This is a genomic window from Burkholderia sp. AU16741, assembly GCF_002223345.1.
GTDB lineage: Bacteria > Pseudomonadota > Gammaproteobacteria > Burkholderiales > Burkholderiaceae > Burkholderia > Burkholderia sola.
Genome location: NZ_NKEZ01000003.1, coordinates 850,765 through 908,435, shown reverse-complemented (window position 1 = coordinate 908,435; position 57,671 = coordinate 850,765). Strand labels below are relative to the sequence as shown.

The following is a 57,671-nucleotide window of genomic DNA, read 5'->3' as shown; positions in this document are numbered from 1 at the left end:
CGAGCCACTGCACGATCGCGACGAGCACGGCGGCCCGGCACAGCCCGACCGCGCCGCGCACGCGCGCGTCGAGCGTGCGTCCGGCCTTCGTCGCGTCGATCCAGCCCAGATCGACGAGCGCGCGGTCGAGCGCCGCCAGGCCGCCGTCGACCGCCCCGTCGCCGTCCATCGCCCGCGCCAGCGCGGCAAACAGCCGTCGATCGATCTCGATGCGCACCGCGTACCACAGCGCCGCGATCCCCGACCCCGTGCTGACGACGGCCAGCAGCACGCGGCCGAGCGTCGCCGGCGGCCAGCCCGCCGCGATCCATCCGCCCGCGCCGGCCGCGGCCAGCGCGGCCGCGATCGCCCACGCGCCCGCGTCGAGCGCACCACGCGCGGCGGCGATCCTGAACGGGCCGGACCGATCGCCCATCACACGCGCTCCGCGTCGCGACGGCGATCGATCCATTGCTGCAGCACGGCCACGCTTTCATCCGACCATACCGCGTGCGGCCGCACCGCGCGCACCGCGGCCAGCGCGTCGCGCGCATCGGTCAGCCCGCGCCGCGCGGCGAGCCACGCGGCCGCGCACAGCACGCTGCGCCCGTAGCCGAGCGCGCAGCAGACCAGCACGTCGCGCCCTTCGCCATGCAGGCGTTCGAGCGCCGCGACGGCCTGCGCAAGCCGCGCCGCCGTCGGCGCGACGAGATCGAGCTGCGGCACGCACGCATACGCGAGCAACGCATCGGCCGCCGCCCAGCGCGGCATCTCGGCGGTCAGGTCGACCAGCGCGGTGAAGCCGTGGCGCCGGATCTCGCGCGTGGTCGGCGTCCGGCCGATCGACACGCGTTCGTCGATCCGCATGGGTGCCGGCTGCCGGAACGTCCACAGCCGCGAATTGACGAACGCGCCGGCGACCGTCGGCGCGAGCAGCCAGCCGATGAAGACCGGAAACCGGCCCTCCGCATCCTTCTGGAACGCGCCCGGCGCGCCGCGCCGGTATGCCCATGCGACGCAGGCGAGCGCCAGCGCGGCCCACCCCGCCGCCAGCGCCCAGCCCGGCGCGCGCGGCACGCACGCCAGCGCCGCGAGCGCGACCAGAGCGGCACCGCACGCATAGCGGCGCGCGAGCGCGCGACCGGCCGCGGACGGCGACGCATCGGCGCACGGCAAACGGCCCGCGGCATCGCGCAGCGGAAACAGGAACAGCGCGAGACAGCCGACGGCCGCCCCGGTCGGCACGTCGATCGCATGATGCTGGTAAGTCGTCAGCACCGACACGCCGATCGCCGCGAACCACAGATGCAGCACGACACGCGCGAACGTACCGCGCAGGTGCTTCGCATAGACGGCCCACAGCACGACGAGCAACCCGATATGCAGCGACGGCGCCTGGTTGAACGGCTTGTCGAAGCCCATCAGCAGCGTGAACAGCGCGCCGGCCACGCCGCCCGAGTCGGGCCGCTCGAAGCCGAAACGCAGCGGCCACGCGATGAAGCACGCGACCGACACCAGTTGCACGGTCAGCAGCCGCTTCACGTGATCGAGCAGATCGTCGCGGCGCGTCCAGAAGAAGAACGACAGCGCATACAGCAGATCGATCGACCAGTACGGCACGATCGTCCACGGCACGAACGGGATCGCATGCTCCCAGCCGAACGCGAACGTCGGCACCGCGGCGCGGCGCGCGGCGAGCCAGTTCGCGAAGCCGTACGTCGAGAAGAACACGGCGCCCATCGCCGCGAGCCAGCACACGCGCAGCGCGAACGACGCGTCGCGCGCGCCGGCCGCCGGCTCGGCCAGCCCGCCGCTCGCATCCGCATCCACACCCGCGCCGCCGAGCGCGCTCATGACGCGTCGACCCGCTGCGCGAGGCTGACCGTGAAGATGCCCATCTCGTCGATCCGCTGGTCGAGCTTGCGGAAGCCCGCCCGCGCGACGAGCTCATCCATTTCGGCCTGCGAACGGCGACGCATCACCCAGGTCGATTCGCCGCGGTGATTATTCAGCGCACGCGCGATGAATTCGAGCTGCGGATGCCACGGCTGGCCCGTATAGACGAGATAGCCGCCCGGTGGCACGGCCTGCGCGAGCCCGCGCAGCGAGCGCTCGATCAGTGCGTTCTCGCCGAACAGCTCGTAGAGACCCGACACGATCGCCAGCGTCGGCCGCGGCTCGAGCGTCGCGAGGGACGCCTCGTCGAACGCATCGCCGCGCTCGAAGCGCGCGATCGGCTCGAGGCCGCGCTGCGCGATCAGCACGCGGCCGGCCTCGACGTTCGGCGGGCTGTAGTCGCGCAGCGTGATGTCGTCGGGCGCCGCGCCGTCGCGCTCGGCGGCCGTCGCGATCGCGTCGAGCACGTAGCGCCCGTGGCCGGCCGCGATGTCGACGATCCGCACCGGCGTGCCGTTCCCGCGCAGGCGGCCGATCGCCGTGCCGATCAGTTCCTGCAGATGCACCTTGCGCTGGCGGATGCCGACCCAGCCCGGCGAATCGAGATACGTGCGGTCGACCAGCGCGCCGATGCCGAATCGCCCCTGCGCGCGGTTGCGGTACACGTAGTCGAGCGTCGAGCCCGAATCGAAACCGAGCCGCAGCCCGAGCGCGATGCCGTCGGACAGCGCGCCGCCGGCTTTCAGGCCGGCGCGCGTGAGCGCCCAGTACGCCCGGGCGAACACGTTGGCCGGCGGCCGGCCGAGCGCCGCGTATTCGTCGTGGAACGCGCCGCGGCGGTCGGCATCGGCGAGCGACACGCGCGGGCTCGGTGCGTCGAACTCGCGCAGCACGAACGCACGCAGCGGCGCGAGCGCCTGCGCGCGGTCGCGCTCGCCGAGCGTGTCGTGGTAGAAGCCCGGCAGCACGATGCGCTCCTTGCGCGCCGAGCCGAGCCGCTCGAAGAAGCGGTCCTGCGGGCCGCGATGCACGACCCAGTCGGCGCCCGAGATCAGCAACTGCGTCGGCACGGTGATCGCGGCCGCGTCGGCAACGATGCGCTGCGCGGTATCGTGCAGGTCGAGCAGCATGTTGACCGCGATCGGCCGCGTGATCAGCGGATCGGACGCGTAGCTCGCGATGCGCTCGGGGTCATGCGTGAGGAATTTCGGCTTCACGTAGCTGTTCACGTAGAACAGCCCGCGCAGCCTGTGCATCAGCCGCAGCCCCGGCCGCGCGAACGGCACGTAGAGCTTGATGTGGAATGCCGGCGACGCGACGACGAGCGCACGGATCGGCGGCGCGTAATCGTGCGCCCAGGTCGCCGCGAGCACCGCGCCGACGCTCTGGCCGACGACGGCCATCTCCTCGATCGCGATGCCGTGCGTGTCGCGGATATGCTCGACGAAGGTCTGCAGATCGCGCACCGACGCGGCCGCGCTCGGGCTGTAGCCGCGCGCGCCCGGCGAGCGGCCGTGACCGCGTGCGTCCCACGCGAAAAACGCGAAATCCGGCAGGTCGAGCTCGTCGACGAGGTGCGCGACGCGCGCCGAATGTTCGTGGCCCCGATGCAGCAGCACGATCGCGCCGCGGCAGCGTGGGCCCGTCGCGGGCCAGTGACGATAGAACAGCGTTGCGCCGTCGTGCGTGATGAAGTCGGCCTCACGGGCCGTGCGTGCGTTCATGCGATCTCTCTCGTTTCGTTATTCGAATCATGTGGCGCCGCCCTCCCGCGCCCGGCTGTCAGCCGCCCGCTTCGGCGATCCCGGCCCGCACGCGCCGCACCGCCGTCACGATCGACAGCACGATCAGCAGCCGCCACAGCCACGCGGCGACGCCGCCGACCGGCAAGCCGAGGCCGATCCACAGCGCGAACGCGCCGAGGGCCAGCGCCCGGTCGCTCTTGCCGAACGGGCCGTCGTAGCGGCGCGTCGCGCCGACGAGCGGGCCGATCAGCCCCGCGCATTCGACGATCACCGCCGTCAGCGCGAACAGCCAGACGTCCGCCGGCGCGAACGCGGAAATGGCGAGGAACGGCAGCACGAGCGCGATGTCGGACACGATGTCGCCCAGCTCGTTCAGGTACGCGCCGAGCGTGCTCTTCTGCCCGTGCTCGCGCGCGAGCATCCCGTCGATCGCGTTGAGCGCCATGCGCGCGAACAGCCACAGCGGAATCAGCAGGAACAGCGGGCGGGCGAACACGCCGAGCCCGGCGAGCGCGCCGACGACGATCGATCCGCCGGCCGCGAACAGCGTGACCTGGTTGGCGGTGACACCCCGTTCGGCGAGCGAATTCGCGAACGGGCGCAGACGGTTCTGGAATTTGGGTTTGAGTGCGTAGAGGCTCATCGTTTCGTATTCGTATTATTCGCGCGGCACGGCCGGATACGTTTCCCGCCGCCATGCCCCGGGCGGCGAAACGGCCTTCGTCGGCCTGGATTGAACGGCCCTCATCGTCGCCGAGCGGCCTCGTTGCGTCAAGCCTGCGGGCCGGGCCGCCCGCGCGGCGCCAATCTGGCGTTTTTCGGCGAAACTCGCGATAATCCGCTGGCCCGATCGCCGCGAGCTTCATTCGAACGGCAGACGGGCACTCGTGCAACAGCCGATTATCACGCCGCCGACCGGCGCATTCGCCGCGACGCAACAGCGTGCGACGGCGAATCGTCCGATTATCGCGGACCTGCGACAGGCAGCCACGAACTTTGAAAAAATTTAAACAAGAGCCGTCCGGCGCGCATCCTGCCGCGCCGGCATTCGGGGGTTCCGTCCGCCGCGCGTGCGCGGCGGGCCGGGCATGCATGCAGGAGGCCGCGCGCCGATGAACATCCTCAACGTCTGGCAGCGCGACTTCCTGCTGTCCATCGTGCGGCTCGTCGCCGGCGCGTATCCGGTGTGGCATCAGGCACCGCCGTCCCCGACGCAAAAGATCTATTTTTCCAACCATACGAGCCACATCGACACGCTCGCGATCCTCGCCGCGCTGCCGCGCGACGTGCGCGCGGTCGTGCGGCCGGTCGCCGCGCGCGACTACTGGGACAGCAGCGACCTGAAACGCCACATCGCGCAGAAACTGCTGAACGTCGTGCTGATCGACCGTCACCGCGAATCCGGCGGCGATCCCCTCGACCCGGTGCGCGACGCGCTGCGGCAGGGCCACTCGATCATCATCTTCCCGGAAGGCACGCGCGGCGCCGACGTATTGCCGCAACCGTTCAAGAGCGGGCTGTTCCATCTCGCGACCGAGTTTCCGGACGTCGCGCTCGCGCCCGTCTACCTCGAGAACCTGCAGCGCATCATGCCGAAGGGCGCGATCTGGCCCGTGCCGCTGATCTGCAAGGTGCATTTCGGGGCGAACGAAGCGCTCGGCGCCGACGAAGACAAGCCGACCTTCCTCGCCCGCATGCGCGACGCGGTCATCGCGCTCGCGCCGCCGCAGCGGCCGGCCGGCTGAACGCGGCGCGCCCCCTTCTCCCTTTTCCGGATACCAACCATGCGAACCCTCTTCTGGGAACTGGTCGCGGGCGTCACGGGCGTGCTCGTCGTCGCGACCGTGATCGGCGCGATCCTCGGCGCGCGCAGCGGCGGCACCAGCGCGACCATCGTCAACCTGAACCAGCGCATCCGCGCGTGGTGGGCGATGATCGCGATCATGGCCGTCGCGATCGGCCTCGGCAACAACGTCACGTACCTGGTGTTCGCGCTGCTGTCGTATCTGACGCTGCGCGAATTCATCACGCTCACGCCGACCACCGCGAGCGACCATACGACGCTGTTCATCGCGTTCTTCATCGCGATCCCCGTGCAGTACCTGCTGCTCGGCATCAACTGGTACGGGATGTACTCGATCTTCGTGCCCGTGCACCTGTTCTTCGCGATGTCGCTCGTGTCGGCGCTCACGCAGGACACGCGCGACTTCCTGAGCCGCAACGCGAAGATCAACTGGGCGCTGATGGTGTGCGTGTACGGGCTGAGCCACGCGCCGGCCGTGCTGATCCTCGACATCCCGCGCTACGCCGGGCAGAACGCGCTGCTGCTGTTCTTCTTCCTGTTCGTCGTGCAGATCAGCGACGTGCTGCAGTACGTGGTCGGCAAACTGTTCGGACGCCGCAAGATCGCGCCGCAGCTGTCGCCGTCGAAGACGATCGAGGGTTTCATCGGCGGCGGCCTGCTGGCGACGCTGTGCGGCGCGTCGCTGTATCGCGTGACGCCGTTCAGCTTCGGCGCGGCATTCGGGATCTCGCTCGCGATCGTGATCGCGGGCTTCGTCGGCGGCCTCGTGCTGTCGGCCGTCAAGCGCTCGCTCGGCGCCAAGGACTGGGGCTCGATGATCGCCGGCCACGGCGGCATGCTCGATCGCGTCGATTCGATCTGCTTCGCCGCGCCGGTGTTCTTTCACCTCGTGCGCTATCTGTACGTGTGACGTGCGGGCGGTGCGAGGCCGCCCGGCGTACGTCACAACTTGTCGCGGATTCAGCGCTGTGTCGGTCGTCTAGCTGACGTGGCACTAGCAAGCGTGGCGTTCGAACATCGATAGCTGACCAGAAAAACGTCGGCTTCCGGTCCTCCTCGTCGGCATTATTGAATCCATGAAATGCCTGGCGGCTCGATCGCGTATTCATCAAAACTGGGCCGTTAGCTGAAAGTCGAGCGTGACACGGTTCGTCGGAAAGCCGGACGGCTTGTACACCGGTGTACCGGCGAACAGGTCGTAGCCGTATCCGCCGAAACGCGTCGCGACGCTCCCCTTCACGCCGATCACCGCGCCTGCCAGTTGCGTGCCGACCAGCGCGACCGGCTGCGGCCCCACACTCGACCGTAGTCGAGGCCCGCGTAGACCGCCATCCCCGTCTGCCCGATCGGTGCTTGAAGCTCGTTGCGCCAGTAGAAACCACGCGCAGCCGCGAGCATCGTTTCGCCGTCGAACCCACGCACGGTATAGCGGCTGCCGATCGTCAGATCGTCGATGTAGTACAACGTGTTGCCCGTGTACTGGCGTGGAATGTCGTGACGTAGCGGAACGGTTGCTGCGCGATTAAGAACGGTACCGACAGATTCGCGTCGAGCACGGCCATCTTGTAGCGATAGGTCGGGCCGCCGTCGGATGCCAGCATGTCGTCCTGCGCGCCGAATGCGCCGATGCCCTGGCGATACGCGAGCGTGCCGTCGATCTGCGCTTGGGTATATTTTCCTTTGCGTTATCTGCAAGCTGCTTCGCAAGCGTCTTTTCATCCGGATGAAACTGCCGATTGAACCGATCAACGTTATACCCAGAGAACGCCCCCGATTCACCGCCCACGACACCACCGGCCCCCGTCGCAAGCGCGTTGGCCACAATATTGCCCAGCGCCTGATTCATATTGGCGTTCCCGGTCGGATCGCTGCCTGCGATCGCGCTGCTGAGCTCGTTCGGCTTGCCGGAGGCGATCGACGCAATCGCCGCACCGGCTGCGCCACCCACCGCATTGCCGCCTGCCAGTCCAGTCACAACGCCGCACCTGCACCTTTCATCAGTGCGCACACCTTCGAATCGTCAAAGCGCTATAAGTCATATTGATCCCGTACACCGCCTTCCCTTCGCTATACTCGACACCTCTTCGCACTTCCGCACTAATACCTTGTTTGCAAAGAATAATTACACCATCCGAATCAACTTCCCTCCATCCGATACGCTTCAACCCTTGACTGTATTTATCCCCCAATTCTGGCACCCACGTTTTCGCGTCGATCCCCACATACAAATATGCAGACCCGTACTTATAATTATGCGATCTCATCGCCACAACACCACCATTCATCAAAATGACATCCATGTCGCGCCGCATAATTCCAAATTTTTCACCTCCATCAGTAGGATTGTTTCTCACCCCCAAAGTCATAAAAATAAATCCAACAACCGCAACAACAATCCAAATATTTTTATCCAATTTCATCTTTGTCATGCGGAGGATCATCTCCGCTTAGGTTGCATGCCAGGAATTGTAAAGACTGGGAAGGCAACACCAGTGGAACCACCTCCGCCGGGATTGGGCGCACGTGTAAGTCCACCAAAGCCTACACCAACCTCTACGGATGTATCTCCTCCGAAAGCATGATTACCACCCACACATCCGCCGTACGCACACAAAGTTGCCCCAAACGATGCACCTGCAAGAAAATTATCTGTTATATCCGCCTGAAGAGTGGGGACTTTATTAGCTCCAGCCGGAATGATGCCAACGGTGACAGACGCTCCCGGTATCACTGGAACAGCACCGCCGCCTCCCAAATAAACATTCCCGTTGTGCAGGTTAATAGAAATGCCCGCCGAACTACCAAAAGCAGAACCGCCAATAGTTACGTAATCAAGCGTCCCAGGGCGAGTGGCAAGTACATTCGAGACGAACGCGTTACTGTCAGCTCGCAAATCCTCAGCGTTGTACTGAAACAAACTACGCCCCGGCGTTTGCTTCACCATGCCACCGTAACCCGAAGCCGCGAAGTACGTCCCATTGTAATTCTTCAGTTGAGCCTGTTCGACCATATAACCGGCACCCTCTTGCTCCAGCGCCGAGTACTTTGCGTAGTCTGCCGTACCCGGCGCGTACTCCGCTGCACAGTGGACTAGTGCGCATCCCGCCGCTTCCAGTCGATGCTCCTTGTTAGTATCGCCGTTGGCCAAATCATGTATGACTTTCTTTTCTTCGGGGTGAAGTTGGCGATTGAATCGGTCAGCGTTATAACCAGAAAACGCCCCCGATTCACCGCCCACGACACCACCGGCCCCCGTCGCAAGCGCGTTGGCCACAATGTTGCCCAGCGCCTGATTCATATTGGCGTTCCCAGTCGGATCGCTGCCTGCGATCGCGCTGCTAAGCTCGTTCAGCTTGCCGGAGGCGATCGATGCAATCGCGGCACCGGCTGCGCCACCGACCGCATTGCCGCCTGCCAGTCCAGTCACCAACGCCGCACCTGCACCTTGCATCAGCGCGCGATTCGCTCCGCCTTCCTTCCAGGCATCGACACCTGCTTGGTCACCATTCTTCTCGGCTTGCCGTTTCATCTCGTCGGCGTAGTCACCGATCCGTCGCGACACCGCTTCGCCAGCCGCGGCGGCCGCAGCCATCATGTCCGACTGGTTGGCCAGCAGGTTCTGCATGTCCGGAAGTTTCGCGACCGTTCCGTTCGTGTTCGTCGTATCGCGATTCAAGCTGGCCACATCCTGCTTCTGGTTTGCCGAATCTGTGATCGTCACCGTCCCCGCGCTCACGCCGCTCTTCGTCGTCGCGCTATCACTGCCGCTGTCATTCTGGCCAAGCATGGGCGCAGCGCCCCCCGTATTCTTGCCCGACGTGCTGCCGTGCGTGCTGTAGTTCATTCCGCCGTCGCCGGTCGTCGCGCCTGCACTGAAGCCGCTCGAGCTCGCATCGTAATGCGACTGGTTCTGGACGTCCGAGAAGGACAGCGAACCTGTCGTCAGGGAATTCTTCGACGCATCCGCGTCGCTCGCGATCAGCCCACCCTTCAGATCGGTATTGCCGGTGACGTTGATATTGAAACCGCCATCGCCTGCGTGAATCCCTGCCTGTTCATTGACGCCCGCATAGCTGCCCGACGCGTTGCCCTTGCTTTGGCTGACGCTCCCGCTGGCGCCGCCCTGACTGACGCTGAAGCCACCGCCCGAACTCGACTGATGCGCCGCGCTCGACAACGTATCCTGCAAGCTGACGATGTTCAGATTCCCGCCCACATCGGCGTTGACCTGATTACCCTTCACGTTCGAGCCGATGATGTTCGTATCGCCGCCCGAGATGATCGTCACATTGTTTGCTGCGGTTACATGGCTATTGTTCTGCGTAGCCAGATTGCTGTTGCCGTCGCCGTTGGCCTTCGACATCGCCGCGGAAACACCGAACCCGCCCGTGCCGACCGACACACCCACGCTCGCACTCTTCGACTCGTTCGTGCTGCGCGTCGAGTCGGTGTCCGTCGTATTGACGATATTGACCTGATTCTTCGCAGCCAGAATCACATCGTTCGCGTTCACGTTTGAGCCGGCGATCGTCACATTGCCGCTACCCGGTTGCCCGTTCCCCGTTGCAGCAAACGCCACCGTTCCGCCCGCATTCACATTCGAGCCACGATTCGTCGCGCTGTCTTCGGAGAATGCGCTCTTTCTGTGACTGCTGCCGACGCTGACTTCGACCTTGAACTGAGGCGTTTCGCCCGCCCCCAGCGCCCGGACCACATCGCCCGCAGCCATGTTCGCATCCCATGCCGCGCTCGCCGCGGCCATCCCGTGCAGCGCCGCTGCCCGGCCATCCTGGCTATTGCCGGACGCACGCGATTGACCCACAGCGTTCGACACCGCGTCGATCACCGGCGCCCTCAGCGCCAGCGTCAGGCCGCTCTTCGACACTTCCTGTGTTTCGCCGCGATGATGCGTGTCCTGCGCCGCGTCAATCGTCACGTTCGCGCCTGTCCCGCTGAGATTCTTCGCTGCGATCAGGTCGCTGCCGATCACGTGCAGGTCGTTTCCAGCCGTGATGCTCAGGTTGCCCTTCAGCGAACCGATCGAACTGGCGTTGTTCGACACCTCGGTCGTCTGGCTGGTCGTCTTCAGCGAGCTGCTGCCGACTGATACCGACAGTCCGCCGCCCGACATCAGCCCGGATTCCTTCTTGTTGTAGTAGCTCGACGACTTCAAGGTGTCCTGCGACGTCGTCACCGTCACGTTGCGCGCTGCCGTGAGCGTCACGTCGTTCGTTCCGACGATGGTGCTGCCCTGAACATTGACGTCCTTTCCGCTGACAATGTTCACGCCGTCCGCTGATACCAGACTGCCGCGATTGAGCGTCATCGTCTGGTCGATCCCGCTCGCAACCTTCACGCCGCTTACGACATTGCTGTGGCTGTGCGTTTCGTGTGAGTTCAACTCGTGCGTCTCGGTTGCCGCGCCGACGTTCACGTCGCCGGCCGCCAGCAGGTTCGCGTTGCCCTTGTCGAGACTGATTGCGCTGCCGGAAAGCGTGATGTCCTTGCCCGACACGATATTCACCGTATCACCGCCCTTGAGCGTCGTCCCGGTCAGCGCCTGATCGGACGTATGCAGTGTCTCCGCGTAGCTGCCGTGACTGTCGCTGCCCGAACTGTTGCTGTTCACCGTCGATGTCGTACTCGCCGCGCCGAGCGTCACGTTGCCCTTGGCAGCAAGGGTCCCGCCCTGGGCGAGGTCGATCTGAGCGCCCTTGGCCGTCAGGTCTCCGCCGACGGCGATCAACGATTGCCCACCGACCGTCACCGAGCTGCCGGTGACCTTGTTGATGTCGGTGTTCGACACCCCGTTCGCCCGCTGCACGATCTTGTGCTCACCCGTCTGCACCGCACCGAGATCCCAGTTGCCGCCGACGGTCATGCCGAGATTTCCGCCGACCAATAGGTTCCCCGCGTTCTGCTGGAAGTTGCCGCCGGTGACGATCGACGCATCGCCCGCGACGTCCAGTTTGGCGGTTGGCCCGAGCGTCGTCACCACGCTCGTCGCGCCATCGCGGCTCACCCGTGTGTTCGTCTTCGTCGCCGTATCGAGAATCAGGTCCTTGCCGGCGTCCAGCTGCAGACTGCCGGCCTTGACGCTCGCCGACGTCAGGTCGATGTTGTTTTCGGTCTTCAGCGACATCAGCCTGCCGCTTTGCAGCGCACCGAACGCGTTGTCGATCTGCTTGCCCTGAATGGCCAGCGTGTTGTCCGCCTTGATCGTGCCGCTGTTCGTGAAGAACTGTGCGTTCTGGAAGTCGATGTTCGTCGCGCTGATCAGCGGGCCGTTGACATTCTGCTGGTTCGCCTGCGCGAGATACACGACCGGCACCAACACCGACTGACCGTCGACCACCCGCGTTTCCATCATGACCACGTTACCGGTCAGCTTCGACACCTGCTCGGCCGACAGGCTCGTGCCGATCGGTAGATCGAGTGACCTCGACAGATCCGCGCCGGCCGCCATCAACGATTGATACATGGTCTGCAGGTCTGCGTACGGCCCGAGCACGGCCTTGCCGGTCAGCGCCGTGACTTCGTTGCGCACGAGCTGCTGCTCGTAGAAGCCGTCACCAAGTCGCTTCGGGATGTGCGTGAGGTCTACGCCGAGCTGACCGAAGAAGTAGTCGCTCGAAATGAAGTTCTTCTGGTTCGTGAACGCCGGATTCGTCTCGATCACGTAGCTCGCATTCGGCGCAGTCGTCGGCTTGAACAAGCCGCCTTGCGGAATCGTGAGGTTGTTCAGCACGTTCAGCGCCGTCGCACTGGCGATGATCGGGTCGACCGGCGCCGACGGACCGCCGTGTACGGCCGACGCTCCCGATTTCGCGCCGCTCGCGTTCCCGCTCAAGTTGGTGGGCGTGAGGCCCGGCACCGACTGCCCCGGCAGCAAGCCGAGCGACGGAATCGATGCGTTGCCTGCCGTGTTGTTGACGCTGACGCCTGTGCCGGAAATCGTGCCGTTCGAACTTATCGTCGAGAAGTAGCCGGGCAGCGTGTAATCCTTGATCGACGCCGGTGCCGCCTGCGTGTAGCCGCCCGGACGGCTGCCGACGAACGGCGCATTGCCGAACGGCAATTGCCAGTCGTGTTCGGAATTGTCGTAGTTGTTGTAGTGATACTGCCCCGAGTAGGAAACCGTCACGCCCGGCAGTTTCTGGCCGGATGCCGACCAACCGTCAGCGTCGTAGTGACTCGGCATCTTGATGTCGCCGACCGCCGCGATGTTGCTCCAGTAGTTTTGCAGGGTACCGACCGACGACGCATCGATCTTGCCACCGGACACGATCTGCGCGGCCGGGCTGATGTCTGTCACGGTCGTCGCTGTCGCGCTGTCCGCGTAGTAGGTCGTGAACTGATATGTGCTGTTCCACTGACCGCCGTGAGGCGGCTCGGTGTAGACACCGCCGATGCTGTCCGGATCCTTGACGCCAACCTGGCCAGTGCGGCCGCTGATCGGAATGCCGAACTGCGCTAGCGACGCAGGATCGATCTGGTTGGTGGACGTCTTCATCACGCGACGCGTGCTCGTCACCTTGTCCGCATGCAGTTCCATGTCGCCTAGGGACTGGATCAGCGCGGACACGTTGTTGACCAGCGCGGCGTTCGTATAATTGCCGCTGGCATCCTTGCCGCCTGCCAGCACGACCTTGCCCATGCCGAAGATCGCCGTCGTCGCCATCGAATCGGTCGCAGTCGTGTCGTCGCGGTTTTCGATGTCGTGCGCGAGGATTTCCAGCGTACCGTTGCTGTCCGATGCACCGATCAACGCGGTCGGCCCGAGGTTCGAGATGGTATTCGTCGCGTTGAGCGAAGCGCTCGCGCCTACGAGCACGCCCGTATTCGTCAGGTTGGCCGATTGCGTATGCAGCAGGCCGCCGGCGGTCAGCGCCCCCACGTTGACGATGTTGCCCGCGTTGACGCTCAGGTTGTTGACCGATTGCAGGTTCGCGTTGTTCGTGAAGGTGTCGGGCAGCGTGAAGGCGAGATCGTGACCGACGTTGAACTGCGTATCGGATGCCGCCGTGTAATCGCCCTGCAGATTCACGTTCGCGTCGTGCGCCGCGCTGTATGTTCCGCCGCCCTGCAGCGTGGCCGCCGCGACCGTCAGGTCGTGTGTCGAGCTGATCTGGCCGTTCGTATTCGTGATCGCACCGGTTGTCGTGACGTCCACGTCGCCGTTCGAATTCGTGACGTTGCCAATGGTGCCGCCGCTGTTGTCCAACGCGTTGCCTCGAACATGCAATGACGCACCGCTGAGCTGACCGCCTAGCGTGTTGCTGATCGACGCGGCGCTGACCGTCACCTGGCCGTTGCCGGTAATCGCGCCCATGCCCGCTACGCCGCCGGCGTGGCTGTTGGCGATCTGGCTGCCGCCTTGCACCGTCATCTTGCCTGCACCGAGGTCGACAATGGCGCCGTCCGCGTTGTCGATCGAGGCCGATTGAATGGCGAGCGTGCTGGTGTCACCCGCAACCGATTGCCCGCCCTGGATGTGGCCGCCTCGGTTTGATAGAGCGCCACCATTCTTCAACGACAGCGACGCGTCCGATCGCAGGAGGCCCTGCGCATTGTTCACATCGCCCGCAATCGTGGCGTCGATGCCGCGCTGCGCGGCGAGGATACCGCTCGCGTTGTTCCAGGCGGCCGCGTTGACGATGGCTTGTCCCTTCGTCACGATGGTGCCCGACGCGTTGTTCAGCGCGCTGGCTCCCTTGCCCGGCGCGATCGTCAGCGTGCCGGTGCCGGCATGCGTAATGGTGCCGCCTGCGTTGTTCAGATCGGCCGGCGTGAGCGTCAGGTCTGTGCTGTTGGTCTGGATCACGCCGGCGGCCGAGTTGTCGAGTGTGCCGCTGACGTTCATCCCCATCGCTGACGATCCATACTGCGTGATCGTACCGCCATGGTTCACGAGGTTCGCGGCCGTCAGCGCAAGCTGATTGGCCTCGAGCTTGCCGCCGCTGTTGTCGAGCGTCGAATCGGCGGTGACCGACAGGTTCGGTGCAACGATCGAGCCGCCGTGATTCGTCATCGAGCCTGTGTGGATCGTCGCGTTCGTGCTGGCACCGATCTCGCCGCCGTCGTTCGCGAGCGTACCGCTGGTGACGCTCAGATCCGTGTTCGACAACAGCTTGCCGCTCGCATTGTTCAGCGAGCCGACGACGGTTGCCATCAGTCCGTTCTGCGCGTTGATCGAGCCCGCCGTGTTGTTCAGCGCGCCGGTTTGCGCGACGACGCGCCCGTTGCTCGCGATCGAACCGCCTACGTTCGACACCGACCCCGTACCTCCGCCGAGCGTCAGCGTGCCGTTGCCGGCATGCGTGATCGTGCCGCCGTCGTTGGCAAGCGCGGCAGAGGAAAGCGTCAGGTCGGTACTGTTGGTCTGAAGCGTGCCGCCGCTGGAATTGTCGAGCGTGCCCGACACGTTCACGCTCATCGCCCCGGCCCCGGTCTGCGTGATCGTGCCGCCGTGATTCACGAGATCCGTCGCACTCAACGACACCAGGCCCGCCTGCACGGTGCCGGCGCTGTTGTCGAGCGCCGTGGCGCTGACTGTGGCCGTCTGGCCGATGATTGAGCCGCCGTTGTTCGTCAGATGCGCGCCGGCGTCGACCGCGACGTTCTGCGCAGCCTCCAGGGTGCCGCTACCGTTGTCGACCGATTGGCCCGAAACGTGAAGATTCGTGTTGGATGTGATCGCGCCACGGTTGACAACGTTTGCGCCGCGAACCGAGACATCACCGTTGCCGCCGATCACACCGCCTTGCGCGCCGTTCGCAGTCGTCCCTGCGGCATTGGTCAACTGGCCGCTCGTTGTCACCGACAGGCCGTCGCCGTTGAGCGATGTGATCCGGCCCGCCGTGTTGTCCAGCGACGCACCGGCCACCGTCGTGCCGGCCGCGCTTTGAAGCGTGCCCTGATTGTTCGCGATGGCGCCGCCATGCACGTCTGCCGTGCTCTCGGAAATCAGTTCACCGGACTGGTTGGCGATCTGGCCGGCCACGTTGACCGACAGCGGCCCCTGCGATGAAACCTTGCCGCTCTGGTTCGACAGATTGCCGCCGGTCAGCGTCGTGCTGCCGCCGCTCGACAGACTGCCGTGATCGTTGATCACGGTGCCCGATGCGTTCGCCTGGATGGCGCCTTGCGCGCTTGTGGTCGCGTTCGACAGGTTCATGTCGCCGGCCGTCGCGTTCAGTGACAGATTGCCGTTTGCTGCGGTCTGGCTGCCGGCGAGATTCACGCTCGCACCGGTCAGTGACGCATTGCCGCCCGCTATGTTCTGCCCCGTTGCGCTCAACTGGCCCGAGGCTGCCAGGTTCAGAGCACCGCCCCGGCCTACCGACCCGTCGTTGTTCACGCCCGCGCCGAGCGTGCCGGTCGAATTGACGCTGTCCGCATTCACCGTCGCGCTCTGCTGCGCGGCGAGCGTCCCGGTGTTCGTGAGATCGGCGCTTGTACTGGCCGACAGCGATTGCTGCGCGTAAGTCGTGCCGCCGTTCTGGATGCCCCCGGCAGCCGACAGCGCGAGGTTGCCGCTCGCGGTCGTCTTGCCCGTCAGTACGAGCCGGCCGTTTGACTGCAGCGTCAGATCACCCGCCTGCGCCGCGATCGTACCGGCGTTGACGACCCCCACACCGTTCTCGTTCGATGCGAGGAAGATCCTGTTGGCATACATGCCGCCCAACTGACTCACGTCGATCGCCACCGACGGAGCCGGGCCGTCGCCGGCGATCGGTGTCGCTGCAAGCGTGTCGTGATTGACCCGGGCCGCGCCTGCGATCACGTTCAAGTTCTTCGCATAGATGGCGGAATTGGTCTGTACAGCGCGGGCGATAAGGTCCACCTGATCGGTACCGGTTACGTTCAAACCGGCGCCCGAGACGGTCACGAGCCCGCGGTTGACGTTGTATCCGGCAAGCGAACCATCGGTGCCGTAGAACGGCACACCGGTCGTCAAGGTCGCGCGACTGGTATTCAGGAAGCTTCCCCCGTCCACGAAAATCCCGGACGGATTAGCGATGACCATCTCCGCGCGAGCGCCTGCGATCTCCAGGGCGCCGCGAATTTGTGAGGGGTTCGGGCTGTTGACCTGGTTGACGATGATCCGCGCGGCCTGCCCGGCTCCGTAATTCGGGTTGCCGTTGATCCAGCCCGCCTGCTGCGTCTGAACCATCGTGGCCGAGTTGTTCAGGATCGCGCCAGCCTTTTGGACATCGAACTGATTGTAGGTGTTGACCGATACGCCGGCGCCTGAAGGCTTGGCCACGTTGACCTGGGGCAAGCCGTTCGGCGTCTGGATCACCCGCGTGCTGGTGCCGGGCGTCGGGATGATCTGTGCACCGGACAGGGTGGGCAGCATGCCGAGCGCGGCGATACCCGCTACAACAACGCAAGCGCCGGACGTCGACGATCGCGGCCGTGCACGTACTTCGCCCGTCGCCGATTTGCCCTCGGCGATCGCTGTCTCCGCGACGGCCACCACCATACCCCGAAGCCTGGAATACACCAGGCGGTGCGTATTTTTGTTCATTCTCGTCGACGCGGCCCGCGTCCATTCGTTTGCTTATTGGACGCGAGCTTACTGAAACATCGAAAAAGTGACTGTCAGTTATTGCCAAGCTGTTGAAGGAGAACCACAAATCCCGCATTTCGGACCTGTCTAATTGACGTGTACCGACGTACGACTTAGCAAACCGCGAATCGAACGAGAAGCCTCCGAGTACCCTGCGAATTGGCAGTTTTAATCTCGCTCGCGATCGTGATCGCGGGCTTCGTCGGCGGCCTCGTGCTGTCGGCCGTCAAGCGCTCGCTCGGCGCCAAGGACTGGGGCTCGATGATCGCCGGCCACGGCGGCATGCTCGATCGCGTCGACTCGATCTGCTTCGCCGCGCCGGTGTTCTTTCACCTCGTGCGCTATCTGTACGTGTGATGTGCGGGCGGTGCGATGCCGCCCGCTTCCGCGCGACGGATCAGTACCCGTCGCGCAGCGCCTTCGGCACGGTGTAGCGGCCGCGCGCGGCGTCGAACTTCACCGTGTAGCGCGCGTGGATGGCCTTGTCGCCGCGCGTGCCCGTTTCCGTGACCGTCAGCGGATAGACGTCGCCCGTGCCGGTCGTGTCCGGCGCGATCTCGAAGCGGCGCTCCTCGCAACGCGCGCGAGCATGCGCGCATTCCGTCGACTCGGCATTGTCGAGCGCCTCGTCGATACGCGCCGCCGCATGCACCAGCCCATTGCCGTAGGGCAGCCAGATCGAACGAAAGCTTTGCGTGTAGCCTTGCCGCGTGTCGCTTTCGCCGATCGCGAACCCGAACAGGTGGGGCCCGAGCCGCTCGATGCGCACCGTGCCCGGTTCGCCGCGCTGGCCCGATGCGATCTCCGTTTTCTTCGCGACCGGCTCGAGCGTCCTGCCGTCCGGCGAAGGCTTCAGCACGTACAGGTCGATCGCGCCCGGCGTCGCATCCGAATCCATGCCCGGCATCCCGTTCTGCACCGCCGCCTCGGTCTCGCCGCACATCGCGAGCAACGTGCGCGGGCCGTCCGCGGTCGCCACGCGCAGCACGCCGCACGGCGAATGGATGAAATCGCCCTCTTCCGCCTGCCAGCCCTTGCGGTCCGCACGCCAGTCGCCGTACGTGTCGTGGATGAAGGTTTTCAGTTGACGGTCGGGCTGGGCCGGCTCGGCGGCATGAACGAGCGACAGCGCGGCGAGCGCCGTGAATGCCGTGAACGCGCCGAGGGCGGCGCGCGAAGCCGCGAGCGGCTTGAGACGTCGATTCCGGTTCTGGATAGTCATGACGAGGTTCGGTCGGATGGATCGGTGGCGGATTGTTGCAGAAACGACGGATCAAGGTTGCCGCGGCGCGATGCCGGTGCCATCGGGCTTCAGCCGCGCGGTTCGCACCCATCCTTCGGCGATACCGCGCGTACGCGGATTCAGGTAGACGACCGACGTGAAGCGGCCGTACTCGGTCCGCGCGTCGACGTGGTCGTGCTCGACGATGAACAGCCCGTCGATCCTGCATGCGTCGTCCGGTGCGGAAAAAAACGGCAGCCGCCCGTTGCCGACGACGACGCGCCCGGCATCGCTGCCCATCACGTCATCGCCTTGCGCCTGCGCACGGCGGTTCAGCGCATCGCAATCGACGGCACTGTGCATCGGCGCGGCCGATACCGAACACGTCGACACGAAACGCGACAGCGCGCGCCGGTCGATCTTCAGCACGTCCGGCCGGTCGGGATCGCGTGTGACGTCGAGCGCCTGCATCGTCCGCGTATCGAGTGTCACCCACCCGACCGTCGCTTCGCGATTCGGCGTGCCGGGATGGTCGGGCGTCGAGAACAGGCGGATCCGATAGACGTCGCCGTTGCGCTCGTCCACGTCGGCATGGATGTCGTGCCGGGCAAACGCGGTCTGCCGCAGCGCAGGTACGATCAGTGCCGTCAGCCGTTCGTTGCACGACGCCGGCGCGGCGGCGGCGGCCTGCACGGCCAGCGCGCCGACGCACGCAAGCGCGACGCGCACGGCGATGGCCGCGCGCCGGCTTCGCCGACCGGCCTCGTCATTCGCGCCAGTCGGCGCTACGATCTCGTTCTTCACGCCTGGCTCCGTTCGGTACGCGCGGGCATCGACCCGCAAGGCCGTAGCGTACACGCACGCGCGCCGAACCACATCCACCGACACCGCCCATCAACCTGAAGCTCGACATCGCCCAGCGCGCCGGCCACGACGGCGACAAGCACGACAACCTGCCGCGCGCGATCGGCGACTATCGTCGGAATCGGCGTCTGCACGTCGCCGGCGAACGCCTCGCGCACGCGAACCGGCGTCGCGAACTGCTGACCCCGTGAGTCCGAATGTGAGCGTGAACGCGCGTGCGGCTGGCCGCGCACACGGTCACGCGTCACGCCGGGTCCGGCACCTCGATGGCCAGCAGCGCCGAACTGACCGACTTGCCATGCGCATCGAGCGCGAGCGAGCGCGTGACCCCGCCGCCGAGCGCATCGCGCATCACGAAGTTGAACGCGCCGAGCGCCGGCAACTCGTAGCGCACGACGTCGCCGTGCACGATGCCCGCGAGCCATGCCTTCACTGCTTGCGCATCCAGATGCGTGCACAGATGGTCGTAATGACGCGGATCGCGGCAGATGACCGACACGTTCAGCGTATTGCCCTTGTCGCCGGTGCGCGCATGCGCGAGTTCACGCAGTTGCATCAGGCCTCCACGAATGAAAACGACGGCGTCACGGCCGCGCGCGGCAGCAGCACCGACTGCACGGCGATCACCTCGCGCGTCGATTTGAACGCGCCGCCGCCGCCGGCCGGCCCGTTCGTATAGAGCGTCTCGACTTCGTTGCCGATCCGCGCGGCTTCGGCGGCGTTCGCCGCGCGGCCGGCCACCCGCACGCGCACCTCGGCCGGCTCGCCGCGCACGGCCGGCGTCGCGTCGCCATACAGCGCATCGACGCCGATCAGGTCGAAGCGCAGCTCGCTCGCCGCGACGCCGGTCAGCGCGAGCCGCTCGCGAACGATGTCGAGCGCCAGACGCGCACGCGCGAGCGCGCCGGGGCCGCCGTACGAGATCTGGCCTTCGCCGATCCAGCCGTCGACGTAAGCGACCGACACCTTCAGCGTATCGGGCCGCGCGGCGCCGCGGCCGCCCGTCACGCGCACGCGATCGGCCGCCTCCTCGGCGACCGCCACGCGCGTGAAATCGGCCACGACGTCGGGCTGCAGATACCGCGCCGGGTCGTGAATCTCGTAGAGCAGCTGTTCCTTGCAGGTCGCCGCGCTCACGCGGCCGCCCGCGTGCGGCACCTTCGTGATCACGACCGATCCGTCGGCCGCGACCTCGCCGATCGGAAACCCGAGCCGCGCGAGATTCGGCACGTCCTTGTAGCCGGGATCGGCAAAATAGCCGCCCGTCACCTGCCCCGCGCATTCGAGCAGATGGCCGACGACGGTCGCGGCCCCAAGCGCGTCCCAGTCGTCCATCCGCCAGCCGAACGCGTGGATCAGCGGCGCGGCGAACAGCGATGGGTCGGCGACGCGCCCGGTCAGCACGACGTCCGCGCCAGCGGTGAGCGCGTCGACGATCGGCGCGGCGCCGAGATACGCGTTCGCGGACACGATGCGGTCGCGATACGCGGCGACGTCGTCGCCCGATTCCTCGAAGCGGAACGCGCCGCGCAGCACGACGTCGAGCACGTCGTCGCCTTCGACCGCCGCGACCTTCAACCCGGCGATGCCGAGCGACTGCGCGATCTGCGCGGTACGTCGGGCGGCCGCGCGCGGGTTCGCCGCGCCCATGTTCGACACGATGCGCACGCGCTTGGCCGCCGCGACCGGCAGCACCGCGTGCATCCGCGCGTCGAGCAGCGGATCGTAGCCGAGCGCCGGATCCTTGCGGCGCGCCTGCTGCGCGATCGCGATCGTGCGCTCGGCCAGGCATTCGAAGACCAGATAATCGAGCTGCCCGTGTTCGGCCAGTTCGACCGCGGGCTCGATCCGGTCGCCGGAGTAGCCGGCGCCCGCGCCGATGCGCACGCGTCGTTCAGGTTGCTTTACTGTCATGTCCGTACCGTCGTCCGGCGGCGTGCGCCGCCGCGAAGAATCAAAAGATGCCGAGCACGACGCACGCGATCGTCATCACGATCGACGCGCCGAACAGCAGCGGAAACGTGAATTTCTGATGCTCGGCCAGCTCGATCCCGCACAAGCCGACGACGAGGAACGTCGCCGGGGTGAGCGGACTGACCGGAAAGCCCGTCGTCATCTGGCCGAGCAGCGCCGCCTGTCCGACCTGCACGGCCGGCACGCCGAGCTGGCCGGCCACTTCCGCGATCACGGGCAGCACGCCGAAGTAGAACGAATCGGGATCGAACAGCATGCTGAGCGGCATCGACGCGAGACCGAGCGCGACCGGGATGTGGCCGGCCATCGACGGCGGCACGAAGCCGACCGCCGCCTGCGCCATCGCCTTCAGCATCCCGCTGCCCTGCATGATCCCGGTGAACACGCCGGCCGCGAGCAGGATGCCGGCCATCATCAGCGCGGCACGCGCATGCGCGTCGATGCGCTTGCGCTGCATGTCGACGTCGGGGTAATTCACCATCAGCGCGATGCACAGCCCGACCATGAACATGATCGCCGGCGGAATCTTCTCGCCCATCACGACCATCGTGCCGAGCACGACGAGCGTCAGCACGAGGTTGAACCAGAACAGGTGGGGCCGGCGCAGCGCCTGCTCGTCCGGCGTCAGCTCGCGCCTGGGCAGCGGGATCGACGCATCGTCGCGCGACAGGCCAAGCCGCTTCTCCTCGCGCCGGCCGAGCCAGTACGCGACGCCGAACACGAACACGAGCCCGATCGCCTGCACCGGAATCAGCGGATTGAACAGCGCCGACACCGGCAGGTGCAGCGACGCGGACGCGCGGATCATCGGCCCCGTCCACGGCAGGAAGTTGATGCCCGCGGCCATCGATACGGCGGCGGCCAGCACGCGCCGGTCCATCTTCAGCCGGTCGTACAGGGGCAGCACCGCGGGAATCGTCACGAGAAAGCAGACGGCGCCCGAGCCGTCGAGGTGAATGAGCAGCGCGAGCAGCGTGGTGCCCATCACGATGCGCGTGGGCCGCGTGCCGACCGCGCGCAGGATCCGGTCGATGATCGGATCGAGCGTGCCGGCGTCGGTGATCGTCCCGAAGTACAGGATCGCGAACACGAACATCCCGACGACGGGCGCAAGCCCCTTCAGCCCGTCGATGACGAATTTGCTGGTGTGCAACCCGAAGCCGCCGAGCAGCGACGCGGCGATCGGCACGACGATCAGCGCGACGAGCGGCGACATCCGCTTCGACAGAATCGCGGCCAGCAGCACGACGATCGTGCCAAGCCCGAGTAACGGCAGCATCCGTGTCTCCTACCTTGTCTTTTGTTGGAGACGAGCGTAAGGTCGGCGCAGCGATAGCACAATTGAAATGATTTGATCGCAGCAATCACGAACCGTTATGGATCTGAATCTTCGCGACATTCGCGCGTTCGTCACCGTCGCGCACGCCGGCAACTTCACGCGCGCGGCCGCGCGGCTGCACCTGTCGCAGCCGGCGCTGACCGTGCAGATCCGCCGGCTCGAGGAGATCGTCGGCGCGCGCCTGTTCGACCGCAACAGCCGCAGCGTCGCGCTCACGCAGACCGGCCGCGAACTGCTGCCGCTGTTGCAGCGCTCGCTCGACGACATGGAGCGCGTGCTGCGCGATGCGCGTGCGCTCGGCGAAGGCGCGAGCGGCACGGTGCGGCTCGCGTGCCTGCCGACCTTCGCGTCGAGCATGCTGCCGGAGCTGATCCAGTCGTTCCGGCGCGACGTGCCGCGCGCGGGCTTCGAGATCCGCGACGGCGTCGCGAGCCTCGTCACCGCGCTCGTGCGCAACGAGGATGCCGATCTCGGGCTGACCGGCGGCGACACGTTCGATGCGTCGCTGGAGGTGCTGTATGCAGGCGCCGACCGGCTCGTCGCCGTGTGCCCGCGGGATCATCCGCTCGCGCGCAAGCGCCGCGTCACCACCGCCGACGTCGCCGGCGTGCCGCTCGTGCTCACCGCGCAGGGCACGAGCGTGCGCAGCGTCGTCGATGCCGCGCTGGACACGGCCGGCTGCACGCCCGACATCGCATGCGAGCCGACCTACATGATGACGGCCGTCGCGATGGTGCGCGGCGGCCTCGGCGTGACGATCCTGCCCGCGACCGCACGCGAGGTGCGCGCCGAGCCCGATCTCGTCGTGAAGCCGATCGACGATCCGGCATTCGCGCGGCCGATCGCGCTCGTCGCGAAGCGCGGGCGCACGCTGCCGCGCGTCGCGCAGGCGTTCGCCGAACTCATGCTGGCGGAATTGAAAAAGCGCGCATGACGCGCGCCCGATTCGGGACAGTGCGTTCGGCGCTTACTGCGCGTCCGGATCGACGTGCAGCGATTCGCCGATCGCATAAAAATTGCCGCCCGCGATGTAGTGCAGGCTGCGCAGCGCGGGATCGGCCGATTCGAAATACCAGTGGCCGTCGCGAAACACGCGCGTGTCCGACCACGCGCCGATCACCTCGCCGATGAACAGGTCGTAGGTCTGCTGGTTGTGCGGCTCCGGAATCAGCTTGCACGCGAGCCAGCCCGAGCAGCCGGCGACGAACGGCAAATCGTGGCCGTCGACGTCGAACAACGTGACGCCCGCTTCGCGCAGCTTGTCGGGCCGCTGCGCGAGGCTGTGGCTGCCGACCGCATGCGTGAGCTGCAATTGCGCGGCCGTCGGCACCTGGATCACGAACGTGCCGCTGCGCTCGACGAGTTCGCGCGTCTTCGCGGATTTGTCGAGCACGACCGTCAGCTTCGGCGGCAGGAAGTCGAGCGCGCACGCCCAGGCGGCGGCCATCACGTTGTCGACGCCGTCGTGGCGGGCCGACACGAGCACGGTCGGGCCGTGATTGAGCAGACGGTAGGCCTTGTTCAGCGCCACCGGCGCAATGTGACTGTCCATACGGATTCCTTGGAGAACGATGCGCATGAACCCATACCGTGCGGCGCGGCGCCGGCCGCCGCACCTGCGCGCGGCCGGGCCGAAGGCCGCATTCTCGCACCCAGGTTCAATCGGCGCCGGTGCCGTGGCCGGTCACTTCGCGAACAGCTGGCCGATGTCGCGCAACGCCTTGAATTCGAGCGCATTGCCGCACGGATCGAACAGGAACATCGTCGCCTGTTCGCCGACCTGCCCCTGGAACCGCACGTACGGCTCGATCACGAAAGTGACGCCGAACGAACGCAGCCGCTCGGCGAGCGCTTCCCAGCTCGCCCAGTCGAGCACGATCCCGAAATGCGGCACCGGTACGTCGTGGCCGTCGACCGCATTCGTATGCGCGCCTTCCTGCGACGCGGTTTTCGGATGCTGGTGGATCACGAGCTGATGCCCGTAGAAGTTGAAGTCGACCCACTGCGCACTCGAACGCCCCTCTTTCAGACCGAACACGCGGCCGTAGAAATCGCGCGCGGCCGGCAGGTCGTAGACGGGAATCGCCAGGTGAAACGGGGAAAGACTCATGATGGCCTCGTGAAGGAATGCTCGCGTGGCGCGAGGACGGCATCATGGTAGACAACGCCGAGCAAAAATTAAATCAATATAAAATTGGCCCATTCACAAATGGAATTGATGAATGATCCGTGAGCTGAAAACCCTCGTCGCCGTCGCCCGGGAAGGCACCTTTGCCGCCGCCGGCAACCGTATCGGGCTCACGCAGGCGGCCGTCAGCGCGCAGATGCAGCGCCTCGAAGCCGAGCTCGGCTTCGCGCTGTTCGACCGGCAAGGGCGATCGGCGCGGCTCAACGAGCGAGGCCATCACGTGCTCGACCAGGCGCAGGCGCTGATCGGCCTGTACGAGAACCTGAGTTCGACCGCGCCCGGCTCGCCAGCCGCCGTGCGCGTGACGATCGGCGCGATCGCGTCGGTGCAGAGCGCGCTGCTGCCGGCCGCGCTCGCCGATTTCCATCGCCGGCACCCCGCGTGCCGCACGCGCGTGATACCCGGGCTGTCGATCGAACTGGTCAACCGGGTCGATGCGGGCGAGATCGATATGGCCGCGATCATCCGGCCGCCGTTTGCGCTGCAGAGCGACCTGCACTGGACGACGCTCGCGCAGGAACCGTTCCGGCTGATCGTGCCGCGCGGCGTGAAGGGCAAGGACTGGGCCGCGCTGCTCGCGAACGAACCGTTCGTGCGCTACGACCGTGCGTCGTTCGGCGGCCGCCAGGTCGATCGCTTTCTGCGCAAGATGCACCTCGCGGTGCGCGACACCTGCGAGCTCGACGAGCTCGACGCGATCGTCAAGCTGGTCGCGAACGGCGTCGGCGTCGCGATCGTGCCGCAGACCGCCGTGTATCGCCGCTGGCCGGCCGGCGTGCGCGCGATCGACCTCGGGCCTCACACGTTTCACCGCGACATCGGGCTCGTGCATCGTGCGCGGCGCACGATGTCGGAGCCCGCGCAAGCGCTGGCGCAACTCATCGAGGCGGCGTCGCGGCGGCGCGCAGGCGCGAGCGTTTCGTAGTCCATCGTCGCGCCTTTCTCGTACGCGAAGATCGCGGCGTTGTCGGGGTGCCCGGCGATTTTCCGTTTCACTGGTTCATCGCCGGTTTCATCGCGCACCTGACGTAATACGTCAGGTTTCCGTCCCCGCCATTGCGTCGGCATTCGCCCAATGCCGGCCATTTTTACCGATTCGCGATCGCCTCGAACCGTGATCCGGTGCGATAAAAATGCGCGGCACCCGCACGGGAAAATGCAAAGGAAAGTTTGACACGAGCCATTTGCCCGCCTGCTATGGCACACTTCGCGTCTGCGTAATTTCCTTGCACCGGGCGCCCGGATTCCGCCCCATCCTGCCATGCCGCGTCATACCACTCGCCCGCTCAGCCGCAACACGCTGACCCTCGCCTCGACGATCGCGCTTTCCTGCGCGCTCTCCGGCGTCGCACGGGCCGATTGCCTGGACGACGCGGCCGCGTTCCAGCACGTCAGCGTCGCCCTGATGCGCGGCATCGCGCAGGTCGAGTCGGGTATGAATCCGAATGCGATGAACACGAACACCAACGGCACGGTCGACATCGGCCTGATGCAGATCAACAGCACGTGGTTGCCGACGCTCGCGCGCGAAGGGATCACGCGGGAAAGCCTGTTCGATGCCTGCACGAACGCGTATGTCGGCGCGTGGATCCTGTCGCAGAACATCCGCCAGCTCGGTCCCACCTGGAACGCGATCGGCGCGTACAACTCCGCATCGCCCGACAAGCGCCTCGCGTATGCGCGCAAGGTCTATGATGCAATCCGGACCATGCCGGATTCGCCGGATACTCCCATGCCCATCCTTCCACCGTCCTTTACGCCGCCGCAACAGGCGCAGACGTACAACCCGTTCGCGAGCCTGAGCGTGTCGGCGCCGCCCGTCACGCGCGCACGCACGCTATCGCCGGCCTCGCCGCCTCCGTCGCCGCAGGGCGGCCCCGCCGGCCCGGCCGGCACGTACAACTTCGGATGGACGGTCACGGGCGCCGACCAGGCCAAGCCGACCCAGGTGTTCGACGACGGCGCGCGGGTCTACGTGCAGTTCAGCGACATGAAGCACGTGCCGGCGATCTTCACCGAGACGTCGGCCGGGCGCGTGCTGATGTCGTGGGAGCTGCAGTTTCCGTATGCCGTCGTGACGCGTCCCGCGCAAACGTTGATCTTCCAGCTCGGGCCGTTCGAAGCGCGCGCGCAGCGCAGTGCCGCGGCCGCAGGCATGACCGCGCAGGACGGGATGGCGGGGACGGCGAAGGCCGGGGCCTCGACTTCGGCATCGAAGAAATCGGCCAGGACGGCGATGAATGCGGCGACGAACACCGCGCCCGATACGGCAGCGAAACGCACCGCGTCGGCCGACGCGCTGTGGTACGTGAATACGCCGTCGACGTCGGGAACGGCGGCGGCCTCGCCCTCGACCGCGAATATTCCCGCCACACTGCCGACGGCCATCACGTCGAACACGCCGCCGCCCGTGCCGGCTCAAGCACCGGCCGCGGCCGCCCAGCCGTCGCGCGCCAGCGCGGACGCGCTCTGGTACATCTCGCAGTGACGCACGGGCAGGCTGCCTATCGGCAGCCGGTGTCGGCGAGAGGCGGACTACCGAACGACCGGACTATCGAACGACCGTCGTGCCTGACGGTGCCGCTACGGTCGATACCAGCGATTGGTACACGTCCGCGACACGGTCCAGGAACGACTTGTCGGGTGCGGTCGCGATTTTCTGCATCGCCCGCGTGTTCATGTAGTTCTTGATCGACACGAGGCGGCTCCACACCGACTCGACGTCGCTCTCGGCCATGCTGTCGTGCACGTGCTTCACGAACAGCGGATACATCGCCTCGACCTGAGGCAGGCGCTCGCCCGGATTATTCCAGAGCCAGAACAGCGCCTGCGCCTGCGGGTCGGTGTTGAATATCGACGGCGGCAACTCGCCGCCGAGCTGCTTCATTGCCTGCTTGCCATCGAACCCGTATCCCGGGCGCGTACCGTGCTGCTTCTGGAAATCGATCTCGCGCACCAGCTTCTCGTAACGTCCGTACGCCAGCGGATTGGCCGCGCCGCCGAGCCAGCCCGGCTTGCGCTGCGCCGCGGCCGCGCGATTCTCGGCCTGGTCGTACCACATGCGCAGCCACTGGATATACACGACCATATGGCCCTTGAGCTCGCCCTGGATGTCCTTCGGCAGGTCGGTCACGACGATCGGGCGAGGCGGCGCAGGATCGGGCACGCGGCAACCGTCCGTCATGTCGGGCACGGGTTTCGGATTGAGGAAATCGAGCGGCCCGATCGACGGCTTGAGCGTCGCCGACGGATAGCCGATGCCTGTACCCAGTGGCGTGAGCGGCGGAATCTCGCGTGTCGTCGCCACGAGTTTCTTGACGGCCAGCCGGTAGTCGAGCTGGAAATTCTGGATCTCGGGCGGCGCGACGATCTGCTGATACAGCGCGCCGTCCTCGTTCGCCAGCGCGGTCAGGCTCGGCATCGGAATGCCCGCGCCGTACGCGCGGTGGTACATCATCTCAAGCGGCACGCGCGCCAGCTTGTCGGAAATGCCGTCCTCGCCTTCGATCGCGCCGCCGCCCACGTCCACCTGCGCGCCGGGAAACAGGCGCTCCTGCCGCCGACCACGCATGTCGGACGGGTCGACACCGAGCATCGTCAGCGGCTTGTACACGCGCAGTTCGTGGGCGGCCGCATAGTGCACGCATTTCTCGATGTCCGGCGACAGGATCAGGTCCGACGACACCGCGTTGCTCAGCGGGATGTAGCCCGTCAGCAGGTTGTCGTCGAAGCGGTTCGTCACGCAATCGAACAGCCCCATGAACTTGATCTTGACCTGAACGCCGTCGTATTTTCCGCCCTTGGCGACCTCGTCGAGCAATTGCTTGGCGAAAGCGAGCGCAAGGCCGCCGCCCATGTCGTAGCCGAAGATCGCGACATGGATCTTGTTCACCGTGCCGGCCTGCTTCGCGCCGGCCACCGCCGCCTTGAAATCCTCTTCCGCCGCCTTCAGGCGCGTATCCACGCCCGTATTGAACAGTGCGGCGCCCAGTTTCGTATCGCGCGAGAGCTGGAACGACTCGGCCGCCGCGCCCAGCGTTTCCTTGCCGACCTCCTTCAGCACGGTTTTCGGAATCCGGTACGGATACTTGACGACGTCGCGCCAGAAGCCTTTCCATTCGTGCCGCAGATAGCGCAGTGCGCGATTCTTTTCCGACCCGGGCCGCTCGATCGCGCGCTCGATCCGCTTGCGCGCGTCGCCCAAGCCGTCTTTCGTCTTGCCGACCAGCGTATCGAACGTGTCGCTCACACGATTTCCGAACGTAGGATTGCTGATCTTGCCGCTCTGCTTCCACGCATCCTCGGCGGCCTTCTGCGCCTTTTCCTTGGCCTTGTCGACCGTCTGCTCCTTGAGCTTGTCGCCGGCCTTCTCGCTGATCGTATCCGTCGCCTTGTCCTTCAGGACCTCGCTCAGCACACCGGCCTCGGGGTCGAAATCGGCGCCGAGCCCCGGATAGTAGAAGCGCCGCATGTTCTTGTTCTTCTTGTCGTACGCGGCGTTGAACAGCTTCAGGATATTGGTGCGCGGACCGTCCTTCTCGCCGAAGCCGAATCCGTCGAAATAGAAGCTGACCCACAGCATGTGTTCGCATGCGGGACACATCTGCTCGGCCTCCGCCTTGACGCGGTCCGTCTCCGCGGAGACGGCGTCCTTCTTCAGGTTGATTTCGGCCATGGCACTTACTTCTCCTGCGTCGGTTTGAGTTCGGGCGCATTCATGTCGTCGACCCACTGCAACTCTGCCGTGCCGTTCTTGCGGAAATACACACGCAGATAGCGCGACGTCGGCGATTCCGGCTGAGGAATGGTCACGTCGATCGTCTTGCGCTCGGGCTGGATGCCGCGCTGAATGTCGTCCAGCGGCTGCGCGAATTCCCAGAACAGCTTCACCTTCTGCCCCGGCGTGACCTTGCAGCCGCAGGCAAAGCCGCCGCCGCCGCCGAATGCCTCGCCGTCCTCGCGTGCCGACGGATTGCCGAAGCATCCCGACTTGTGCTCGTTGTCGAGCCAGAATTCGTGCAGCTTGCGACCGTACTCGTTGTATCCGGTGACGCACACGTTATGCGGCTCCGCCGACGCATCGACACCGTGCTTGCTGCATGCGGCGAGCACCGTCAGCCCGATCAGCGCCAAAACGTGCATCCCTGCTCTGAATTTCATCGATACCCTCACAAACTTGCGTCGTTGTTGCCTGCGTCCGGCGATGGCGGACCGAACCGGTTGCGCGCGTCATCCCCGCGATAGAACCCGTTCATCGCAATGGCGATGAACGCGCCTCCGACCGGGATCGCATGAAGAAGCGTCCACCATCCCGACTTGCCGAGGTCGTGCCACCGCCGCACCGACACCGCGACGAGCATCCAGATCATCACGATCGCGAATGCCCAGCCGACGACATCGACGAACGTCCGGGCCCGCTGCGCGGCGGGCAGATCGGCGAGCGCGTCGAGCGCGGAGCCGGCGAGCAGCAACGGCACGGTCACGCACCACCATTCCAAGCGCCCGGCCCGGCCGCGGAATGAAAACAGGGCGGCCACGTTCATCGCCGCGCCTCCGGTTCCGTGTCGACACTCGCAGCATCGTCGTGCTCGATCAGATGGTCGAGCAGTGCTTCGCATAACGCATCGTGATCGTTCCGATGCGCGGCGATGCAGTCGGCGACGATCGCGTCGTCGAGCCGCACGTGGGCGTACATCGCCAGCGTCGCACCGATCCGGTAGGCGAGCCGGTCATCGTGCAGCCCCTGTGCGTCCAGCAACCCGAACAGGCTGCGCATGCTCGCATAGGTTTCGAACGGATCCGCGTCGACGGGGATCCGGCCGTTGCGTCGCAATTCGGCGAGCACGGCGTCAGGCCGGCTCTCGTGCCGCAACGCGTCGAGCTCGCGGGCATCCACACGTGGATAGAAGATCCGTTCGTGCCGGCGCGGATGCCGCACCGTACCGACGGTGCCGTCGCGACGCACCCAGGTCCACGACACGCACGGCGACAACAGCGCCTGATAGCGCGACTCGGACAGCGCGCCCGCCAGCATCTGAAACACTGCCGCGTCGTAGAACCGCAGCAGCCCGTCGCGATCGTCGGGCAGCGTCACGCGCGTCCTGACGCCGAGTTTCGGCACGAGTTCATCGAGCGGATACACGCTGACCAGCGACAGAAACGCGAACGGCCGCCGCGCGAGCTGCCGTTCGAGCAGCGCCGGCACGTGCGGTGCACGATAGTCGCACACCAGCGCGCAGACCTCCGGGCTGGTCGCCTCGGGCTGGCCAGCGAGCACGTTGTGAACCTGTCCTTGCGCAATCAACTCGCGCCAGGGCGCCGCGTTGAGCGGCAACTGCGACGCATCGGCCAACAGATAGCGATGGGCATCCGGAAACGCAGCATGCTCGGCGGCCGCCGTCGTTTCCCATGTCTGGAGCAGCGCAGTCATCGTCGTCATCCGCGCGTGGCGATCGCTTCGTGGCGATGCGCGAGATCCCGCATGCATTCGACGCATGCGGGCTTGTTCATCGACGGCAACTGGACGTTCGCGGATCGCGGGCCGGTCAGCGTGTGCTGGGCCGCATGGAACGTCGCCTTGCCCGGCGCGCCGATCACGATGTCGTTGCCCTCCATCTTCAGGAACGCGTTGGCCGCCGTCAGCAGCAGCCGCTTCGGCGACTGCAGCGCGACACTTGCCTGCGCGCTCGATACAGTCACCGTACGCTGCGCACCGGCGTCGAGCGTCCCGGCGTTCTGCGCCTGCACGGTGACGGCGCCCGTCGCGGCATGAAGCGCAATCCCGGCGGCCGGCACGGGGCGGCTGCCGCCCGGGGTGCCGTGCGTGTACAGCGCGATGCCTTCCTTCGCGACGATGCTCGACTTGCCCTGGACCGTGACCTGCACGTCGCGTCCGGCGCTCAGCACGGTTTGCGTGCCCGACGTCCACACGTGGCTTTGCGCCGTCAGCGCGGCGACGCCGGCCGCGCCGTGCGCGACGAGATGCGGATGCTGCCACGCAACCGCGCCGCCGCCGCCGGCACCGCCCGCGCCGCTGCCTTCGCGCGTTGCGCCGAGCGACACCTGGCTTTGCCGCAGGCCCTCGATCGCCGCGAGCTGCGATGTCGTGTCGCCGACAGTCGCGACACCACCGGGCTGCGCCGTGCGCGTGCCCGGCTCCGCCCCCTGCTTGCGCGCGAAGTTCGCGAGCCCCTGCAGCATCTCGCGTTGCTGCGCGAGCACCTGGCTCGCCGCACTCGCGTCCATCTGGTTCACGCCGGGCGCCGTGCTGATCAGCAAGCCGGCGCCGGCGCGCAGCGCGGCGGCTGCCTGCGTCGACAGTTCGGCGCCGTAGCCGCGATCGGCCAGACGCCGGTTGTCCTGCACCTGCTTGATGTGCCCGAGCGTCAGGCCGCTGCCGTGATCGGTCGTATAAAGGCGCGCACTCGACTGCCCAGCCGTATCGTCCAGCATGAATTGTCGAGAACCACCGGCGCCGGTCTGACTCGCACTCAGGTCCTGCGTCTTGAAGCCGGTCAGCACGGCCGCGTGGTCGTTGCCGGCAAACCAGGCCGCCGCATTGGCCGTGCTGCCGCTCGGGCCGCCCGCCAGCGCATTGTGCTGCGCGTCCGCGTTGCCTTGCCCGTTGTACAGCGCGGCGACCGCCACCGGCCGGTCGGGCTGGCCTTCCAGCCATTCGGTCCAGACTTCCTGACCGACGCGCGGCACGCTCACCCCGCCCCAGTTGTCGCCGCCGACCGGTGTCACCATGCGCGTCCAGGTGCCCGCGCCGCGATCGGCCGGCGCGTTCGCCGCGCGCGGATGTTCGTCGCGACTCGCGGAATTCTGCCCGCGCTGCGCATGATGCTGGATCCGGATCCGGTGATCGCGTTCGGTATGAACCGGATCGCCCGCGCCGACCACGATGCTCGTCTGGGCACCCGGCATTACCGCCACCGGATGCACGCGTGCACCATGCCCGTTCGGCGCCAACGGCCGGTAAGTCTGGTCGAACGGCAGCGCGGCGAAGCGGTTCCGGTACACCTCGTCGCCGTCTACCAGCGCGCCGCCAGCGTGCGTCGCGGCGTCGAATGCCGCGTGCAGCGCCTGCGCGCCGCCCTGCTCGCCCGGTGCGGCATCGAGCATCGACGGAATCGCGCCCAGCCGTTGCGCGATCGCGCCGTGCACGTCGGCGCTCACGTTCGCGCGCGCGTCGTGCTCGACGCGCAGGCACACGAACGCGCGCGATGGATCGAGCGACGGATGCTGCGACATCGCGAAGTGCAGCCCCGGCCGCAAATCGCGACGCGTGCCGCTGCCTTCGGTCTGCAGCGCCGCCACGCGCTGCGCATCGAGTTGCTGCTGCGCGCGCTGATCGCCGATCGCGGCGGTCTGGAACGCGTACGGGCCGGCGACATCGCGATCTTCGCCCGGCGCGACCGCGCCGCTCGCGCGCACGCCGGACGCACGGGTCGACAGGCTTCGGTAATCCCAGCTTGCGCGCGCGACGCTGCCGATGCGCCAACGGCGCGCGTTCATGAATTGCCGGATGCCGCCGCGCGGATCGCCGTCGCTCGTCTGATGGAAACCGACGACTTCGGGTTCAGCCGGGGCGAAGCGCTGGTTCGTATCGGCGAGGACGAGCGTGTGCTTGCCCAGGTCCGCCGAATGCGCATCGCCTTCGTGTTCGAACCAGTAGAAGATGCCCTCTTCCGCCCACAGTCGTTCGAGAAACGCGAAGTCCGATTCGCCGGCTTGTGCAGTCAGGCTGCGGTTCGCATATTTCGCCGGGTCGGCGAGCGCCCAGCGCCATGCCGGCGCGATCGCGCCACGCGCGTAGTGCGCGAAGATCTGCTCGCTGATCTCGACCACGCTCGCGTTCACGAAGTTGTAGCTGTCGACGCGCTGATGCAGCAGCGCGAGCCACGGTTCGACGACGAGCCGCACGCGTGCGAGCCCGCCGTTGTAGCCGACGAGTTCCGCGGCCGTCACGTGACCGTGGAACGGGCGCCGTGCGTCCTGCCCGTCCGCGAGCTGCCATTCGACGAGGATCGATGCGCCGATCAGCTTGTCGAGCGGTACGTCGGGGCGCTCGGTCAGCGCGGTGACCTGGAACCGGAAGCCGCCGCGATCGAGCGACTCCCATCCTTGCAGGCTCTCCGCGACGAGTTTGTCCGTGCCGAGCGGCGTGGTCAGCCACAGGAACCGGTCGTGCTGCGACCAGCCGCGGAAGAATGCCTGGATGAGATCGGATTGGGTCGACATGATGTTTGGTTCGGGATTCGCTGGGCTATGTCTCAAATCAGTTCTGCCGTGTATTTTTCGATGCCCGTATACTTCGTCGGCGGCATGATGCCCATATCCCGATCGGCACCTCACACGGGGAAACGTCGATCAGCATCACGCCGCTCCCGCGCCGTTGCGCCGCTCGACTTCGACATATTGCCGACTCGGGATCATAAGATTGTTTGTCCAGACGTCCATTCCATCGATGCGCGCCCGCGCCGCCCTCACCGCCTGAATTCGAGTTCGACCGGCATGCGATTGAGTTGGAGCGAGTCGAGAATGTCGGACGACGATGCGTGTAGCCTGCATCACGTCTGGATCACTCCCTCGTCAGTTTCACGTTTTCCAGCTGGTCCATCGGCGTAAAGAACCGCCCGTCCATTTCATGCGGATGAAGGATGTCGAGGTTCATCTTGCCGACGAAAACGTAGTTGCCAGCCTCGACGCTCCGCATTGCCGAATCGGCGCCATAGGTCAAATCCGCATACGGCACGAGAAATTCGATCCGCTCGGACTGGCCCGGCTTGACGATGATTTCGCGCCGATAACGACGCGACGCGTCGCTTAGATATTTGCTGACAAGCCTGATGCGGAATCGAACGTGGTCGCTGCCGCCGCCGATCTGTACATATTGCAAATCGGGACGCGCCAAATCCGGCGACCAATGATCCGGACCGTCGACCGTCACGTCCTGCTTGCCGTCGTTCGCGAACGTCATATCGACGACAAGATGTTCCGCCGTGGATCGCACTGAAAATTCCGGATGAAGATTGATCTCGGGCCTGCCGTGCGCCAGCAGATCGTGCGCAAGGTCATAAAGCACCGAAAGATTGTCGTTGAATTGATCGTCGAACTGGTAGTTGTACGTGCCCTCGTAGTGGTGTCCGTCCTTGTCAAACGAATACACGAGCACGGACCCGCGATTGATTGCACGGATCTGGGGGATTGTCCTGCTGCTCAACGTCGCCTTCACCATATCGACATGCTGGCGATACGTTCCCGTAAGTTCCGCCGTATATTTCCCGATTCCGAAGTAACCCGACGGCGGCATCGGATCAATATCTCGTCCACGCGAAAAATACGACACCGTCCGGCCGTCGGTGGTGAAGATCATCGATGGCGACGGATTGAACTGCCCCTGTCCACTACGAATCTCGAAATAATCCGCGCGATCTTGTGCGAGCGCCATATCCACCACTCCGAAAGAAATCACCGACACTGCAAAAAAAAGGAAAAGACGCATCATTTCAGAACTTCCCAGTCAATTCCGGTTTTTTCATTGAACCAGTCACGGAAGCCATACATGTAGTACTTCGGAATTACCGGCTTTTCCGTGAGCATTCCGGCCCCCATCAAGTTCGTCTGGGTCGTTCGCTGCCAGTTGTCGACAAGTTGCGCCATTTTCAGATCGACCAGATGCTGTGAATTGATGTACTTTCCGAACACAGCGCCGCCGCCAAGAAAGTACTCATCCGGCCAGCCGAACAAATGCCCGGTCTCATGCACGATCGCGTGCTGTGTCGACGTCGGGACATACCGCCTCTGTTCGTCGTCCCACTCGACTTGCACCTCCCCCCAATTCGCCGAGTTCGCCCGCGTTACCTTGGGAAAGAGATTGATCTCGGCATGGCATCTCCCGGTTTGAACGAGTTCGACTTCAAGTTTCACCTTGACCTTGCATGTACATGCCTTGCCGAGCGGACACGCCTTCGGCTGCATCGAGTAATTCCCCCGGTTCAGTCCTTCCTCGATGCGCTTCTTGAAGCCCGACACGGCAGCAAGACCCCCGGGTCGGTCCACTACCCTGATGATCAAGCCGTCCCGTATGCCGTCGCTGTTGTACGGCACCGAAAACGGCTTGCCCGTCGACGGATCCATATGGACACGCCCCTGGTTGATCCAGTATTGATCCTTCAAATGAACCTTGATACGGACGGTTGCCGTCAACGTCGCCGTCGCAGGTGCATAGCCGATATCGTACGTCCCGGTCGATGCCGCATATTGAAGCCAGTTGGGTTTTCCATCCTTCAATCGGGGATTGCCGCTCTCATCTGTCTGATAATAATCGGCAGACCCCATACTGATGGTGTGCTCCTCCTTCTTGATCGCGGGAACGTGAAGATTGCACGGTCCACTTTGTGCAGCCGGACCTTTTTTTGGCATGCCCTCCAGCTCGCTGGACACAGGTGGCGGCGTCGAATAACCGAGCGAGGGACCCGATCTCCCCTCCGCCGCCGTGGATGCAGCGACGGAAGGCGCGGGCAACGGCTGACCGGGTGCACGGAAAAATGCCTGCGCCGCGCCGACGGCACCGCCGGCTGTCGGTAGCGTCGTACCGGCGATCGAACTCGCCGCACCCGCCAAACTTCCGCCCGCCGCCACCGCCCCCCGCCCCGCCGGACTCGCCGCCAGCGCCTGCACGAGAAAGTCGCACGGATCGCCCTGCGGCAACACCGGCAGCGCCGGCAGCTTCACGCTCGTCGCGCGCGGCCCCGGGAACGGATGCCCGCCCGCCTTCACGGCGAACCGCCCCGGCGTCTCGACGATGATGTCGCCGCCCTTCAACGTGATCCGGTTCGGCCCCTGCTGCAGCACGATCGCGTCCTGCGCGAGCACGTCGACGCGCTCGTCGGTCGACGTCACGCGCACGGTCTGGTCGGCGAGAATCTCCATCGCCGACGCGTGCGCCTCGACGCTCACCGGCCCTTCGCCCGCGATCGCCTTGAGCCCGCCCGCCACGCTGTACAGGCTCATCGCATCGCCCGTCGCCGCGGCCACCGTCGCACCGGCGCCGACGTGTGCATCGCCCTGCGACGTCAGATGAACGTGCTGCGCCGCATACGACACCGCGCTGTCCGGCGTAGTCATCACGATGTTCTCCGGCGACTCCATCAGCACCGCGGGCGTCGCGAATCGCTCGACGGGGTCGCCGCCGTCGCGCTGCGTCCCGGTCGGCTTGGTCGCGCTCTGGCCGCCCACGCTGCCCGCATACTTGCCGTCCTGTGCAGGATCGATCGCCTTGAGGAAATCCGTCTGCGTCTTGTTCGCGCTCAGGCCGACCGCCTGCGCCCCCGTCGCCGCGGTGTCGAGTTCCTGCGCCGTTTTCGCCGCGTCCTTCAATTGCTCCACGCGTTCGGCGACATCCATCTGCGTCGATGCGCCGAGCCGGCGCGCGGTACTCGACATCAGCACGCCCGCGCCGGCCCGCACGACACCCCAGCCCTGCGTCGCCAGTTCGAAGCCTTCACCGCGATAGGCGCCGCGCATCGTGCCCTGCTGGTCGATCAGATAGCCCTGCGCAAGACGCGTGTCGGCAGTGGAATTGCTCAGCTCGTGACGCAGTTGTCCGGCCGCATCGTCCATCACCCACCGGCTGCCGGGTTGCCCATCGAGGGTTTGCGTCTGCAGGCCCGTCAGTGTTCCTGAATGGTTCGCGTCGCTGCCTTCGCCCGCGGAGAACGGCGGACGCACGCGCCCGCCGTACACCTGGCCGAGCACGACCGGCGCATCGATGTTGCCCGACTCGAAACCGACCACCACTTCCGCCCCCACGCGCGGCGCAAACGCGTGACCGAAATTCGGCCCGGCCGCCTGTTCGGCGACGCGAACCAGAATGCCGGAACGGTGATCACCCGGCGCGTGGCCGGCCGGATTGGACCGGCTTGCCGTATCCGTCAGCCCGCCCGGCAGCGGCGCGGCACCGCGCATCCACGGAAACTGGATGCGGACCTGGTGATCGCGCGTGCTGCTGACGCGCCCACCCGGCTCGCCGACGACGATCGCGGTCTGCACCCCGTACACCGTCGGCCGGTCGCGGAACGGCGGCACGATCGGCGTGCCCTCCGGCACCGCGACGAAGCGGTTGCGATAAAGACCCTTGTCGAGCTCGCCGCGTCCGAACAGCTGCCCGATCTGCGCGCCGAGGTTGTTCACGGCCTCGTGCTCGATCGACAGCGGCACGAATCGCACGGTGCCGCCCAGATAGTCGTTCAGCGTATGGACCTTGCCGGTCTCGAGCGTGCGCGACGAGCCGCCGCCACGGTAGACCCGTTTCGCGAGCTGCAGCGCGTCGAGACGCTGTTCGGCATAACGCTGCGCATCGCCGCTCGTATCGAAGCGGCCGGCGCGCTGGCCGTCGTAGATCTCCCGCACCGGCAGCAGCGGCGCGTCGGCGTCCGCGGGCTGTTGCGCATGGCCGGCAAGCGCATGAAGTTCGCTGGCTTTCCAGCTCGTCGCCACCACACGATCCGGCACGAGCTGACGCCGATCGGAGAATTGCGTCATCACGCCGTCCGGATCGCCGACGTCCTGCGCATTGAATGCGATGGCGCTGCCGTCGGGCAGCCGCGCATGGCGGTCGAACACGACGACGGTATGGTCGCCCGACGGCGCCTTCCCCGCATCCTGCCCGTGCTCGATGCGAAACGACAGCCCGGCCTCGGACAACTGCCGCAACACGAAATCGAGATCCGTTTCGCGATACTGGCCGCGCAAGCGAAACGATCGCAGCGGCTCGACGCGTTCACAGCGCCAATGCGCTTCCGGATAGTCGCCGAACACGCGCTCGCAGATACCCTCGGCATCGAGATCGACGAAATACAAACAATTGCGGCGCAGCTGCAGCAGCGCGAGCCACGATTCCATCGTGAGCCGATAGCGTGTGAACTCGCCGTCACTCTCCGCATAAGCGGCATGCGTGACGTAGCCGTTCCAGCATCGTTCGCCCGCCGCCGTCGCGAGACGCAGCCGCGCGGCGCTGCCGATCAGCGGCGCGAGATCGAGAAACGGCTCGCTCGACAACACGTCGATCTCGAACCGGAACGATTCGCTGATCCCTTCACGACCGTGAAAGCGCTCGACCACGAAGGCGCCCGGCATCGCGGTATCGATCTGGATATGACGGGTCGCTTGCCCGTACCCCGTTAATGCGGCAACTAGATCCATGTCGTTTCTCGGCAATCGCGCGCGCATGCGTGTCGCGCCGGCGGGTTCGTATCCAATCGGTTCATCGGAACAGCTTGCTCATGTCGACGTTGCGCTGCATCTGCTGACGCATCGCCTCCATGTCTTCCTGTACGCTCGGCACATGGGGCGCGTCCCAGCGCACGCCGTTCACGTAGACGGTGCGCCAGCGCAGGTAGCCCCAGACGAACGAAAACTCGCGTCCCGAATCCTGCAGCGCGAGACCGCCGGTGACTTTCGGGTCGGTCAACACGGCGCTGTCGGTCGGCGCGGTGGCATCCCGGGCCGCGCGGGCTTTCTGTGCAGCCTGCTGCGCGGCGTCGTAACGTTTCAGGATGCCGGCCTGCTGCGCGGTCAGCGGCGAACGCGGTTCGGGCTCCGGCGCGACGTTGGCGGCCGGCCCGAGCCCGAGCGCACCGGCCCCCATCATCTGCATGATCTGCGACGGTCCCGGCACGCCGAGTTGCTGGCGCTTCTTCCACTCGGCGTGCTGGCGCTCGAACTCGGCCTGGCGGGTTTTCAGCGCTTTGATCTGGTTGTGGTTCCACACGTCGTCGTCGTCGCCCAGTGGCTTGAACCACGCGCGAGAGTCATGCATGAAGTTGTCGTACAGCGCGCTGATCGGGGCTTCCGGCGGCCCCATGTTCCAGTCGCCCCGCACCTCGAGCCACTGCTTCCATTTCTCGTCGAGCTGCAACTGGAAGAAATCCTCGGCGCGCCTGGCGCTCGCGCGCACCAGCGGGCCGACGAGCGGAAGCGCGGACTGCAGGCCCGCGGCGATCGGCAGGACGGCCGGCGAAATGACGGCCGCCGCCTTCGGGTTCTGCGTGATCTTGCGGCTGACCGCGTTGCCCGCGTACCGGCCCACGGTCGGTCCGCCTTCTTTCTCGCATTCGAGCAGGTCGCGCCATTCGAGCCGCAGTTCCTCGTTCGCGCTGTCGAGATCGACGGCATCCTGCGGATAGGCAGCCTTGGCGGCGAGAAACGACGGTTGCGAACGCAAATTGTCCAACCGCATCCTGCGCCAGCGCAGGTAAAGCCCGTAGTGCGCGCGCATCAGGCCCGGCGTGCCGTGCTCCTTCGCGTAGTAATAGCCGGCGCTCGTGCTCACATAGGCGGAAAACGCGCGCTTGAGCGCGGGAGAAATCGCGAATGCCGCCGCCGCTTCGGCAGCGACACCGGGCCCCTTGATGTCGAGTGGAACACCGGCCTTGCGCGCTTCGCGATACATGTCGAGCAGCGGCACCTGCGACAGCTTGTCCGCGTCGCCCGTGCCACGCCCCTGCTCGCCCGGCCCGTAACCGCCGCCGACATCCGAATGCACGCCCGGATAGACGATCTCCTCATGCCCGTCCCGCGACGCATCGATCAGGTCGAGCGGGAACGATCCGCGCGGCTCGTGGGCTGCGACCATATGGACGCAGCGGCGCACGTAGTGCGGCACGCCCATCAGTTCCTTGCGCCCCCAGCCGCCATGCCCGTCGAACAGCGTCGCGGCCGTGCTTTGCGCGATGCCGACCGACGCGACCGTATCGAAGATGCCGAGAAAGTCGTACGACACGGGCACGCCGCACAGGCTGAAATCGGGGTCCAGCGCATCGGCCAGCCAGTTCGAGAACGTGCGGGCCTCCGCCGCCCCGCGCGAAAAACCGAACACGTACAGGCGGATGCGCTGCAGTTTCGGCTTGCCCTTCACCAGCAGATCGCCGACGCGCGCCTTCATCTGCGCGCACCGGGCCCGCAATGCGACACGGCGTTTCTCGTCCCACGCGCGCATCGTCGCGGTCCAGTTCGCCGTATCGACTTCGCCCTTGAGCTGCGCCCAGATCGTGTCGCGATCCCACGTCAGTTCGATCCCGTTCTGCTCGGCGGCCATCAGCCTGAGCGCACCGACACTCGAACTGCCGCGCGCGTTGATGTCGCCGAGACTGCCCGGCTTGGGCGGCGTGCCGCCGAGATCGATGCCCTTGAAATTGAGGTCGACGCTGACGGCCTTCGCGAGTTCCTTGTCGCTCTTGCCAAGCGCCGCGGACAGCGAATTGCCGAACGCGTGCGCATGCACGACGTTGTGGATCTGCAGCAGCGCCCAGTTGATGCGCCCCTCGCCGGCCCATCCCGTCGCGGCGCCGGCCGCGGCCTGCAGCCCGACGCCCTGGTCGCCGATCTCGTCGACGAACGGCGTGCCGACGCCGGCCACGTAAATGGCACTGTGATACTTGTCGCGGGGAAACACGTCGAACAGCCGCGCGACGTTGCTGTGCTTGCCGCCCGCGCGATCGCGGTCGGCGTTGTTGCGCGTGCCGTCGAAGAAGATGCCGACATGCAGCGTCTTGCAGCAACTCATCCCGTCGTCGTCGTGCAGCCGGCGCATGATCGCGTCCTGCTCCTCCCGGGTGACGACGCCGACGTCAGGCCGGTCGGCGCTCGCGAAGCGGAAACTCATTGCGTGATCCTCTTGTCGGGATTCGGGCACTGCGGATCGCTGTTGCGCAACGTAAAGTTCCCGGGGCACGCTTCGTCGGGCGCCTGGAGATTTTCAGGGAAGCCGCGGTAGCCGGGCATCCACTGAGACGCATAGACCTTGATTCGATCGTGCGGAAAGAACAGGACCCACAGGAAGCCGTCGGAGAACGTGTCGTAGCGCTCGACCGGTACGACCCGGCTCGCAAGCGCCTTCGGATCCTTCCTGTACAGGTCGTCGTCCCGCCACTGCAGATTGACGGTCAGCCCCGGATGCCATTGTTTCGGCAACGCGACGCAGCAGATGATCGCGCCGCCGCCGCTGCCGATGCGCGCCGGCACCGTCCCGCCCCAGGTGCCGTCGACGTAGAACGCGCCGATCGGAACGTCGGTGTAGTTGAGCGCATTCAGCTTCAGCCCCATCGTGCCGGATGCGGCCGCCGCACTGGCGACGCTCGACGCACCGCCCGACGCCCCGGCCGCACCCGACGCGGCAGGCGACGCGTCGGTCGCGCGCGAGCATCCGGCCGTCCCGAGCAGGATGGCCATGAACATCAGCAGCCGAGCGGCAAACGTCGTGGAACCGGCATTCAAACTCATCTTTTCATCCTCTTGTCCGACGCCGTGCGGCGTGGATCGCTATCAACCACGTGCCCTGTCTCATGCACGCAACCCCGCATCGTTCTATGCGGACGACGTCGCCGGCGCAAGCTCCGTCACCAGATACCCGGCCGCCACGAGTGCATCGAGCGCGGCTCGCGACGCCGCCGCAGGAGGACCGTCGTGCCGCGCCCACGCCGCGCTCACACACGCATGAGCTTGCGAGGGCGTGGCCACCAGACGGCCGAAACTCTCCGGACGCTGGCGAACATGAAAAATCAGCGTGTCGATCTTCGCGGCCTGTCGAAGCCGTTCGATCTGTTCGTCGTCGAGCACGTATGGCTCGCCGCTGCGCCCGCCGGCCGCCTCCCCGCCAGCCGCTTCGCCCACGGCGTCGAAGTCGAGCGCGACGAGCACCCCGGTGCGATCGAACACGTGCCACGCGTCGATGCCGTCCGTGAAGCGGCGGCGCTGGGCGGGCGTCAGCGCCGCGAGCCACGCGGGCAGGCAACGCGTATCGGCGAGACGCACCAGAAACGCTTCGCCGTCGGCCGCCGCACTCGCCTCCATCTGTCCGCGCAAATGCGCGGCAAGCGCGACCGTATCGCGCGCGCCATGCAGCAGGCTCACCATCGGTCGTCCGGACGTCTCGCGCAGCACGGTCTCCAGCATCGCCCGGCGCGCCGCCGCGCCCGCCGGCAACGGCACGAGGCACGGCGAAATCGCCAGCAGGTCGTCGCCGTCGTACACCCCTTCGTACAACACGACGACGGCATCGTCGCGCTCGACCGCGGGCATCCGGTCACGCAACGCCGGCGCGAAACCCATGTCGAGCAGCAGATGCCAGCGGCCGTCGTCCGGCACGCGTTCGAAGAGCGCATTCAGCCGGCCCGGCGTGTCGTCGGGATAGCGGTCGATCCAGTCGGTCGTCTCGATCGTCATGCTCAGATCGCCTTGCCCGCGAGTGCGCTGCCCGACTGCATCGCGTGCAGCAGGCATTCGACACAGACCTTCTCGGGAAACTGCGGCAACGGCGTATTCAGTTGATCGGGGCCGACGAATGCATGTTGCGCGGCATACACGACGAATTTGCCGGGGCAACCGAATGTGACGTCGCCCCCTTCGATCGTCACGTGCGCTCCCCCGCTCACCGCGAGATGCACGGTCTTCTTCGCGGCGATCTCGACGTCCGCGCTCGCGGACGCGAGCTTCAGATCGTCGCGCGCGCGCAGGCCCAGCACGTCGCGCTGCGCCTGCAGCGTCAGGCCGTCCTTGCCGGCGATCATGCCGATGCCGACACCCTCTGCATGGCTCGCGCCGGCCAGCCAGCCGATGCCCTGCCCGCTGTGAATACGCAGTTGCTGCGCAGCGGCGAGATTGAAGTCGCCGCCGCTGCCGAGCGACAGCGTTTCGCCGGCCGCCCATTGCAGCGCCTGCCCTGCAACCAGCCCGTGCCCGCCCCGTGCCTCAATGCCGAGCACGGCGTCGCCCGTGTGCGGCAATGCGTTGCCCGTCGATCGCCGTGCGGCGTCGGCCGACGCCTGCGTGTAACCGTTCGCGCCGACCGTCGTCGCGAAGCTCTGCGCAAGCGCATCGAGCGGCGCGGCGCTGCCGTTCAGCGACGACTGGCCCGCCTGCTCCACGCCGCGCTGCGCGGCGAACGGCAGCGTCCCATGCGTATCGGCCGTCTGGTCGAATCGCCGAACCAAGGCGGTGTGCCGCGCGAGCAGCGCCTGCAGCGCGGACGCATCGCCCGCCGGCTGCGCGGCACCGGCGGGCGCATAGCTCGACACCAGCAGGCCGCGCGTCGCACGCATCGCACCGTACGCGTCCGAGCGCAATTCGACGCCCTGGCCACGAAAACTGCCGAGATAGTTGTCCGCCTGATGACGCAGATGACCGAGGTTCAATTGCGTGGCCGCGTGCGTGGTCGCCATCTGCAAGCGCCCCATGCCGTCGGAATCGTCGGCGACGAGCTGGTTGTGGCCTTGCCCGTCGAAACCCTGGCTCTTGAAGCCCGACAGCGCGCCGGCGTGATTGTGGCGATCCGTGCCGCCGCCGGCGCCATGCCACGCGGGGCTCAGCCCGCTTGCCAGATTGCCCTGCGCGCTCGGCGCATGATCGCCTGCCTGCGTGTAGATCGACGCGTCGAGCGGCTTGCCGGCCGCCCCGCCCGGCGAAGGCGACTCGCCGCCTTCGCCGCGGCCATTGAACAGGCCGCCGAGCACGATCGGCCGGTGGATCAGCCCGTGGTGAAACTGCACGAGGACTTCATGGCCGATGCGCGGCACCTGCTGAAGGCCATGCCCATCGCTCGCGAGCCGTTGTATGGCGCGCGTCGGATACGTACCCGCGTCGTCCTGCGCCTGCCAGTGGAAGCGAACGCGCAACCGCCCCTGCGCATCGGCATGCACCGGTCCCGTCGAACCGGGCCGTGCGTCGCCGGCCGGCCCGACAACGATCGCCGTCTGCGCGCCGAGCGCCGTCGGCACCGGATTGAGTCGCTGCCCGGTTCCGTCGGCCAGCGTGGGCCGCCAGACCTGCGTTCGCGGCACCGCATCGAACCGGTTCGCATAACCGCCGGCCTTCGCTTGTCGAACCACGCGCGGATCGAGCGCCGCCGCCGGCAATGGCCCGAGTTGCCGTTCGATGGCTTCCATGACGGTCGACGGCAGATTGTTGATCCCGACGTGCTCGACGCGCGTCAGCAGAAAATCCGCGGGCGCCGCGGCGCCGCGCACGGGCTGCCAGCCGGCATCGACGAGTTTCAACGCCCGTCCTGCGCGCGCCGTGCGCAGCGTGCCGTAGCCGGTCCAGAAACTGGCGCGCGACACGATCGCATCGGCCTGGCGCCGCACCGTATCTTCCGCTTCGCGCAAGCTGTCGAACGCCTCCGGCCCGACGTCGTCGTAGAGCTCGCGCGCGCCGTCCGGCCGGCCGAGCGTCGTACTCGCGGTAGTCGCCCGGTTCACGCGATAGTCGCTGCTGATCAGCGTGATGCGATCGGCGGTCAGCGACAACGACTGCCCGATCCCGAGGATCACGTCGTCGGTGCCGGTCGCCGTCCCGCTCGAGCGGCGCGGCACGCCGCCGCGTCGCGCGGACGTATCGTCCTCGGCCAGTTGCGCGCTGTCGTCGAAGACCAGCATCGCGTGCCCGGCAGGCGCGTCCTCGTCTTCGACGAAACAGAAGCCGAGGCCGGCCTCGGCCAGCAGATGTTGGACGAATTCGTAGTGTGTATGGGTGCGGTACTGCACGCGATACGCAGCGGGGCCCAGCGCATCGAGACGCCGGCTGGCATCCGGCGTGAGGCGCCACCGCGCGATCCCGGCGTACGGTGCGAACACCGTGTCGAGCACGTCGGCAAGCGTCTGGTTCACGAAGGTTCGCTCGTCGCGCGCATGCGTGAGCGCGGCGAGCCACGGCACGACCCGGAGATGGTAGCGAGCGAGACCTGCGTCGTAACCCCGGCACTCGGCCTCGGCGACGAGACCGCTGCGCAGCGTCGTCGTGCCGTTCGCGAGCGTGGTGCGAATCGCAACACGCTGCCCGAGCATCGCGTCGAGATCCAGTGCAGGATCCGTCGACAGTGCATCGACGTTCCATTCGAAGAGATCGGAGAGCGATTCGCGGCCGGTCCAGCGCTCGATTTGAAATGCGGCAAGCGCGCCCGCTCCGTCCAGCGAATACAGGCGATTGAATGCGCCAAAAAGAGACGCAAATTCCGTGATGACGCTCATGCGGCCCCGCTCTCTCAGGATCTGACGTTTTTAAATGGATATTGCTGCGACGAACACGGGATGATGCACGATTGCCGGCATGGCGCGCGCGCCATGCCGAACCGGCGCGTCACGCGCGGGAGCCCCGCGACACCGCCCGCTGTCTGGCTGAACGTGCGCCAGTTGGATCGGGTGATGCGCCCCCCTATTCAAAGCTTACTATTCTAGATTACGCCGTTGGGCTTCGCCATAGGCAAACGGACCTAGATTTAAAATGCAGCCCTTGACGTGCGGGCGTCACGCCCGATAATGACGGCCTTCGGTTCGAAAGCTACATTACGGCCGAATCGAAAAAAGCAATTATTACCGAAAGGTGATAAATACCCCATTCAGCCGAAATCGATTCGAAAAACGTTGTCGATGATAGACGCGACTCTCTCCCGCACCCGGCGGCGAAGCCGCGATGCATCGTCGATGATTCCAGCCAGGAGGCCTATCCGGATGACCAAACCCTTCATCGTCCTTGGGGACAAGCACAGCCATGGCGGCACCGTGACCAGCGCGTCCACGCTGTCGTCGGTCGACGGCCGCGGCATCGCGCGCCGCAACGACACGGTGACGTGTCCGATCCACGGCCCGAATTACATCGTCGACGGCGACGACACGATGATCGTGCAGGGCGAAGGCGTCGCGCGCGATGGCTACAAGACGGCCTGCGGCGCCGTACTGGTCGCCAGCCGGACGGCGGGCGGCGACGGCAATTGATATACGACGCCGCAAGTCACGGGGAGAATCGACGGAAATGATCATGCGATTGCGCAAGACCGCATTCGTCGCCGCGCTGTTCGTCGCGGTGTGGATCGCCGTGTTCGTCTGGTGGAAAACGACCCGGCATGCGCCCACCACCCGGGAGTTGGTGCTGTGCGGGCTCGTGCTGCCGGCGGCCCTCGCCGTCTGCGTGGCATGGCTGCGCCGGGGGCTCGGCCCGCATCCGGCGCTCGCGGCCACCGCACCGCCGGGTTCGCCCGCATCGGCGGACGCCTCTGCCGCGCAGGATCCGACGTCGCACACGTGGTCGGCCCTGCTGCTCGACAGCAGCGTGAGGCTGCCGACGGGGGCGACGACCGCAGACATCGATGCGGCGGCCCGGGAAGAGCGTTCCGTCGCGCTTCATCCCGAACTGCAACGCCCGGACGGAACCGGCGTATTCGCGAGCACCGTCGAATCGGTGTCGCTCGACCGGTTCGATACAAGCCTGCTTGCGCCCGACGCGCGGGAAACGCTGCAGGACGAGCATTGGCGCGGGCTGCTGTTGGCCGCCGACGCACTCGACGAATTGCGCGAGCGTCATGCCGTGTTGTCCGGCGCGGCCGCCGACGCGCCGCCGCTCAGGCTCCATCTGCTGATGCCGGAACGCTGGCAACCGGTCGCCGCCACGCTCGCCGCATGGCTCGATGCACACGCGGCGCGGGAAGCCGTCGCGCCGGGCATCGTCCATGCGCAACTGCGCACGGTCGCCGATCCCGTACAAGCATGGGCAGTGGTCGACGAACTGATCCAGGCGTTGCACCTGCAACCGTCCGGCGAGTTGCACGTCGTCCTCGCGTTCGACTCCACCGCAAGCCAGGACGCAGTCGACGCGCTCGATCGCGCGGGCCGGCTCTACGGCCGGGATCGGCCGAACGGCGTGATGCCCGGCGAAGGCGCATGTGCATTGCTGCTCGGCCATCCCGACACACCGAATGCGATGTCCGTCCCGTCGATCCACCGGCTCGCGGCCGCGCACCGCGCGGGTTCCGCCGATCACGGCAAGGCCGAAGCGACGACGCTCGAACAGTTGCTTGCGGCGGCGGGTACGCGCTTGTCGACGTTACGCCCCGACCTGTCGGCATCCGGATTCGTCACCGACGCCGATCAACGCAGCAGCCGTCGCACCGAAGTCGTGACGGCCGGCGAGCAGATCTGGGGCGATGATGCCGCCGAGCGCGGCCGCCACCTCGGGCTCGCCAACGGGGCAAGCGGCGCGGCGCTCGCGCTCGCTGCGCTGGCCGTCGCCGCCGATCGCGCGACAGAGGAAGGACAAGCGGTATTTGCGGCATCGGTCAGCGACCCGCTCGCACGTGGCGTGATGCTCGTCACGCCGGCGATGACGGTCGACACCACGGCATCGGTGCCGCAATCCGGAGCGGTCGACGCGTGACGCGCCAGCCAGCGCGGCGCGTCACGCGTCGCGCGAGCCGCGGTCTACTCCGGTATCGAGGCGCCCGGGCGCCGCGGCCGCCGATACCGCGGCCCGCGGCGATGAATCGCGACGCGTGCTGCCGACGATCGGCCGCGCGACGTGCATGCCCGCACTAACCGCACTCGCGGAGGCCGCACGAGCCGCAACGGATTTTCGTCGGCGGCCGGATGCCTCACCCGCGCCGCACCCAGATCACTTTCCCGTCGCGAATGCCGAGATTGCGGCGCTCCTCCCGGTAATCCATCGTGCCCGGCAACGATTTCCCGTCGCGCTCGAGCACGCGCCACAGGCAGCCGTCGAGCAGCGCGGCCGCATCGGCCTCGGTCTTGCCAACCAGCGCATCGTCCGGCGTGGCGTCCGCCTTGCATACCTGCGCGCCGCCGGACTGCAAAGGGGCCCTCGCCGCGCCGCCGGCGGTGGCGTTACGGTGCTTCGTGTCCATGTCCGCACATCCTGCAAAGGTTGCACCCGCAACGAGTGCAACGAGCATCGCGATCGTATTCTTCATCGGTTTCTCCCTGAAGCGGCCCGGCGGTCCCCGTGCGGCATTCGTGCAAGACCGGGCATCGCATGCATGATCGATTCCGCACGCTGCCGGCCGCTTCCTGCCGAGCCGGCCCGCGCATGGCGGCCTTTCGCGACCCGGCCGAGCCGCCTCGGCGCCCCTGCGTCGCAGGCCCGGCCTGACGCCGAACCCGCCCGCATGTTACCGCACGCGGTTCGCCGCGACGGCGCGACGCCGACGCATCGTGTGCGCGCCGCGCGCACCGGCCCGCGTCGGCAATGCGCTCAGAACGTGTACGTCACGCCCGCGATGCCGTAGTAGTTGCTGCGCGACTGCACGATCGGGCTGTCGCCCGCGCGGCCCAGCAGTCGCGTCACGCCGCCGCTCGCGAGCACCGACCAGTGCCGCGACAGCGTCCAGTTCCATGCAATCGCCATCGACGCGCTGTCGATCCCGCCGCTCACCGAATACGGCCGGAACCGGCTCGTCATCGACTGCGCGTCGGTCACGCCGTAGAAGGTCTGCATGTAGCGTCCCGAGCCCGCGTGCACGGTGCCCGTCACGATGATCTCGTGCTGCGACGTCTTGAGCACCGGCACCGCGAGATCCACGTGCCCCGCCACGCCGCGCGACGTGTGCGTCGCCGGCGTATCGATCGTGACGCTCAGTTCCGCCGCGTTGAAGAGCGTGACGCCGGCGCGCACGCCGACGAGCACCGAGCCCGGAATCCGGCCCATCCCCTTCAGGTAGTCGGAGCCCGGCAGGTCGAAGCGGTTCTCGTCCGCGCGGCCCGCGTCGTAGTTCACCGCCGCCGACACGAACGCCCCGTGCGGCAGGTCCAGCCGGTAGCCGGCGCCCTGCGTGCTGTCGACGAAGAAGCCATTGCCGAACGTGGCGGAAAACGACGGCGCAACGACACCGCGATACTGTTTGCTGCCCTGGTAGCGCGGTGCGAACCCGCCGCCGAGCGACAACGAATACTGGTTTTCCGCGTGGGCGGCGGCGGCGAGGGTCAGGCCGGCGAGCGGCATGCAATAGCGGTAGCGGCGAAGGGAGGGGCGCACAATATCGAGATATGAGTGACGAAGCCCGCAGTCTAGGTGCCGCCCCGCGCCGAGACTGTCCTGAATGTGCGGCGAATGTGTGCGCAATTGTGTTCGATTGTTCGCGATTGTCGCCCCGTTGCCCCGGCGGTCGATCCGCCGGATAGAATTCGCGTGCCGCGCGCGCATCGGTCTGCCGGGTGCGAGATGGCGCGTGCATCCGGGGAGACCATGAACGAAGTTCCACTCAAATACCGCGTGCTGCTGATCGAGGACGATGATCGCCTCGCGCAGCTCGTCCGCGAATACCTCGACGGCTATGAATTCGCGGTGACGGTCGTGCGGCGCGGCGACCTCGCCGTCGCCGCGGTGCGCGAGCACCAGCCGGCCCTCGTGATACTCGACCTGATGCTGCCGAATCTCGACGGCATGGAAGTCTGCCGGCGCATCCGCGCGTTCACCAACGTCCCCGTGCTGATCCTGACCGCACGGGCGGACGTATACGACCAGGTCGCCGGCCTCGAGACGGGCGCCGACGACTACGTGACGAAGCCGATCGAGCCGCGCGTGCTCGTCGCACGTGCTCGCGCGCTGTTGCGCCGCGCGCAGCCGGCCGCGGCGCAAGCGCCCGCGGTCGCGCCCGACGCGCTCGTATTCGGCGAGCTCGCCATTTCGCCGCCGAACCGCACCGTCACGTGGCGCGGCGAGCCGGTCGAGCTGAAGACCGCCGAATTCAACCTGCTGCTGATCCTCGCGCGCGCGGCCGGCACCGTGCTGAGCCGCGACGACATCCTGAAGCAGTTGCGCGGGATCGAATTCGACGGGCTCGACCGCTCGGTCGACTCAGGCATCTCGAAGCTGCGCCGCCGCTTCGAGGATGCGTCGTCGGAGCCGCACAAGATCAAGACGATCTGGGGTCGCGGCTACCTGTTCAGCCCTTCCGCGTGGGACGAATAAATGCTGCGCCCGCTGCTTCGGTTGTACCTCGTCGTGATCCTGTTCGTCGGCGCGTCGATCATCTTCATCCAGCTGTCGTTCGACCGGATCTTCTACGAGCGCGGCGCGCAGGCGCAACGCGACTCGCTGACGACCTATTCGTTCGTGCTCAACGACTACCTCGAACGCCATCCGGGCGCGCAGCGCGCGCTCGCATTGCGAGAGCTCGCGCTGCACGGCCGCGAAGGGTTCGGCTTCATGTCGATGGCCGACGCACGCGCGCAACTGAGCGGCGCGCCGCTGCGCGATCTCGATGCCGGCAGGATCGCGATCAGCTACAACGGCAAGGATTACTACATGCCGCTCGCGGACGGCTCGGTGCTGCATGCGCGCCCGATCGAGGCGCCGGACCTCGACATCCGCATCTATGCGTACATGCTGCTCGCGCTCGCGACGCTGTTCGCGGTGGTGCTGTGGATTCACTATCACTGGCGCGACATTCGCCGGCTGCAGGACGCCGCGCGCGCGTTCGGCGCCGGGATGCTGTCGACGCGCGTGAAGGTGTCGGGCAAGTCGAACATCTACGAGTTGTCGCAGCAGTTCAACGACATGGCCGCGCGCATCGAGGCGTCGATCAAGCAGCAGCGCGAAATGATGCACGGCATCTCGCATGAACTGAAAACGCCGCTCGCCCGGCTCGAATTCGGGCTCGCGCTGCTCGCCGACGCCGACGAAACAGGCCGGATGCGCGAACGCCGCGACGCGCTGCGGCGCGACGTGCGCGAACTCGACGAGCTCGTCACCGAGCTGCTGACGATCGGCCGGCTCGAACAGGGAGCGAGCGAGCTCGCGCCGATGGAGGTCGTCGTCGACGCGCTGATCGACAGCGTCGCCGGCAACGTCGCGGACGACATCGCCGATCGCGGCATCGCGCTCGACGTGTCGACGCTCGACGCGCCCGCGACCCACGTGTGCGATCCGAAGCTCGTCGCCCGCGCGCTGCTGAACCTGATCCGCAACGGCGCGCGCTATGCGTCGCGCAAGGTCGTACTGGCCGCCACGCGCGACCGGTCCGGCGCGCTCGTGCTGACGGTCGACGACGACGGCCCCGGCATTCCGGCCGCCGAGCGCGCCCGCGTGTTCGAGCCGTTCCAGCGGCTGGATTCGAGCCGCGACCGGCAGACCGGCGGCTTCGGGCTCGGGCTCGCGATCGTGCGGCGCGTCGCGCAGGTGCACGGCGGCGACGTGCGGCTCGAGGATTCGCCGCTCGGCGGCGCGCGCTTCGTGATCACGCTGCCCGTGCGCGCGCTGCCGAACAAGCGCTTCGACGTCGCGCAGGACGCGGCGACCCCACATGCCGATGCGCGCCGCCTCAGCGGCACGGGGACGGGTACGGTCATTCCGCTTCGATGAGACGGGCGGCGCGTCCCGGCCCGCCCTCGCCCGAGCGTGCCTTCGCTCAGCGCCGGCGCAGCAGCGCGACGAAGAACAGGCTGCCGAACAACGCGGTCACGATGCCGATCGGCAGATCCTCCGGCGCCGCGAGCGTGCGCGCGGCGACATCGGCCCACACGAGCAGGATCGCGCCCGCCAGCGCGGCGACCGGCAGCAGCCGGCCGTGCTCGGCACCGACCATGCGACGGCACAGATGCGGCGTCACGAGCCCGACGAAGCCGATCGCGCCGCTGACCGCGACCATCGCGCCCGTCGCGAACGACGCGACGACGAACACCTCGCGCCGCATCCTCGCGCTCGGCACGCCGAGCGACGCAGCGGCGACGTCGCCCGACATCAGCGCATTCAGTTCGCGCCGGCGCGCATAGAGCGCGCAGCCGGCAAGCACCGCGCATACGGCCGGCACCGGCAGCAGATCCCAGCGCGCGAGCCCGACGCCACCGAGCATCCAGAACAGCACCGACGACGCGGCGCGCTGGTCGCCGAGATACAGCAGCAGGTTGCCGAACGCGGCCATCATGAACGACACCGACACGCCCGCGAGCAGCAGCCGGTCCGATTCGAGCCGGCCGCTCCGGTAAGCGAGCGCGACCACGCATGCGGTAGCCGCAAGCGCGCCCGCGAATGCGGCGGCCGACAGCGTGAACGGGCCGAACGCGGCGCCGGCCACCACCGTGACCGCGATCGCGCCGAGCATCGCGCCCGCGCTCACGCCGAGCAGGTGCGGATCGGCCAGGCGGTTCGCGGTCGCCGCCTGCAACGCGACGCCGACCGCCGCCAGCGTCGCGCCGACGATCGCGGCCAGCAGCGCGCGCGGCATCCGGATCAGCCACACGATGCTGTCGTCGCCCGCGGCGGCCGCGAACGCGTCGGCGCCGCCGAACGCCGACGCGACGTGCGCGGCGACGATCCGCACCGCGGCCGGCATCGCGATCGGCGCGGGGCCGAACGCAGCCGACACGACGATCGACACGATCAGCAGCACGGCCAGCCCCGGCAGCACCACGCGCATGCCGGGCCGCGCCGCCTGCCCGCGCACGCTCATCGTGCCGCCGCCGCAAATGCGGCCGGATACAGCGCGCGGGCGAGCGTCTCGACGGCCGCGACGTTCTCGGGGCCCGGCGTCGCCGCATCGTACGGAATCACGACGAAGCGCCGGTCGCGGATCGCGGCCACGCGCGCGAGCGCCGGCTGGCTCGACAGGAACTGCTGCTTCTGCGCGGCCGTCACCGCCGAATAGTCGACGATCACGATCACCTGCGGATCGCGCGCGACCACGCTTTCCCAGCTCACCTGCGTCCAGCTGCGCGGCAGGTCGTCCATCACGTTGCGCGCGCCCGCCGCCGCGAGCAACGCGGTCGGCATCGCGAGCCCGCCGGCGGTCATCGGCTTGTCGGTGCCGCTGTCGTACACGAACACGCGCAGCGGCGCCGGACGCCCGATCGCGCGCGACACCGCCGCGAGACGCGCGCGCATCCCGGCGACGACCTGCGCGGCGCGCGCATCGACGCCGAAGATCCGGCCGAGATTGGTCAGGTCGCGGAACACGTCGTCGAACGAGGCGGCCGACTGCTTCATCACGTGCGAGCACGATTCGGTCAGTTCGTACGTGCGGATGCCGAACGGCGCGAGCGTCGCGGGCGTCACCGGCCCGCCGACACGCATCCCGTAGTTCCAGCCCGCGAGATAGAAGTCGGCGCGCGCGGCGGCCAGCACTTCCAGCGACGGATACTGGCTCGCCAGTTCGGGCACGCCGCGCAACGCGTCGCGCACGCGTGCGGTGCCCGTCTTCCAGCCGCCGATGCCCGTATAGCCGACGAGACGATCCTTCAGGCCGAGCGCGAGCATCATCTCGGTGAGGTTCACGTCGTTGCTCACCGCGCGCGTCGGCGCGCGCTCGAACGTCACGTCGCGATCGCAACTGCGCACGGTGACCGGATAGGCGAGCGCGTGAACGGACGCGCCGCCGAGCACGGCAGCGGCGACCAGACGGCGGGAGACGGAGGACAGGACAGGAAACGGCATGGCGGTCATTCCGGATGAAGCGGCGTGATGCGCGGGCGGCGCGTGACGGGATGGCGATCGACGAGCGCGGCGACGCCGAACACGTCGCGCAGCAGCGCTTCGGTCAGCACGTCGTCCGGCACGCCGGACGCGACGACGCGGCCGTGCGCGAGCACATGGAGGCGGTCGCAATACGCGGCCGCGAGATTGAGGTCGTGAATCGTCGCGAGCGTCGCGATGCCGAGGCGGCGCACGCGCGCGAGCAGTTCGAGTTGGTGACGCAGGTCGAGATGGTTGGTCGGTTCGTCGAGCAACAGCAGTTCGGGCTGCTGCGCGAGCGCGCGCGCCAGCAGCGCGCGCTGCTTCTCGCCGCCCGACAGCGACGCGAAGCGCTGTGCGCGGCGCTCGACGAGGCCGACATCGTGCAGCGCGGAGTCGACGATCCGGCGATCGTCGGCCGACTCCGCATCGAACGGCCGCTTGTGCGGCGTGCGGCCCATGCCGACCAGTTCGTCGACCGTCAGCCCGAAATCGTCCGGCGTCTCCTGCTGCAGCACCGCGATGCGCTGCGCGACCGCACGCGGCCGCATGCGCCACACGTCCTGCGCATCGAGCGCGACGCGGCCCGCGTCGGGGCGCGCGTAGCGGAACACGCAGCGCAGCAGGCTCGTCTTGCCGCTGCCGTTCGGGCCGACCAGCCCGACGAACTCGCCCTCCGCCACGCTCAACGTCACCGAATCGAGCACGGTGATCGCGCCACCGGGAGACCAGCTCACGCGTTCGATGTCGAGCATGTGGGTGACGGGACGCATGCCGTATCGCCCTAGAAGCGCATCGTCGCGACGAGCTCCGCCGAGCGCGACGGGCCGAGCAGCCATTGCTCGCCGCCGTTCGACGTCGTCACCGCGTACGTGCGGTTCGCGAGATTGCGCAGATACATCGCGAGCTCGGTGCGCGACGTCGGCCGCCAGCGCAGCGACGCATCGAACACCGTATACGACGGCACCCGCACGCGATTCGCGTCGTCGCCGTAGGTCGCGCCGACGTAACGCACACCCGCATTCGCGTGCCAGCGCTCAGCGAACGCCCAGCCGAACCACAGGTTCGCGGTCTGCTGCGGCACGCCGGACGGCACGTTGCCGTCCCGCGACACCGTCGCGCCGCCGGCCGTCTGGTTGAACGCGTCGTAGCGGGCGCGCAGCAGCGCGACGTTCGCATCGATCGTCCAGCCGTGCGGCAGCCGCGCGCCGCCGGTCAGCTCGACGCCGCGCGACGATTGCCGGCCGACCTGCCGGCGCAGCGCCGGATTGAACGGATCGGTGCTGAGCAGGTTGCGCTTCACGATGTCGTACAGCGCGAACGTCCAGTAAGCACGACCGTCGAGCAGCGTCTGCTTGAGCCCGGCTTCCCACTGTTCGCCGGTCGCGAGCCGGTAGCCCGCCTGCGACGCGGACAGCGTCACGAGCGAGCCGACGCCCTCCGCGCCCGTCGTGTACTGCGCATACGCGCTGAACGTCGGCGCGATCTCGAACACGAAACCGGTGCGCCAGCCGACGTTCGCGAACCGCTTGTCGAAGCCCGCGCCGCTCGCCGCCTGCTCGCGGCTGAACGCGATGTGGTCGTAGCGCAGGCCGCTCACCCACGCGAGCCGCGGCAGCACGTCGAGCCGGTTCTCCGCGAATACCGCCGCCTGCAGCGCACGCGTGCTGAACTGCGGCACGGTCGGGTCGGGGCTCGTGAAGACACCGGGATCGAAGCCGTGCGCCGGTACGGTCGTTTCGCCGCCGTACGGCGAATTGTTGATGCCGCTGAACGTGATCTGGCTGAATTCCGTGCCGATGACGAAACGGTTCGCGCGACCGAACAGCATCCCGTCGATGCGCGCGCTCAGCCGGTCGCCGATCTGCCGCTGATGGTGGCCGATGTCGAGATAGTCGCCGCGCGTGACGAGCCCCGTCGCCGCATCGAGCGCATACGATTCCGCGTTGCGCCAGTGGCGGTTCGACGTCAGGTAGTAGAGCTGATTGTCGATCGTCACGCCGGGCGCGGGCCGGTAGCGCGCCGACAGGCGCGTCCACTGGTCGTAGTACGAAATCGTCGCATCGCCGACCGTGTAGTTCAGCTTGCGCAGCGACGAATCGAGCACGCCGTTCGGCGCGGGCACGCCATAGTACGTCGCGGGCATCTGGTGGCCGTAGTCGTAGTCGAGCGTCAGCGTGAGTTGCGGGCTCACGTCGAACGTCAGCGCGCCGCCGATGGCCGTCGTATGCGTATCGGCCCGCTCGGCGAGACCGTTCGCGCGCGCATCGCTCGCATAGAAGCGGTACGACAGCCGCGGGCCGAGCGCGCCCGTCGTATCGAACGCGAAGCGCTTCGCGCCGTCGGGGCCGACGCCGGCCTGCAGCGCCGTCTCGCGCGTGCGCTGCGGCCGTTTCGGCACCACGTTCACGACCCCGCCGATCGCCCCTTCGCCGTACAGCACCGATGCCGGGCCGCGCAGCACCTCGATGCGCTCGACCGACCACGTGTCGAACGGAAACGTGCTCGTGCCGGCCGCGGGCATCAGCCGCACGCCGTCGAGCAGCGTCATCACCGATTCCTGCCCGCTGAAGCCGCGCACGCTCAACGCGGTGCCGCCGGTGCCCGGCGCGATCGCGCTCGCGACGCCGGCGGTGCGCGTGACCGCATCGAGCACCGTGCGATCGCCGCGTGCGTCGATCGTGTCGGCCGTGACCGCTTCGACGCTCGCGGGCGTGTCGAGGCTCGCGAGCCCGAGCCGCGAGCCCGTTTCGAGCGGTTGCGTCAGCGGGTCGGCCTGGGCGGACGAAGCCGTGACGTTGATCGCCGGCAGCGCGTGCCGGTCGTCCGGCGACGATGCGGCGGCTTCGGCGGCCAGCGCGCCGGTGGTGGCGATCGCGCAGCCGACCAGGGTCGTGCAACCGCGTGCCGCGCGCGTGCGCCAGGCGCTCGCGTTCCGGCGCCGCGCCGCATGGCGCCGCTCCCCGCGCGCCGGGGTGTGTCCGATTCTCGTCACGTCGTATCGATCTTCGTTGGATGTCGTCGCACGCGAGCGGCCCGGGCACCCGGCCGACCGGCGACGAAAACGTCAGATGATACAATATATCAACTTGATCCGTCGGGATTTCGACAGCTCGAGTAGCTGCTCCGCGCGTCTAGGGCGGGCAACCCAACTGCTCCCACGGATTGTCGGCCGCGGCTCGTTGGGCGCCATGAACGCATGAGCGCCTGCATCGCGCGCGCTTGCCGCGCCTCGTCGAAGCCGCGCACGACCTCACGCGCCAAGCCAGGCACGCGGCCGCAAGCCGGTTGCACGCCAGCCGCCACCCCGCTCAACCGCCGGTCTTGAACGCCGGCAACTGCTGCCCGAGCCGCGCGCCCATTTCCGCGCCGAGCGCCTGCAGCGCATTGAACGGCCGGATCATCACCTCAAACTCGACGATCTTCCCGTCGTCGTCGAAGCGGATCATGTCGATCCCCTTCAGCGCCTTGTCGCCGATGGTCGCGCCGAATTCCAGCACGACGCTCTTGCCGTCGTCGGCCGCGAACTGGCGGTGATACGTGAAATTCTCGAGGAGGGTGATCACCGTGCGCAGCGCCATCAGCAGCGCCGGCGCCGGCCCGTACGGCTTGAACGCCATCGGCGAACGGAACACGGCGTCCGGATGGACGATCGATTCCAGCGCGCCGAAATCCTTGCGTTCGACCATCGCATGCCATGCGTCGAGCGATTTCGCGACGGCGGGATGAACCTTCAGCGGTGAGTGCGTCATCGCAGTCTCCGGTAACGTTGTTGGATCGAATGGAAACGAATCGGTATCAAAGGGTCGCGGCCAGCGTCGTGCCCTGGTGAATCGCGCGCTTCGCATCGAGTTCG

The 57,671-nt window shown here is 67.0% G+C and carries 42 protein-coding genes and 2 pseudogenes (2 of these 44 only partly in view); 10 read left to right on the top strand and 34 right to left on the bottom strand.

The window, feature by feature from the left end:
- The 4 genes in view from CFB89_RS06655 to CFB89_RS06640 are tightly spaced (at most 58 nt apart) and all read right to left on the bottom strand, a layout consistent with a single transcriptional unit that may run on beyond the window.
- Positions 1-415 carry the 5' portion of a hypothetical protein gene (locus CFB89_RS06655; protein WP_089467210.1) on the bottom strand. Its footprint begins 38 nt before the window's first position, so only the first 415 of its 453 coding nucleotides appear in the window; it begins with the start codon at positions 413-415; its stop codon lies off the left edge, out of view.
- On the bottom strand, positions 415-1,833 hold the full coding sequence (locus CFB89_RS06650; RefSeq protein ID WP_089467209.1) for a phosphatase PAP2/dual specificity phosphatase family protein: 1,419 nt from the start codon (positions 1,831-1,833) through the stop codon (positions 415-417). Before CFB89_RS06650 ends, CFB89_RS06655 begins: the two co-directional genes overlap by 1 nt.
- Positions 1,830-3,599 (bottom strand): bifunctional alpha/beta hydrolase/class I SAM-dependent methyltransferase, encoded by a 1,770-nt coding sequence (locus tag CFB89_RS06645; RefSeq protein WP_089467208.1) that lies wholly within the window; start codon positions 3,597-3,599, stop codon positions 1,830-1,832. The genes CFB89_RS06650 and CFB89_RS06645 overlap by 4 nt, the downstream gene beginning before the upstream one ends.
- A gap of 58 nt (positions 3,600-3,657) precedes the next feature.
- Entirely contained in the window at positions 3,658-4,263 is a 606-nt protein-coding gene (locus CFB89_RS06640; RefSeq protein ID WP_089467207.1) for a CDP-alcohol phosphatidyltransferase family protein, read from the bottom strand.
- Between the two features lie 469 nt (positions 4,264-4,732).
- On the opposite strand from CFB89_RS06640, the gene CFB89_RS06630 reads away from it, so the two are divergent.
- Together CFB89_RS06630 and CFB89_RS06625 are read left to right on the top strand one after the other, a co-directional pair.
- Positions 4,733-5,365 carry a lysophospholipid acyltransferase family protein gene (locus CFB89_RS06630; RefSeq protein ID WP_089467931.1) on the top strand — a complete coding sequence of 211 codons (633 nt, stop codon included), beginning with the start codon at positions 4,733-4,735 and terminating at the stop codon, positions 5,363-5,365.
- Between the two features lie 39 nt (positions 5,366-5,404).
- Complete coding sequence (locus CFB89_RS06625; protein WP_089467206.1) at positions 5,405-6,334, top strand: phosphatidate cytidylyltransferase; 930 nt, start codon at positions 5,405-5,407, stop codon at positions 6,332-6,334.
- Positions 6,335-6,669: 335 nt separating this feature from the next.
- Here the strand turns inward: CFB89_RS06625 and CFB89_RS35240 are convergent.
- From CFB89_RS35240 to CFB89_RS06615, 4 genes and pseudogenes are all read right to left on the bottom strand, one after another.
- Positions 6,670-7,052, bottom strand: a pseudogene (locus tag CFB89_RS35240) (ShlB/FhaC/HecB family hemolysin secretion/activation protein).
- Complete coding sequence (locus CFB89_RS35235; RefSeq protein WP_144030068.1) at positions 6,947-7,399, bottom strand: hypothetical protein; 453 nt, start codon at positions 7,397-7,399, stop codon at positions 6,947-6,949. The pseudogene CFB89_RS35240 and the gene CFB89_RS35235 overlap by 106 nt, the downstream one beginning before the upstream one ends.
- Positions 7,400-7,421: 22 nt before the next feature.
- A complete protein-coding gene (locus CFB89_RS34035; protein WP_144030067.1) occupies positions 7,422-7,853 on the bottom strand; it encodes a hypothetical protein in 432 nt (143 codons plus the stop codon).
- An 8-nt stretch (positions 7,854-7,861) separates the two neighbouring features.
- Positions 7,862-16,957 (bottom strand): hemagglutinin repeat-containing protein, encoded by a 9,096-nt coding sequence (locus CFB89_RS06615; protein ID WP_179233383.1) that lies wholly within the window; start codon positions 16,955-16,957, stop codon positions 7,862-7,864.
- A 213-nt stretch (positions 16,958-17,170) separates the two neighbouring features.
- On the opposite strand from CFB89_RS06615, the pseudogene CFB89_RS06610 reads away from it, so the two are divergent.
- Positions 17,171-17,356: pseudogene (locus tag CFB89_RS06610) on the top strand (phosphatidate cytidylyltransferase); the annotation flags it as partial.
- Positions 17,357-17,396: 40 nt separating this feature from the next.
- On the opposite strand, the gene CFB89_RS06605 reads toward CFB89_RS06610, so the two are convergent.
- The 5 genes from CFB89_RS06605 to CFB89_RS06580 form a co-directional block, all read right to left on the bottom strand.
- Positions 17,397-18,221, bottom strand: a complete 825-nt coding sequence (locus tag CFB89_RS06605; RefSeq protein ID WP_089467205.1) for a topoisomerase IV — start codon at positions 18,219-18,221, stop codon at positions 17,397-17,399.
- A 51-nt stretch (positions 18,222-18,272) separates the two neighbouring features.
- Positions 18,273-19,025 (bottom strand): hypothetical protein, encoded by a 753-nt coding sequence (locus CFB89_RS06600; protein WP_256979592.1) that lies wholly within the window; start codon positions 19,023-19,025, stop codon positions 18,273-18,275.
- Between the two features lie 304 nt (positions 19,026-19,329).
- Positions 19,330-19,641 (bottom strand): hypothetical protein, encoded by a 312-nt coding sequence (locus CFB89_RS06590; RefSeq protein WP_089467203.1) that lies wholly within the window; start codon positions 19,639-19,641, stop codon positions 19,330-19,332.
- Positions 19,641-20,999 carry an acyclic terpene utilization AtuA family protein gene (locus CFB89_RS06585; protein ID WP_089467202.1) on the bottom strand — a complete coding sequence of 453 codons (1,359 nt, stop codon included), beginning with the start codon at positions 20,997-20,999 and terminating at the stop codon, positions 19,641-19,643. Before CFB89_RS06585 ends, CFB89_RS06590 begins: the two co-directional genes overlap by 1 nt.
- 40 nt (positions 21,000-21,039) lie before the next feature.
- Complete coding sequence (locus tag CFB89_RS06580; protein ID WP_089467201.1) at positions 21,040-22,338, bottom strand: CitMHS family transporter; 1,299 nt, start codon at positions 22,336-22,338, stop codon at positions 21,040-21,042.
- Positions 22,339-22,435: 97 nt separating this feature from the next.
- Between CFB89_RS06580 and CFB89_RS06575 the strand changes: the two genes are divergently transcribed.
- The gene (locus CFB89_RS06575; RefSeq protein ID WP_089467200.1) at positions 22,436-23,332 is read left to right on the top strand and encodes a LysR family transcriptional regulator; all 897 of its coding nucleotides are present in this window, start codon (positions 22,436-22,438) and stop codon (positions 23,330-23,332) included.
- Between the two features lie 33 nt (positions 23,333-23,365).
- On the opposite strand, the gene CFB89_RS06570 is transcribed toward CFB89_RS06575, so the two are convergent.
- Together CFB89_RS06570 and CFB89_RS06565 are read right to left on the bottom strand one after the other, a co-directional pair.
- Positions 23,366-23,950: a flavin reductase family protein gene (locus CFB89_RS06570; RefSeq protein WP_089467199.1), complete on the bottom strand. Its 585-nt coding sequence runs from the start codon at positions 23,948-23,950 to the stop codon at positions 23,366-23,368.
- Between the two features lie 132 nt (positions 23,951-24,082).
- On the bottom strand, positions 24,083-24,508 hold the full coding sequence (locus tag CFB89_RS06565) for a VOC family protein (protein WP_089467198.1): 426 nt from the start codon (positions 24,506-24,508) through the stop codon (positions 24,083-24,085).
- Between the two features lie 112 nt (positions 24,509-24,620).
- On the opposite strand from CFB89_RS06565, the gene CFB89_RS06560 reads away from it, so the two are divergent.
- Complete coding sequence (locus CFB89_RS06560) at positions 24,621-25,511, top strand: LysR family transcriptional regulator (protein WP_089467197.1); 891 nt, start codon at positions 24,621-24,623, stop codon at positions 25,509-25,511.
- 336 nt (positions 25,512-25,847) lie between these two features.
- Positions 25,848-27,074, top strand: coding sequence for a transglycosylase SLT domain-containing protein (locus CFB89_RS06550; protein ID WP_089467196.1), 1,227 nt, complete (start codon positions 25,848-25,850; stop codon positions 27,072-27,074).
- A 63-nt stretch (positions 27,075-27,137) separates the two neighbouring features.
- Here CFB89_RS06550 and CFB89_RS06545 read toward each other — a convergent pair whose 3' ends face one another.
- The 11 genes from CFB89_RS06545 to CFB89_RS06495 all read right to left on the bottom strand — a co-directional run bounded on the left by CFB89_RS06545 (position 27,138) and on the right by CFB89_RS06495 (position 45,612).
- Positions 27,138-29,261 (bottom strand): phospholipase effector Tle1 domain-containing protein, encoded by a 2,124-nt coding sequence (locus CFB89_RS06545; RefSeq protein WP_089467195.1) that lies wholly within the window; start codon positions 29,259-29,261, stop codon positions 27,138-27,140.
- A gap of 5 nt (positions 29,262-29,266) precedes the next feature.
- Positions 29,267-29,746: a DUF3304 domain-containing protein gene (locus tag CFB89_RS06540; protein WP_089467194.1), complete on the bottom strand. Its 480-nt coding sequence runs from the start codon at positions 29,744-29,746 to the stop codon at positions 29,267-29,269.
- A gap of 8 nt (positions 29,747-29,754) precedes the next feature.
- Positions 29,755-30,129 carry a DUF805 domain-containing protein gene (locus tag CFB89_RS06535; RefSeq protein ID WP_089467193.1) on the bottom strand — a complete coding sequence of 125 codons (375 nt, stop codon included), beginning with the start codon at positions 30,127-30,129 and terminating at the stop codon, positions 29,755-29,757.
- On the bottom strand, positions 30,126-31,016 hold the full coding sequence (locus CFB89_RS06530) for a DUF4123 domain-containing protein (protein ID WP_256979591.1): 891 nt from the start codon (positions 31,014-31,016) through the stop codon (positions 30,126-30,128). Before CFB89_RS06530 ends, CFB89_RS06535 begins: the two co-directional genes overlap by 4 nt.
- Before the next feature lie 5 nt (positions 31,017-31,021).
- Positions 31,022-33,829, bottom strand: a complete 2,808-nt coding sequence (locus CFB89_RS06525) for a type VI secretion system Vgr family protein (protein ID WP_089467191.1) — start codon at positions 33,827-33,829, stop codon at positions 31,022-31,024.
- A gap of 340 nt (positions 33,830-34,169) precedes the next feature.
- Complete coding sequence (locus CFB89_RS06520; protein WP_256979590.1) at positions 34,170-35,096, bottom strand: hypothetical protein; 927 nt, start codon at positions 35,094-35,096, stop codon at positions 34,170-34,172.
- Positions 35,093-38,794 (bottom strand): type VI secretion system Vgr family protein, encoded by a 3,702-nt coding sequence (locus tag CFB89_RS06515; RefSeq protein ID WP_089467189.1) that lies wholly within the window; start codon positions 38,792-38,794, stop codon positions 35,093-35,095. Before CFB89_RS06515 ends, CFB89_RS06520 begins: the two co-directional genes overlap by 4 nt.
- 61 nt (positions 38,795-38,855) lie before the next feature.
- Positions 38,856-41,255 carry a DUF2235 domain-containing protein gene (locus CFB89_RS06510; protein WP_089467188.1) on the bottom strand — a complete coding sequence of 800 codons (2,400 nt, stop codon included), beginning with the start codon at positions 41,253-41,255 and terminating at the stop codon, positions 38,856-38,858.
- Positions 41,252-41,872 carry a DUF3304 domain-containing protein gene (locus CFB89_RS06505; RefSeq protein WP_089467187.1) on the bottom strand — a complete coding sequence of 207 codons (621 nt, stop codon included), beginning with the start codon at positions 41,870-41,872 and terminating at the stop codon, positions 41,252-41,254. The genes CFB89_RS06510 and CFB89_RS06505 overlap by 4 nt, the downstream gene beginning before the upstream one ends.
- Positions 41,873-41,956: 84 nt before the next feature.
- The gene (locus tag CFB89_RS06500; RefSeq protein WP_089467186.1) at positions 41,957-42,814 is read right to left on the bottom strand and encodes a DUF4123 domain-containing protein; all 858 of its coding nucleotides are present in this window, start codon (positions 42,812-42,814) and stop codon (positions 41,957-41,959) included.
- A gap of 2 nt (positions 42,815-42,816) precedes the next feature.
- A complete protein-coding gene (locus CFB89_RS06495; protein ID WP_089467185.1) occupies positions 42,817-45,612 on the bottom strand; it encodes a type VI secretion system Vgr family protein in 2,796 nt (931 codons plus the stop codon).
- A gap of 480 nt (positions 45,613-46,092) precedes the next feature.
- Here CFB89_RS06495 and CFB89_RS06490 point away from each other — a divergent pair, with 480 nt between their 5' ends.
- Both CFB89_RS06490 and CFB89_RS06485 read left to right on the top strand, forming a co-directional pair.
- The gene (locus tag CFB89_RS06490) at positions 46,093-46,356 is read left to right on the top strand and encodes a PAAR domain-containing protein (RefSeq protein WP_089467184.1); all 264 of its coding nucleotides are present in this window, start codon (positions 46,093-46,095) and stop codon (positions 46,354-46,356) included.
- 37 nt (positions 46,357-46,393) lie between these two features.
- Entirely contained in the window at positions 46,394-47,791 is a 1,398-nt protein-coding gene (locus tag CFB89_RS06485; protein WP_089467183.1) for a hypothetical protein, read from the top strand.
- A 214-nt stretch (positions 47,792-48,005) separates the two neighbouring features.
- Here the strand turns inward: CFB89_RS06485 and CFB89_RS06480 are convergent, their stop codons facing one another.
- The gene (locus tag CFB89_RS06480) at positions 48,006-48,341 is read right to left on the bottom strand and encodes a hypothetical protein (protein WP_089467182.1); all 336 of its coding nucleotides are present in this window, start codon (positions 48,339-48,341) and stop codon (positions 48,006-48,008) included.
- A 281-nt stretch (positions 48,342-48,622) separates the two neighbouring features.
- Complete coding sequence (locus CFB89_RS06475; protein ID WP_089467181.1) at positions 48,623-49,369, bottom strand: MipA/OmpV family protein; 747 nt, start codon at positions 49,367-49,369, stop codon at positions 48,623-48,625.
- A gap of 243 nt (positions 49,370-49,612) precedes the next feature.
- Between CFB89_RS06475 and CFB89_RS06470 the strand changes: the two genes are divergently transcribed.
- Together CFB89_RS06470 and CFB89_RS06465 are read left to right on the top strand one after the other, a co-directional pair.
- A complete protein-coding gene (locus CFB89_RS06470) occupies positions 49,613-50,338 on the top strand; it encodes a response regulator (RefSeq protein WP_089467929.1) in 726 nt (241 codons plus the stop codon).
- Positions 50,339-51,730, top strand: a complete 1,392-nt coding sequence (locus CFB89_RS06465; protein WP_089467180.1) for an ATP-binding protein — start codon at positions 50,339-50,341, stop codon at positions 51,728-51,730.
- A 46-nt stretch (positions 51,731-51,776) separates the two neighbouring features.
- Here CFB89_RS06465 and CFB89_RS06460 read toward each other — a convergent pair whose 3' ends face one another.
- The 6 genes from CFB89_RS06460 to CFB89_RS06435 form a co-directional block, all read right to left on the bottom strand.
- A complete protein-coding gene (locus tag CFB89_RS06460) occupies positions 51,777-52,817 on the bottom strand; it encodes an iron ABC transporter permease (protein ID WP_089467179.1) in 1,041 nt (346 codons plus the stop codon).
- Positions 52,814-53,806, bottom strand: a complete 993-nt coding sequence (locus CFB89_RS06455) for an ABC transporter substrate-binding protein (protein WP_089467178.1) — start codon at positions 53,804-53,806, stop codon at positions 52,814-52,816. The genes CFB89_RS06460 and CFB89_RS06455 overlap by 4 nt, the downstream gene beginning before the upstream one ends.
- Positions 53,803-54,588, bottom strand: coding sequence for an ABC transporter ATP-binding protein (locus CFB89_RS06450; protein ID WP_089467177.1), 786 nt, complete (start codon positions 54,586-54,588; stop codon positions 53,803-53,805). The genes CFB89_RS06455 and CFB89_RS06450 overlap by 4 nt, the downstream gene beginning before the upstream one ends.
- Positions 54,589-54,599: 11 nt before the next feature.
- Positions 54,600-56,690: a TonB-dependent siderophore receptor gene (locus CFB89_RS06445; RefSeq protein WP_089467928.1), complete on the bottom strand. Its 2,091-nt coding sequence runs from the start codon at positions 56,688-56,690 to the stop codon at positions 54,600-54,602.
- A gap of 436 nt (positions 56,691-57,126) precedes the next feature.
- Entirely contained in the window at positions 57,127-57,567 is a 441-nt protein-coding gene (locus tag CFB89_RS06440) for a nuclear transport factor 2 family protein (protein ID WP_089467176.1), read from the bottom strand.
- Between the two features lie 46 nt (positions 57,568-57,613).
- Positions 57,614-57,671: the end of an FAD-dependent oxidoreductase gene (locus tag CFB89_RS06435; protein ID WP_089467175.1), read on the bottom strand. It continues 1,967 nt past the right edge of the window; the window shows 58 of its 2,025 coding nt (coding positions 1,968-2,025); its start codon lies off the right edge, out of view; it ends in the stop codon at positions 57,614-57,616.

Bases quoted from the DNA above. Each gene is read 5' to 3' on its own strand.
- CFB89_RS06460 (WP_089467179.1), bottom strand. From the start codon at position 52,817: ATGAGCGTGCGCGGGCAGGCGGCGCGGCCCGGCATGCGCGTGGTGCTG.
- CFB89_RS06450 (WP_089467177.1), bottom strand. From the start codon at position 54,588: ATGCGTCCCGTCACCCACATGCTCGACATCGAACGCGTGAGCTGGTCT.
- CFB89_RS06525 (WP_089467191.1), bottom strand. From the start codon at position 33,829: ATGTCGACCCAATCCGATCTCATCCAGGCATTCTTCCGCGGCTGGTCG.
- CFB89_RS06505 (WP_089467187.1), bottom strand. From the start codon at position 41,872: ATGAGTTTGAATGCCGGTTCCACGACGTTTGCCGCTCGGCTGCTGATG.
- CFB89_RS06490 (WP_089467184.1), top strand. From the start codon at position 46,093: ATGACCAAACCCTTCATCGTCCTTGGGGACAAGCACAGCCATGGCGGC.
- CFB89_RS06530 (WP_256979591.1), bottom strand. From the start codon at position 31,016: ATGACTGCGCTGCTCCAGACATGGGAAACGACGGCGGCCGCCGAGCAT.
- CFB89_RS06520 (WP_256979590.1), bottom strand. From the start codon at position 35,096: ATGATGCGTCTTTTCCTTTTTTTTGCAGTGTCGGTGATTTCTTTCGGA.
- CFB89_RS06470 (WP_089467929.1), top strand. From the start codon at position 49,613: ATGAACGAAGTTCCACTCAAATACCGCGTGCTGCTGATCGAGGACGAT.
- CFB89_RS06510 (WP_089467188.1), bottom strand. From the start codon at position 41,255: ATGAGTTTCCGCTTCGCGAGCGCCGACCGGCCTGACGTCGGCGTCGTC.
- CFB89_RS06625 (WP_089467206.1), top strand. From the start codon at position 5,405: ATGCGAACCCTCTTCTGGGAACTGGTCGCGGGCGTCACGGGCGTGCTC.
- CFB89_RS06630 (WP_089467931.1), top strand. From the start codon at position 4,733: ATGAACATCCTCAACGTCTGGCAGCGCGACTTCCTGCTGTCCATCGTG.
- CFB89_RS06515 (WP_089467189.1), bottom strand. From the start codon at position 38,794: ATGGATCTAGTTGCCGCATTAACGGGGTACGGGCAAGCGACCCGTCAT.
- CFB89_RS06640 (WP_089467207.1), bottom strand. From the start codon at position 4,263: ATGAGCCTCTACGCACTCAAACCCAAATTCCAGAACCGTCTGCGCCCG.
- CFB89_RS06475 (WP_089467181.1), bottom strand. From the start codon at position 49,369: ATGCCGCTCGCCGGCCTGACCCTCGCCGCCGCCGCCCACGCGGAAAAC.
- CFB89_RS06545 (WP_089467195.1), bottom strand. From the start codon at position 29,261: ATGGCCGAAATCAACCTGAAGAAGGACGCCGTCTCCGCGGAGACGGAC.
- CFB89_RS06500 (WP_089467186.1), bottom strand. From the start codon at position 42,814: ATGACGATCGAGACGACCGACTGGATCGACCGCTATCCCGACGACACG.
- CFB89_RS06485 (WP_089467183.1), top strand. From the start codon at position 46,394: ATGATCATGCGATTGCGCAAGACCGCATTCGTCGCCGCGCTGTTCGTC.
- CFB89_RS06465 (WP_089467180.1), top strand. From the start codon at position 50,339: ATGCTGCGCCCGCTGCTTCGGTTGTACCTCGTCGTGATCCTGTTCGTC.
- CFB89_RS06535 (WP_089467193.1), bottom strand. From the start codon at position 30,129: ATGAACGTGGCCGCCCTGTTTTCATTCCGCGGCCGGGCCGGGCGCTTG.
- CFB89_RS06455 (WP_089467178.1), bottom strand. From the start codon at position 53,806: ATGACCGCCATGCCGTTTCCTGTCCTGTCCTCCGTCTCCCGCCGTCTG.
- CFB89_RS06570 (WP_089467199.1), bottom strand. From the start codon at position 23,950: ATGGACAGTCACATTGCGCCGGTGGCGCTGAACAAGGCCTACCGTCTG.
- CFB89_RS06645 (WP_089467208.1), bottom strand. From the start codon at position 3,599: ATGAACGCACGCACGGCCCGTGAGGCCGACTTCATCACGCACGACGGC.
- CFB89_RS34035 (WP_144030067.1), bottom strand. From the start codon at position 7,853: ATGACAAAGATGAAATTGGATAAAAATATTTGGATTGTTGTTGCGGTT.
- CFB89_RS06560 (WP_089467197.1), top strand. From the start codon at position 24,621: ATGATCCGTGAGCTGAAAACCCTCGTCGCCGTCGCCCGGGAAGGCACC.
- CFB89_RS06550 (WP_089467196.1), top strand. From the start codon at position 25,848: ATGCCGCGTCATACCACTCGCCCGCTCAGCCGCAACACGCTGACCCTC.
- CFB89_RS06650 (WP_089467209.1), bottom strand. From the start codon at position 1,833: ATGAGCGCGCTCGGCGGCGCGGGTGTGGATGCGGATGCGAGCGGCGGG.
- CFB89_RS06575 (WP_089467200.1), top strand. From the start codon at position 22,436: ATGGATCTGAATCTTCGCGACATTCGCGCGTTCGTCACCGTCGCGCAC.
- CFB89_RS06590 (WP_089467203.1), bottom strand. From the start codon at position 19,641: ATGCAACTGCGTGAACTCGCGCATGCGCGCACCGGCGACAAGGGCAAT.
- CFB89_RS06440 (WP_089467176.1), bottom strand. From the start codon at position 57,567: ATGACGCACTCACCGCTGAAGGTTCATCCCGCCGTCGCGAAATCGCTC.
- CFB89_RS06605 (WP_089467205.1), bottom strand. From the start codon at position 18,221: ATGACTATCCAGAACCGGAATCGACGTCTCAAGCCGCTCGCGGCTTCG.
- CFB89_RS06585 (WP_089467202.1), bottom strand. From the start codon at position 20,999: ATGACAGTAAAGCAACCTGAACGACGCGTGCGCATCGGCGCGGGCGCC.
- CFB89_RS06565 (WP_089467198.1), bottom strand. From the start codon at position 24,508: ATGAGTCTTTCCCCGTTTCACCTGGCGATTCCCGTCTACGACCTGCCG.
- CFB89_RS06480 (WP_089467182.1), bottom strand. From the start codon at position 48,341: ATGAAGAATACGATCGCGATGCTCGTTGCACTCGTTGCGGGTGCAACC.
- CFB89_RS06580 (WP_089467201.1), bottom strand. From the start codon at position 22,338: ATGCTGCCGTTACTCGGGCTTGGCACGATCGTCGTGCTGCTGGCCGCG.
- CFB89_RS06540 (WP_089467194.1), bottom strand. From the start codon at position 29,746: ATGAAATTCAGAGCAGGGATGCACGTTTTGGCGCTGATCGGGCTGACG.
- CFB89_RS06495 (WP_089467185.1), bottom strand. From the start codon at position 45,612: ATGAGCGTCATCACGGAATTTGCGTCTCTTTTTGGCGCATTCAATCGC.
- CFB89_RS06615 (WP_179233383.1), bottom strand. From the start codon at position 16,957: ATGAACAAAAATACGCACCGCCTGGTGTATTCCAGGCTTCGGGGTATG.